A 50,615-nucleotide genomic window follows, 5' to 3' on the forward strand; every position below is an offset into this window, starting at 1 on the left:
CTGACTCGTTGCGAAACCTTTTATTGATAGAAGTATGGCAAAGAATTATGTTGAAAATAGGAACTCCAAGTTTTTTGTACACTTACCAAGTGACTTCCTACTTTATTTTATCATTAATCCATTAAGCGATAGATAAGCCATAAAGTACTCAGGTACTCAGAATCTCTCAAGTTGACTTTTTTATTGGGCTCACACAAATTATTTATATTTAGTTATGATAATGGTTAAATTTGTGGTCAGATCTAAGCCTGACGTTGAGTCAATACTAGTGTCTTGGTTTAGTACAGTAACCACTTTTAATACACACTTACAAACTCGATTCTATAAAAGTTCGACACGACTCAAATAATTAACATAGTTGGATCCATTTAATAAGTTATTGTGTAAGTAATACACTGATATAGTTTGATGCCAACAGCATATATAATAAACCCATTCTTCATCAAACTGAATAGGATTTTTTTACTATGTTCTCAATAAATCTATTTATATATATAAATGGTGGTATAAATTCAAGTAATTTTCCAATAATATAGACAAATTCCGCTTAAAGGATATAAAATATATTTTAGAAAAGTAGTTAATTAGATAGATGAAATTAGGTGGTGACATCATGGCAAATCCACATTCAGCTGATGATTCTTATTTAGGTTATTACTTTCAAGGTATGTATGCCTTGATAAAATTATTGGAAGCTGATGATTACGATAAGGTTAGTATTGAAACAGAAGACGATGTTTATTTAGCAGGTAAAGAAAAAACACTTTATCAACTTAAGCATAGCATAAAAGCCGTAGGGAAATTGAATGAGAAGAATGATGGTTTGTGGAAAACTTTGAGAATTTGGGCAGATATTATTAAAAATAATGGTATCGATGAAAAAACATATTTTATCTTCGTAACACCATTAAGGTTAGAGGAATCTTGTTCTCTGAATGCATTGTCTACGTCTAATTCAGATAGAGAAAAGGTAATAAATGCTTTGTTACAAGAGGCTCAAAGAGTGTCTAAAGCTAGGGAAGCAACTAAAAAAGGGGAAGAAGTACCTTATAAAACAAGATGGAAAGGTTGTGAAGCCTTTATTGATTTAACCCAAGAACAACGTGAAGAATTAGTAAATAGAATTACAATTCATCCTAGTAATTTTAATATCAAAGATATAAACACAGAAGTTGAGAAAAGAATTAAAAATACCATTCCAATTAGTATAAGGAAAGCATTTGTTGAAAGGTTAATTGAATGGTGGGATAGAAGGGTAGTTTTAGGTATCTTAGAAGAAGCAGATAGGGAAATAGGAAAAATTGAATTAACTAAACAAATTCATCAAATATATAGTAGCTTTCAAGAGGAAAATTTGCCAGACGATTTTAGCTTTAGGGATGAAGAAGCGGATATTGATTCAGAGATTGGTGGAACTATGGAATTACAGATTGCTCTTGTTAATGGAGGGAGTTATAGAATAAGGAGAGCTGCAATTGCAAGATGGCAAGCTAGAAATCAAAGAGAAAAATGGATTGAGGATGATTTATTAAATAGTTATGCTTTAAAACAATTTGATAAAAAACTTGTAAAAGTATGGGGAGATAGTTTTTTTCCCATGAAATATGATCTTAAAGATAAATCCGATGATGATTTATGTAAGAACGGATGTGAATTATTAGATTGGTCTCATAATAAAGCACATTTAGAAATAGTACCTATTCTAACAAATTGGAAGGAGCCATTTTTAGTACAAGGATCATTCCAACAATTAGCAGATGAGTTGAAAGTCGGATGGCATCCTAAATTTGCAGAAAAAATAAAGCAACAAAATGAGGAGGATCAATAATGATTTCTGTCGATACATATGCATCCACTAATCCCGCTCTTTGTTCATTAATACTATGGTCATTTTTAAAGGGAGTTGAGGAAGTTACTAATAACGGATGCGAATTTCCTATTCTGTTCTTACCAATCCCATTTGCCTTATCAAAACAGATAAGGGAAACGTTTGATGGAACTGATAATTCTACGGGGTTATTAACCTGGTTATCTAGAGAACCTCAAATATTGATTAATTTAGCTAAGGGCATCGAGGCATCCAATGCAATTACAAAAGATGGATTGACATTTGGTTATGCGAATAAAATAATAAGAATTGATAAAAATGGTCAATTCTATTCAGATAATCAAGGGTTAGTTCAAAAAAGATTAAGGGAATTTCTAAATATAAAAGGTGGAGAAGATTTAAAAAGTGCATTTGTTATTGCCAAACGATTTGGGAATTGGTGTGGACAGCTTGAAAATACAAAAATAATTTTTAATGTAATGGGGTTATCACTGTGAAGAGATGGAATATACATAAAATTTTTCTATATAGTCATCACGAGGAAATGAACAAAATTGAATTTGACCTCGAGGATGTTAATATAATAACAGGGGATTCTCAGACAGGAAAATCAGCAATTCCAGAGATTCTTGATTATTTAATGGGCTCAAGTGAATGCCATATCCCAAGTTATGTAAGGTCTTGTCTTAGTTGGGTCGGGATACTTTGGGTTAAAGACAGCACTAAATTCGCTTTATTTAGAAAGATACCTAAATTAGGAAAAAAATCAAGTCAAACGGTTTATTTTGATATCGGAATGGATTTGAAAATACCATCAAAAGCAAGTGAGATAAAAAGAAAGACAAATTTAAAGAGCGCACTTAATCAATTTGAACGCTTATTGGGTATTGGGGATATAAAAACAACAGAGTCTTTTAACAATAACAATATCACTAAGAGAATAACTGTTAGAAATACAATGCCTTATCTTATACAAGATGACGACGTTGTAATAAGTAAAAATACTCTCCTTAGAGGAGCAAATGAGACTGACAAAATACAAAGTATTTTACAATCATTACCTTATTTCTTTGGTGTAATCGATGAACACACCTTAGAGAAAGAATTAGAATTTAATCAGGTTAAGAAACAAATTGAAAGAATGGAAAACAGAGTTGAAATAAATAAAAAATTATTAAATAATGGGAATCAAAAGGCATTAAGTTTAGTGCAGGAGGCTGCTCAACTTGGATTATGTGATATTTCTGATACAGTTTTCTATTCTGAATTAGAAATAAAATCTCTATTAAATGATGTATTACAATGGGATTTAACTCAGCAGTCAATTGAAAGAGAAGACAAATTACCTGATTTGCATAATTTGTTAGTTATAAAACAAACGAAAATTATTGATATTAAAAACAAAATTCGTGCAGCACGAAATAAATTAAATGTAGCTGATGATTTTAATAATACAGTATATAAGCAGAAAAGAAAGCTAGAAATAATAAATATATTTAAAAAACCCAATGATCCACATATTTGTCCACTTTGTTCCAATGAACTTAATAATGAGGTTAAGATTGTAAGTACTATTAATGAATTAGTAAACAAGGTAAAGGGTGATTTGGGGAGTGTTGAAAGAGATCGACCTAAGCTAGATGCATATATACAGAATTTGCAAAAAGAATTATATGAAACTGAATCTGAAGTGGAAAATTTAAAGATTAAGATTGAAACTCTTGTAAAAGAGAATGAACAGGTTGAGAATAAACTAAATATCCTAGAGCGTAGATATAGAACTTTAGGAAGAATAAGTCTTTATATGGAAACAATAGGTGATGAGAACAGTAATTCTACCAATAAAGATTACGAGAATTTAGAAAAACTACGTAACAAATTTGAATTATTACAAGATGAAGTTAATATTGAAGGGAAAATAGAAGCATTACATAATGTTGAAAGACGTCTTTCTTCTATTGCTACAAATATAATTTCAAAATTACCATTTGAAAATAGATATAAAGATTGTCCTGTTTTTATTAACTTAAGAAATCTAAATGTTGGTGTATCTTTACCAACACATAGTGAGAATATGAGGGATGTAGGTTCAGATGAGAATTACTTAAGTTTACATGTGGCTTTGTTATTAGCGATGCATCGGCATTTTGCACAGCTAAACAATCCAGTACCAGGGGTTTTATTGTTTGATCAACTAAGTAGACCTTATTTTCCACCAGATAAAGAACCTGATGAGGTAGAACTTGATAATGAAAGATCTTCTCTTTTGACTTTTTTTGAAACACTTTTTGATGAAGTTGACCGTGGAGAATCGTTGCAAATTATAGTTCTTGAGCATGCATATTTTAAAAACCATGAAAGGTATAAGTCTTCAGTTAAATATAGATGGAAAAAAGGCCAGAGCGGCTTAATTCCTAAAGGGTGGCCTGAAGTATAGATATCTAAATGTTGGGTATAAAAGTATAAACTATATAATTGGAGCATTTTTTTGACCACTTTACATATTTTAATCTCCATTTAATGTTACAATCTCGAACGTGATGGCGCAGCCTCAATAAAGGTATTACGATGAAGTATTGCCAATTAGAAAGTAATTTAATGGCTTACAATTTGCTCTCGTTCTTCCAAAGCATATAAAAGTAAATTTGAGCAGTATTAAGAATTAGATGAATTACTGTGAATATGAAGAAAGAGTAATTGATTACGAGCTAAATCAAATTTTTAAGGCAGCTAATAAGTTGCTATTAAAAAAACATTAAAAATCTAAAAACCCAAAAATTGTTAAAACAAGTGGATCATGTGTTAGATGGAGTAACGTTATAATTATTTTCAAAAAACAACTAATAATGGTTAAGTTAGGGCAAACGAATAAAAGATTTGAATTGCCTTTATTGTTAGCGAAGCAATTTTTAATGAATGTAACTATTAGCTTTAGTGCAAAGCATGAAAAGTCATTTTCGCTCTTTTTTAGGATGAACGATCTATTTGAAAAGTATATAATAACCTTCATAAAAATGACTGAGCATACTGTGTATTACGTATGAACAGCATAACAAGTATCGGTTATTAGTGAAGAAGAAAAATAAATAAGATGTTTTTTTAATTAAGGCCCGGTATCGTTGATAATGATGGAAGTATCTAAATCCTAATAGAAATGAAGTGGAAGTCATTAATGACTGGAAATCGTTCAGGGGTTAAACGGGAAAACCTATTCCAAATGTACGCATATTTAACAAAATATAATCATATACAAACAACTATTTTATTATATCCACAACAATTAACATTAAGTTATGGCACTTCAATTCCAGAAAAAGACTGTCTATTGATATTATCCCCTTTAGGAATTTTAAATGAGGAAAAAGAGAGCGTTGAATTTGTTCGGGTAATTGAGTATAGAAAAAATAAAATTGATTTCCAATTAAATGATGATAGGGAATTTGAAAAAAATTATTGAAAATTTAGAGACTACTAATTCAGTTATAAAATTAATTATCCAAACTGAAGCAAGCGAAACTATAAATATTCATGTGGAGGTAGGTAGATACAACTTATTTATAGTTAAGTTAAGGATACATAATGTAATAACAAACCTAAATATGAATTATAATCAATTTTGTGATACACTAAATGACAGTCTAGATCGATTGAATAAACTTTTAATTATTTCTTTTAAAAAACATTTAAAAAATGAATGGGAAAAGATAAAAAAAGAAGCTAAATAATTATTAAAGAGGAGACAATATATACTCACAATAAAGATGAATCGAATCCTTTCCTGTTAATTACAACGGGTAGGACTTCGGTTTATCTTTTTTTATCAATGTGATATTGTTTTAAATTTATAAATCCGTTAAATAGTCCTGTTATATGTCAGGAAAAGGTTTAGCACTTGTAAGATTAGGGAATGCAAAAGGCCATCTATTTAAATGACCGTATTATTGAATTGATTGTAATTTTAACATAGACTTTAATAATGAATAATTTGGAAAAAATTAATAATTATTACGAGGAGTGCGGGTGCGAAAATTCGGAATAGAATTAATGTTATTAAAAAAGCTGGTGAACTAGTTGGAGTTTCTTCACCAATGGCTATACCACAGCAAGTTAATGACTCTATTCATTATGTAATAATGGAAACAATTAATGAAATCAGCAATTTGTTGATTAAGCCAAAAGAGAAAAAAATATTAACAGAATTAACACTGGGTAACACTACAGAAGATTGGGCTGAACAACATAAAACTACTGTTAAAGCAATGCGTATAAGAATAAGTAAAGCGAAAAAAGTGTATAAAATTGCAGTAGGTGTAGCAATATGGCAGTCCGTTTATATAAATTCACTCCTTTGTTAATAAAACTGTTGATACCAAAAGGTTATAAGGAAAGATACATTTTATATTCCAAAAAACAAACAGTAGTACCAATCTATGTAGGCAGATCTAATACTGACCTACAACGTTGACTATTTAATCACCCATATTTAAATATTGCGTACTTCTTTGAATACTATATTTTTGATTCATCCGAAAAATCATTTCTATCAGAAGCTGCGCTGTACCATTGTTTTTAAGATGACTTAAAAAATGAGATACACCTTGCAGTACCTACTCATTCACTTTTAAAATGTCTGTTTTGTAATAAAAATTATGCAGAGACGACAAATAATCGTATAAATCTAATCGCATAGATGACTATATTCCCCAAGCTACAACAGTAGCTTGGGGAATATTAATTTTATTTCAGAGTAAGTATTGTTTAAATTAACATTATTAAATACTTTATGTTTAATTTAAAATCGGTATTAAACAAAAATTTTATTAACAACCATTCTATGTTCCATTTGTTCAATAAACCTTTCAAATTGCTCTTGGTAGTTAGAAGTTTCTTCAATTATTTCATTTGCAATTCTCGTAAGAGTACCCACGGAATATTCATTATAAATCTGGTAAGATACTGACGTTTCTGTCTCTCTTGTATCGACAAAACCAGATATGGTACCTACTGCACTACTTTCATAAAAACGTAATTGTTCATTTTGTTCAATAGTTTTATTGCTATAATGTGCACCGCCAATTACCTCATCGACACGTTCAAACACTCTAAAAGATAATGTTTCATTTTCTTCAGTAGGTATTTTCTTTATTTTAATAAAATAATTATTCATTGGAATATCCCCTTATATATTTATTTAAACATATTAATTATAATTCAAAGAACTCATGAAAGCTATTTAATAGTAATGAAGTTAAAGGAAATTTCATAAAAGATCCAAATTGTTTTCGGTGAGAAATTCATTGTCCTGTTACCATTCGCTCCTTTTGCAAAACAAACTCAAATACGAATGTGTTACTTTTCGGCCATATATGACACAGGAGTGTATGAAGTAGTTCATTGCAGTACTGTATCCTTGTTTATGTATTGTTGCATGTAATTTTACAGAACAAATGAACATATTATATATTAATTAATACGGTTCGGTGCTGTATTATCAGCTTCAGTAACAGCTCGTTAAATACTATCGATTATATTTTATGTGAATACTACTGCACAGCGGGATTCAGCCGAGCAATGGAGCGAAGCCTATTGCTGGTTTGTTACGTTAACATGTCTTAAACATTATATACGGGTACTATGCGGACATGACAGTAGTAAGTCTATTACATTGTTGTAGGTTATGTTAATCAATGAGCCGAAAGCGTCTTTAGGGTCACATAACCGATGCAATCGAATTAAGACACCCACAAAAAGGCTAGTCATTGGATGAAGAATTTACAGAAGAAATTGACGTAGTAAAAAAACGTTAGAATGATGAAATACTTGGTGTAGACCGTCCGAAAGTGTCACTTTCGGAAATGCCGAGGGGTACTGTTCAACTGTTAATTTATATTTAGAAAATGGTACGTATCAAGTGTTTGATCAATTGTTTCGGATTTATTGTAAAGTGAAAATGCTTAACAGTGTGACATTGGATGTGACTTAAAAAAAGCCCTACCGTAATCGGTAGGGGCGAAGTGTTAATTACTAGATTTAACTTGGCAACATGTTCAGACAAGTATATTTGAAAAGAACAGGATCATTCACTCTGATGACTGGAAGTACTAGTCATTTGGAAATTTGTGAAACTCATAATGCCATTGGAAAAATTTTGAGTTATTAGCGTTCCACGACAGGAAAGCTCTTCCTTTTAAATGCGCTAATCGTCTTGAAAGATCCTTCGTTATAGTGTGCGAACTATTTTTATCCGCAGTGACGATACAGCCGTCGTATCCTACACCTATATACCCTAACTCGAAAAGTTTATCGCAACCGTTTAAAGTACACATTAAGGTAACATTATTAGCATTTTTCTTCTCCTCTAACGTACAAGCTGCCCTTTTTTTTATGTGACTGCAGACAAGTAAATCCGCACCCATAGTTTCTCCGCAGCACGCACAAACACCTGTCGGACTATTATTAAGTAGGTATTTTCGAAGATAAGATTGTTCTAAGCGTCCTGTTTGATTTCGATTTACATCTAAATCCCCGTTGAATTTTGCTATCTCATTTTCAAAGGCGATTTTGCTGATAGACGGTTGGAAAGAATGGCTTTGTAAATCATAATAATTCAAGACTTTTGCGCTTTTTTTGTTATCTAACAAGGCGAAAAGTTGGACGAAATCTTTGTTATAGCCTATGATGCCTGTTAATTCTTTTATATTTATTTCTTGTGGAGTTAAATCTTGAATTAAGTATATCAACTCAAATTGTTTTTCAACCATTCTTGTTTTCCATAGTTTTTCTGCTAATGCTTTACTCTCAATTTTATGTGTGATAACCCCTGAAAAATATGCCATCCCATCACCACAAAATAACACAGTTGAGCCAGTTGTGATACGAAGGAATTTACTTCTATTATAAAGTGTTGTCCCCCAACAATGAAAACCAGATGAACCATACGTGTTGGAAATGTCATTGAAGGTCTTTTGATCTATATAAGGTTCTAGAGTTTCAAGAGAGACTTTGCGATAGATAGTTTGCTGTAAGTTTGCTGATACGATGGTGTCAGCTCTTCGTGCAGGCTGCAAAGTAACTGTTGGAAGACAAGTTTCGATGTTGGAATTTGCTTCTTTAATAATTTCTCTTTCTGTTGAGTTAAGCGTCACTTCGTCAAAATCTTCTCCAAAATCTATAGGGGAGAGTTGTTTTCCGATGAATTGTACTCGTACTCCTAACATATTGGCAATAGTAGGTTGGTGGTCTTCGGGAATAGGTTTTCCTTTTATCCACTCGCTTACGGTTTGCTCGGAAACTCTTACTGCATTTGCGACTTCTTTTCCTTTGATATTTTTGGTTGCAATGAGAAAATTGAAAACAGACATGTTAATCACTCCCTTTTTAAAAAAAACTAATAGGTTGATTTTTTTCTTATATATAATATACTAAATACCTTACTAAGGAATCAAATATTAAGGGGAGTTTTTTATAACAACGTTTTTAATAAATTGATTTTATTTTATGCTGATAGGTTGATTTTAATATGACTTTTTAGTGAAATGAATTTATTTAATAAAGGATTGAGTTTTATATTTGTTTGCTAGAATACATTTCGGGATACTGATGAGGTCGTCGAGATGTAAAAAAACTACCTTAATAGGCAAGGATAATCAATTAATTTATACTTCCCTAGCTTCATAGGAGATTTTAACCACTTAGGCAATCAACGTAATCCCTCGCGCTCTAATAGCCTGTATAATGTTCCTGTACCGATTGAAAGCATTTTGCAGATTGTCTCGTACTGGGATTTTCCTTCCTTGTACCAGTCGATTACCTGTGCGGCCTTCTGAGTCTTTTTGCCTCCTTCGATTAGTTCGACCTTACGCCCTTTGAACTTACCTTTTGCTTTGGCGATTTGTATACCTTCTTTTTGTCGCTGTTTAATCATGGAACGTTCGAATTGTACAAGTCCTGAGAATTCAGTCAGTAGAAATTCGTTCATCGGATTTCATTTGTTGTTTCAATGGCCGATAATTCAATCACATTGTTTTCACATTCAGTTAAAAGACCAGTAAGGTAATCCGTTGGAGCATCCACCAACTGATTTACCACGTTTTCAGTGCTTAGTCCATCAAACGGACGGGAAATAATCAAATTATTTGTTTTTTATTGTAAAACTTTCCATTTTGATATCCAGCGCCAACTTTAACAAATTCTTATCCAGCAATGTTTAATTTCTTTTCATAAAATAATTCCTCCAATTTGTGTTTTACTTAGTTTTGATTACAAATGTATTGTATTGACTTAAAAAGATTTGCAAGGTTAAAATGAAATTTTTTATATTTTTTTCTCAGAGTCGACTTTCTTATATATAAGAAAAATGACGAACGTACATTCCGTTACATGTGTTATAATGGAATAAATGGTATATCCAAACAGATGGGGTGTTATTTGACTGAAAATCAAGATGTTTTTATAGTATTGCAATGTGTAAAGAGTCAATTTGCAGAAGGTATGTTGGATGGAGACTTTTATTTTGCAAAGAATAGGTATTTCATAGATTTAGAAGAAAAGCAAATTGATAAAGGCATTGGTGATAAGAGAGAGGAAGTATGGAGTCGAATAATGAATCCACAAGAAGACCAGGTGTTTATTATTACTGACGATGGAAGAGAATTGTCTCTTAACTTTAAAAAAGGCATTGTTCATTAAGCACATACATAGTAATTTGAAAAATTGTCCAATATGTTGTTTTGTCATAATTTCTTTTAGAGATGATTTTGTTGTAGATTAAAAGCAAAATATACTAACCCTGAAATCAGAAATAGAGAGAAAATTATCCAGAAAATTTGCTGGCAGGGACTTAATTGTTTTTAAAGATATAGATGAAATTATTGAAAGATTAGATGCAGCCTGTGAAAGAGAAAATTTAAGCAGAATGCGTGGGAGAAGTACATATAATGACGATGAAATTGAATGTTATCCTTTACCGCTAGAAGAAGCAGAATCAAAGCCTACAAGTAAACGTTAATTCTTTGAATTTCAAAAAGAATTTCGTGTTATTTTCAAAGAACCCCAAGATAAAGACATACTATTAAATATCGGAAATATTAGAGATATAGCTTATAATCTTGGGGAAATAAAAGCAGGGAAGTTTCAAATTAGTTTACACTATAGCTTAGAAACAGCAGTATAATTTTAAAAAATAAAATCATCTTTTAATTTGGAAGAAATGAAAAATATAATTAATTCTATATTTTTCAGAGGAGGTAGAAATGGATAAGCTAAAACCGATACTTGACCAGTTATTTGCACACGAAATTCCAAAAGAAGTATTAAAAGAATCACATTATGAAGTGTTTGAACAAATAGCGACGTCTAAAGATTCAGAGGTTTCTTTGCCTGCTAAAGTACAATTGCGTAACTTGTTTGGAAAAGATGGAAACCTATTTTCTAACACAATTGGAACCCATCCAGATTTCAAAGATTTATCAAAAGGAGAATCTAGAAACCAATATATATGTTCATTATTTTTAGATATTTCTGGCTCAACAAAATTAGGGCTGAAATTCCCATTACGTACTGTACGTTTTTATAAAAATGCTATTTTGAAAACTGCAATTGAGATTTTCAAAGTATTTGATGGGCATATTCATCGATTGCAAGGGGACGCAGTGTTTGCTTTTTTTGGTCATAAGGATATGAAGAAATCAGATGCAATTATTAATGCGTTGAATGCAGCTTCACTAATGCAAGCCTATAATAAGTATACTCTTTCAGAATTTTTTAAAGCTAATGGACTTGAACCTTTAAGGATTAGAATAGGGATTGATATAGGGGATGAGCATCAAGTTTTATGGTCTTTTTATGGGCTAGATTCAGTCTCGGAAGTAACTTCCACTAGTATTCATACAGATTTAGCTGCAAAGCTTCAAGCAAAATCCCCAAGAAATAACATTATGATTGGGGAGAATATATACTCCTATATAGATTTACCAGATGAGTTTATTAAAACTAAAACTTTTATTAAGGATAAAAAAATAAATGAAGAAAAATATGTATTATACGACTCCCAATTACAAGCTTATTATCAGATGAGAATATTCGATTGGGAAAAGTATCTAAATTCTTTTGCATTCTTGCAAAAAGAAAAAAACACTAGGTTTAGTTCGCCGTACGATTTTGAAATTATTTGTGAAGTCTCAGAAGATCTAGAGAATATTGTTCCATATAAAAGTAATAGTAGGTCTATTCAAAAAGGGACAAACATTACATTTAAGCTTATTCTTAAAAAATCCTTAACATTAGTAAAGCCTAGTCGTGTTGAATGGACAGTAATAAATAGGGGAAATGAGGCAAGTGAAGGAGAGCGTGCTTTAACATTTGCTATGGATAAATATAAAAATAAATATGTTTGTAAGCAAAGCACGAAATATAATGGACATCACTATATGGGATGTAAATTCTATGATTCTCAAGGAAAGTTAATTGGACAGGATAGATTTGGTATATATGTAAACGATGAAAAGAGTGTAATGAAAGAACTAGGGGTTAATGGAGAAGTGGGTTTAGTTAGAAAATAAAGAAAGGATAAACTAAATTAGTTTATCCTTTTCCTAGCTGAAAAACCAACTAACAGTTTCAATAATGGTCCCGAAAGTTAAAAAAATAAAACCAAGTTTTAAATTCTTATATTTTGTTAAACATACATCAGCAAGGCTGTGGTTTTGCCTTGCCATATCATTAATAAATTGTTTATTACTTACAGGATTTAAGCGATTTAAATATTCTTGACTACTAGGGAAGGAACCAATTCCACCCCAAGACATGTATGCGCTAGTACTGGTGGGATAATTTGGCCATAGAACTTTAAGAACGAAGATAAAACAAGCTATAAGTAATGGCGCTAATCCAATTAATAAACTATACTCGGCAAAAGATAAACCACTAAATCCAACGTTTTTAGCTGCATTCCCAAAAAAACCTAATAATACTAAGTTTGCTCCTAATGCAACCCCAGCTTTTGTATCTGCAAATTTAATATAGTCTCCAATGTAAACTAAATTATGTTTATGATAATCGTATAAACGATCACGTTCCTCTTTATTGGAAAAGTTCATTTAATTACTTCACCCCATACCAGAATTCGATTAAATTGCCACTTCTACAAAGGTCATTTAGCATATATTCAGGTTGATAATTTTCATTATTCCATTCTCTTTGGATAATCGGTTTGCACTGATTATCCATACCTATGTAATAGCCACCAGCTTTAACTTGTTTTTCTAATTTGTGTGCAACATTAACTGCATGACCTATTGAAATAAGTTCCTCGTGTCGGTCATTTCCGAATTTAGTTACGATTGTATCATCCCCATAGGTAAGAGTAAATCTATATTGACTTTTGTTCATGTTCTTTTTGTCACGAAGAAAACTGTCCATTTCTTTTATTGCTTTATAAGCTCTTATTATAGCGGTTTCCTTACTGACATTAACTGCCGGAAAGTGCATGCTTATTCCATCACCTGGAAATTTTTCGATAATTCCCCCATGTGTATATATGATATCACTCAAGCCCCTAAATAAATCCTGAGAATCTGCGGCATAATTTATTGCACCGTTGTTTCGAACACTTAGGGATGAACCTGCTAAATCAAATACAGCAGTAGCGGCGGGTAAAGCTGCAGCTAAGCCAATCATCCCATTAGGTAAATCAGTAATAGAAAATTGTTCATGTAATATATCTGCGGCATTTAAACTTTTAAAAATTATTTCTTCAGTCAAAGTCTTGTTAGGTAGGTTAACCATTTTTAGTTTTGTCATAACAATCTAAACCCCCATTAGAAATATTAAACTCACACTTCTTGAGTTTAAATATAAGTATATCAATATTTTGTAATTTTGGTAATGGTAAATAAAATATCAATTTTACTGTATAATGCTTATTATCTTAATTGAAGAGCGTTTTTTTTGTTTCTTTCCTTACACTGAAAATAAACACAATATAATAATATTATGAAAGGATGTGAAAAAACTCTCCTAACTTGTTTTTAACATTACTATTCACAAATAAATTACAATTGCATAAATAGTTACCTCTGTATTTACTTCACAACCATGTTTCTTTAAGTGGATTCATGGTAGTTTATATATGTAAATAAAGGGTGCAGGAACAAATTCACAGATTAAAATTGAATATTAATATTTAAAAAATATAGACCGCATTTTGGGGATATCTCTATGGGACAGTAAACGGCAATTATTTAAAAATCTATTAATAAAAATCCAAATTTCGAGGTGTTTACTGTTCTGTGTCGTTTAACCAATTATAAAAGAATTGAATGATTGGATTATCGTATTTTCTTGTACCGTTACGGAATGATATGCGATTAATTACGTTTTTGATTGCGCCAAAAATATATGCCCTTAAATTATTTATGCCACGTTTATTTCTTATCCCATTGACTATTTTGAAATACAATTTCTTATTGATTCCGTTTTTACGTGCAAATATATATTCCTCATGGATAATATCGTTTTGTAGGGAGCTCTGTTTTAGAGCGTCCTTCTTCTTGTGGAATGAATGTAAATACAAGCGAAGCGAATTGTTCTGATACATTGCGATTTTGTTCAATTTGAATTAAATCAGCACCTTTATCTTTAATTTTCTTTAAGTTGCGTGAAATAGTAGAAGCGGTAACATTACATCTCGTTGCAAGTGTAGAATTTTTCTGTGACACTGTGAACGAGCACTTTGCTTATGTTTGTTGAGAAATCGCCTCGATAATAGTTAAATAACGTAGATCCATTTTTAACGTTCAGTCGTTCAAGCAAACGTTTCTGAATTGAATTAATATAGTTTTTGATATACATAGTATTCTGTTTTTCATGTAGAAGAAACTTTGCTACAATGAGTCTTTCAAATAAACACTCGACAGAAATTTTTTTGGAAATTTTGCTAGTTTTTCGCTTGTGAGGTTGTCTATTTTTACGGTTTCTTTTTCAGTGAAGTAAGTTAAGGACACAAAAAAACTCCTTCATTCTTATTCAGACTTAAAGGAGGAGTTTCAATCAAAACTAGAGCGGTGCTCAACTATGGTTTTGATTAGCTATTAGATTTTTCAACACATGATACATAAGGTAATGATCCCGACTGGGTTCGAACCAGCGACCTCCACCTTGTCAAGGTGAAGGTCGTTTAAATAATCTAGTCTTCTCTTTGTATTATAAACTCCCAAAACTTCTTTAATTCCTCACGCTTTTGAGGAGTTGCATTTTTTATATCTTCAAACCATTGAGAAAGCTCAGGATCCTGTATGTCTGTAACTTGTCTCATTTCAGTTGTACCGAGGAGGTAATCAATTGATACTTCAAAGAAAGTCGCTAATTTTATCAATGTATTATAATCAGGTTCTCGATTTCCTTGTTCATACATTGCATATGTAGTTCGAGCAATCCCTAGTTGATTTGCCATGTCTTCTTGACGCAGTTTGCGTTCTTTTCGAAGAGTGTGTAGTCTAGTGCCAAACATATGCTACCTCCTTTTAGGTGTTTTCTATATCAATTATAACGTCACAATTTGTAACATTTAACAAAGTACACGAAATGTGTAAAAAACATTGATTTCATACTTATAATTATGTAATATAATCATAAGTTACACATTTTGTGACAAAGAAAGAGGGGGAATAATGAGGTTTTGGTTATTGGAAAAACGTAAAAATAAAGAGAAAACACAAGATTATGTTGCATATAAGGCAAGAATATCTAGAAGTATGTATGCAATGATTGAAAGTGGTGAAAGAAATCCAAGTGTTCCTGTCGCAAAGAAAATAGCTAAGTTACTAAATTTTGATTGGACTCTTTTTTTTGAAGATTAATGTCACGATACGTGTAATTTATAGAGGGATTTCATTTCTATATTGTTTTCCTAAAACGAAATAATTTATTAATTATTTTTAAGAAAATATGAAATAAGGGAAGTGTTTAAGTATGAATATGAAAACATTTGAAATGCGTGAAAAACGATTAGCAGAACTATTAGGTGCAAAAGTACTATGGGAATTTATAAGTGCTGTCACAGAGGAAATTGAAAAGCAGGAATTAGAGTCGACACCAGGATTATTAGAAGATCTATTCCTACATGTGAAAGAAACTATTCAAATTCAGAATATGAATCAACGCATAACAAAAGCCCCTGTAAAAACAGAGGTCGATGGTATAAATAAAGATACATTATTTATGGAAGCATACGTAGAACTAATTAATCATAAGTTTGTTATTTCTGAATTAGCTGTAGAGCTTTCATCTGTTCTAAAAGAATTAAATTATTTTGTTCAATCATCTTTGCCACAGCTTCAAAATAAGCTTGACTCTCAAGAACCTCAACCTGCTTCTCTTTAAGGAATTTTATTTCTTTATGCTCAAATATGTTATTTACGGATTGTCGGATGAATTTATTATCTATGCACAACGTATTGTAGAATATGCTTTATTTTAAATTGTATATGTGTGATATAATATGTAAATCATTTTTGGGGAGGAATTATTTATGAAGTGCAATAAATATAGTTGGGTACATTTAAAGAGGGAAAGCGTATCAATGACCCTATAAACTACGTCTACCCTTATTATTGGAGGGTAAAGTGTGAATTCATCTCATTCACATTCAATATTACGCCATAATCAAATTTTATTATGGCTCTGTGTTCTTTCTTTTTTCAGTGTTTTAAACGAAATGGTTTTGAATGTTTCATTACCTGATATCGCTAGTGATTTTAATAAGGAGCCAGCAAGTATAAACTGGATAAACACAGCATTCATATTAACTTTTTCTATCGGAACAGCTGTATATGGAAAACTATCAGATCAGTTAGGCATCAAAAAGCTACTCTTATTTGGAATTATAGTGAATTGCTTCGGATCAGTTATCGGGTTTGTTGGACACTCATTCTTTTCTCTACTTATTTTGGCTCGGTTTATTCAGGGAGCTGGCGCAGCTGCATTTCCAGCACTTGTAATGGTTGTTGTTGCGCGCTATATTCCAAAAGAAAATAGCGGTAAAGCATTTGGGCTTATTGGGTCCATTGTAGCAATGGGAGAAGGTGTCGGACCATCTGTTGGTGGAGTAATTTCCGAATATGCTCATTGGTCTTATATACTACTTTTGCCTGTTGTAACGATTATCACTGTTCCCTTCCTTGCAAAATTATTGAAACAGGAAGATGTAATAGAAGGAAGTATTGATGTTAAAGGAATAATATATATGTCCGTAGGTATTGTATTTTTTATAATGTTTACGACATCTTATAGAGTTTCCTTTCTAGTCGTTAGCATTATATGTTTCTTGATATTTGTTAAACATATTAGAAAAGTGTCTCATCCTTTTGTTAATCCTTCACTAGGAAAAAATATATCATTTATGATTGGAATCATTTGTGGAGGACTTATATTGGGAACCGTAGCAGGATTTATTTCTATGGTTCCTTATATGATGAGAGATGTCTACCAATTAAGTACTGCCACAATTGGAAGTGGGATTATTTTTCCTGGAGCCATGAGTGTTATTGTTTTCGGTTATATTGGGGGAGTGCTTGTTGATAAGAAAGGTTCTCTATTTGTATTAACAACTGGAGTTGCATTTCTTTCTATAAGTTTTTTAGTAGCAGCCCTTTTTATAGAAACAACGCCTTGGGTCATAACAATTATAGTAATTTTTGTTTTTGGCGGGCTTTCTTTTACGAAAACAGTTATCTCTACCATCGTTTCAAGAAGTTTGGAACAAAAGGAAACAGGTGCTGGAATGAGTTTGCTTAATTTTACAAGCTTTCTATCAGAAGGAATGGGTATTGCGATTGTAGGTGGATTATTATCGATACATTTGCTAAATCGAAAATTACTACCTATAAATACTGATCTGTCCACTCATTTGTATAGTAATTTGCTATTAATTTTTGCAGGAATCACAATTATGAGCTGGTTAGTTACAATGAAAATGTATAAACGCTCAAGAAGAAATATATAAAAGAGCCAAAGAAGTCATTTTTAAACGAATTTATTGTTATATTTTTTGGTAGTGAATATCTTACATCAAAAATTAAAAGATTTTAAGTATACCCTCGTCCTAATTATAGAACGGGGGTATACTTGTTTAAACTTTTAAACGTAAATAACTTCATTGTCGCTTTATTACGTGTATTTACATGGGAAATGAGCGGAAAGGATATCTTGCATGGCTTAGCTAGTATAATGGATAATTTTTTGGAAAGTGTATGTGGGTACGATAGCTTATGCAATTTAGTAAGTATGAGTAATTAAATTCATGATTTCTGCGCGAGCGGAGGGAGTTTGGTTCGCAAGGTGTCTAAAAATTCATGTGAAATTTAAAACTTCGGATCTCAGAGGTAGAGGAACATCTAGGGTTTTAGAGTATATAAGCCGTTTACAGGGGGGATTATTCCAAATGTACAGGCTTAATTTCGCTGATAACTATCTAAGTCATCACGAATTAGTTGTATTTTCATAGCCGGATACCTAAATTTGTTGTCACATGTATCAGTCAGTTCAGCCCACCAAATAAAAATGACCTTTTGAATTTCTTTTTCTTTTAATGTAGTTGTTTTGAGTAATTTTACTTTATTGGTTTTTAAAAGAAATTATTGTTATATTTAGCATCCAAATGTTATTATTGCTTTGGGTTATCGAAATATCAATTTATTATATTATTAGTATTTTTGATTGGAATGTTTAATAAATACATAGAATGTGAGGGAACTTTAGAATGTCTGATTTTTTGTCTTTAATTAGTTTTTTAGGAGCAATTGTCCTATTCATCATGGGTATAATGTCTCTTTTAAAAAGAACAGGTAATGAGAAGAAATGGTTTGGGTTAACTATAGGCTGTTTAATTTTATGGATGGTGTGTGCTCAATATAATGATGAAGATTCAACTAGTAAAGAGAAGCGGGAGCAGGTAGTTTCTGCTAAAGATAAAGAAACGATTGAAACTGAAAAAACAGCTGAAATAAAAAAAGAAGAAACCATGTATTTCAAATTAGAGAATATTGCATACGAAAAAGACAAAGATATTGTTACTGTTAATGCGAATACTAATATACCAGAAGGTACAAAAATAGGTGTTTCAATTAGAGATGAAACAACGAAAGAAATCTACGGAGGAAATGCGCCTGTTAAAGAAGGGAAATTACATGTTGAAATTGGGGACTATGAGTTTGTAGTAAATGGAACTTATACAATAAGTGTTTCTGTTCCAGTGAATGATGCAAATAATCAAGAATTTTTTAAGAAATATGGTGGCTACAAAAATATTCAAAACAAAGTTAATATAGAAGAGGGAAAAATAAAAGAATCTTCTTTTAATGCTAATGATTATGATATTGAGTTTAATAATTTAGGGAAGCTGGAGATAGCCAATGCTTATACTAAAGAAGAATCGGATAAAAAATCAAGAGAGAAACAGAAGCAAGAAGCTAAACAAATTCGTTATGCAGAACTAAAGAAAAACCCTGATAAATTTAAAATGGAATTTGTAAAGTATCAAGGTGAGATATTGCAAATAATGGAAAGTGGAAACTCTACAATGATACGATTAGCTGTTACAAAAGAGTCCTATGGCTATAATTCTAATGATATTATCTATGTCACTTATGATGGCACAACGCAATTTGTTGATAAAGATATAGTTACAGTATATGGAAGGGTAATGGGTTCTCATACATATGAATCAACAGCTAATTATAAAATTACGCTACCTCATATTGAAGCAAAAATTATAGAATAAGAGTTAGATATCGCATTTAAAAGAGCATTCGTGAGATTACTCTTTTTTCTTTTTGAGAGAATGGAAAGAGTTTATGCATCCTTCTTCAAAAAATGTCATTAACACCTCACCTCACACGGTTTGATTAGTATAATCGTTAATTTTATTGGAAAGTGTGCGCGGGTGTGATAGCTCCTGCGACATAGTAAGTATAAGTGAAAAAAATCATGATTTCTACGTGAAATGGGTGAGTCATACGTCATATAGAGTGTAGTGGTTAAAGGGCATAAAAAAATTTGCGAAAAAGCGAAAGATTGTTACTTTTGAAAGAGCAGATAAAACAAATAAGAGGAGAAATCCAAGCAGAAACAAAACGTGAAAAATGGAATGTCATCTAAAGGAAGTGACTGTTAGGTATATAGTGAGAGAGCAAACAAGTGATAAAGTGATTTATTTGTTTGTTATTACAACAAATTAGTTAAGAAAGAATTAAATACAAGTGGTTACTAAAATAGTGTCTTTCTTAAATTGTTCTCATTTAATGTACCTCATGTATCATACTTCTTATCTCATTTTTTCTAAGAGTCATCCCAGCTTTAGAAACTGTGCAACGGAAACCAAAGAAACATGAAGCCAATTAATATAGTAAAAGAACAATTTAAAAATATGTTGAGATTATAAAATGGTGCCAAGAAAGGATTGCTCATTTTATGCTTCTACAGTTCATACAATAAATTGATGAATTTCTAAAAGCGGAACCATATTTGGAAATTTAGGTTGATGGTGAGTGAAGTAAAGATGCTTGGTGTTGTGAAAAATTAGGTATTTTAAAAGGGGATTTTTTATGAAGAATGAACGAGTAGTAACTTGTAATAAAAAAGAAAGTATTGCAGTCGTTACAATTCAAAATCCACCAGTCAACACTTTAAGTTTAGAAGTAGTTCAACAATTAGTAGATGTATTAGAGGAAATAGAAATTGATAATGATATTTCAGTCGTAATTATAACTGGAAGTGGAGAAAAGGCCTTTGTAGCAGGAGGGAATATAAAAGAATTTCCAGATTGGATGGGCAAAGGTGAAAAATATGCCGAGATGAAATCATTAGAATTGCACCAACCTCTTAAGCAACTAGAGAATCTGTCTAAACCGACTATAGCTGCTGTTAATGGGTTAGCGCTAGGTGGTTGTATTATAGATTTATAATCTTCTTGCTCCGCTGGTGTTAAGCATATCAGTTGGCATTCTAAGAGATTTAATTGTACACATCCCATTATCTTTAAAAGAGAATATTCCTGTAACCATCTCATGACCTGCCTCATGGTCAATTCTGTGTACAAATAAACGTGTTCCAGCAGGAATTACAAATAGAAAAGGTGTTTGACCAGTAGGGGTCATTTCTATTTTTAAATCTTTTTGCGTGTCATAAAAATGTCCAACCTCAAATGCACGAAATTCATTTGAATTATTATAATAGTTATATGGATATAGATTCTGATACATAAATCTAACCTCTTTCTTTTTGTAAATTTATTTAATACATTAACCTATATATTCATTAATTTAATTTGTGTATAGGCTAAAACATAATAATAGGGAAAATCGTATGGGGGGATGGATTTGATATTTTTACAATGGATTACATATTGCCAGTCACTGCCGTCTGATAGAAATAAGAAAGTAATTTTCGTAAGTAGTTTGATGTCGTTGTTTATTGAAGAGCGGTAATGAAAAATATACAAGAAATGAGCGTTATTAAATTTATGGAAAAGCAGAATTTTTCTAGCGACAATTAGACGTCAACAAAAACAATTTTGGCAAGACAAGACGGAAAATCACGATATCAACTTTAAATAGAATGATAAAAGCACGTGCAGCCTAAACATGTGCTTTTTTTTGCATATTTACATGGGAAATGAGCGGGAAGGACATTTCACACGGTTTGATTAGTATAATCGTTAATTTTATCGGAAAGTGTGCGCGGTGTGATAGCTCCTGCGACTTTGTATCTTCCTATGAAATGAAAGATGGTATGTAGTGTTTATTTTAGTATACATTTTAAGTTGGAAATTCGATGCTTAGGGCAAATTAAAATGCCCAATTACCTTAATTGAAAAGGAAAGAGAAACGCTAAGCGTAAATGGTCAACACGTAAATTACCTAATTAAAACAGAAGGGAATTACATATTCTTAACATGTGTAATTATGGAATTTAATCAAAATACTTCGAAACAATTATTATCTTTGTGTTATATCGTGAAAGATAATGTATTACCTTTACTATCTATAATTTGATTATAGATAGTAAAGGTATATTACGAAATATTCTTATGGGAGTTACCGGTTTAAGTTTAATTAAGTAAAGGGATAGAGCACTGTAAAAAATCAACATAGATAAAATAGGGTTATATCTTGTATACGTTTAATTCTCTGATATCGGAGAAAGTTTTTTTGTTAGGCAATCCCCCAATTTTGAATAGACAATCATCTAACACATAGACAGCAAAATATAATACCGTGAAAAATACATTAAAATTGAGGAGTGATTGTCTGTGTATTATCCGTATAACCCGTATTATCCACCTTATACTTATGACGATGGTATAACGAATCGTACAACTGGTCCTAATTCAGATTTATACCAGGCTGGTTATCGAGACGGCTATCAAGCTGGTTATCAAGATGCGCCACAACCTGGGCAATATGTGGGAGAGGAAACGTCCATTAGACAAAGCTATCCACTAGTTGTCCGGGGAGGTGGCGCTCTTAGTTTTAGTGCGCAACCGGGAAATCAACAGGGAGATTTCAATATACTTGAGTTGTTTTTCAGGGGAGGGAAAAGACCAGCACCTTCAGGATTAGCTCCTGGCGAAGGTTCTTGGGTTGATCGTGGACTGAGTGAAAACGAGCCGACCGTTATTCACCAGTGGGTTCCCGCGGGCGTTACATCTGCCCGTTGGTTCGATGATTTAAGGGACCCAAATAAGTACTGGACATTCTATGTTTATAATACCGGTCAGGGAGTAATGAGAGTAACACACTCATTTCCAGGTAAACCGTTTTAGTTATAGGTTTTAAACGTATATACCATCGCCCTAGAATTCTTAGGACTGGAGAGTATAGCAATTGTGAACATACACTTGTCTTTAATAAAAGATTGATAAAGATTAGTCCCCTTTAAAAAAAGAAACTGCACATGCCTTGAATGGGAAGTACAATCTGAAATAGATTCAACCTTCGTTGGGATAATGGCTCGCCCATTACAGGATAATAATTTTAACATACGGATGAGATATTACACAGGCCTCTTCATAAGTAGTCGGAATAGGAGCAGCTCATACTTCATACGCAACAAAGATAAAGGCTAAACGGCTTATTCTTATTACAACAAAACAAGGATCTTAACCTGGTGCTACCTGGAGGATAACACTAGGTGCAAAAGTACTATAGAACTTATCAGTGCTGTAACAGAGAAAATGGAAAAGTAAGAATTAGAGTCTACTACAGGTTTATTAGAAGACATACTCGTACATGTGAAAGAAACCATTCAAATTCAAAATATGAAATCAACGTATAACAAAAGCCCCTGTAAAAACAGAGGCTGATGGTATAAATAAAGATATATTATTTATGGAAGCATATGTAGAATTAATCAATTATAAGTTTGTTATTTCTGAATTAACTGTAGAGCTTTCATCTGTTCTATAAGAATTAAATTGTTTTGTTCAATCATCTTTGCCACTGCTTCAAAGTGAGCTTGATTCTCAAGAACCTCAATCTGCTTCTCTTTAGGGAGTGATTGAAGTATTTCTTTTATTTCTTTACAATCGTATATGTTATTCTCCGAGTCTTCAATTAATTTATTGCGTCGATTGGTGTATTCAAGTGCACCTAAAGTTGCTAATGCGCGAGGATCTAATCCTAGAATTTCCATGTATTCCTCTCCTTTCCTCTACAGTAATTCGATAGGGGAAAGGAGATTCCTTTAATGATTTGGTAAATTGTGAAAGGTGACACTTATGTTAACTTGAATATCTTTTACTAACTTATTCTGTATAAAAAATAGCTGCACTCAAGTACAGCTAGTCTTCTTCACGAATTTATATGGCCTCGATGACAAATTGAGATTGAGGTATATAAAGTAATTGGGCTGCTAAGGAAGTTGTTGTATTAGCAAATGGACATGCTTCCTTATAAAGAAATTTACTATACACTATTTCATTCATTTCAAAGGTCGTATACAGTTTTTTAAGGATTTTTTGAGAAATTTTATTTGTGCAAGCAGCAATAAAATCAAAATCTTTTTTACTTATCTCTTGAATGGCATGTGAAAGAAGGGTAGTGACTATACCACTTCCCATCCAATCTGGATGACAAGCGCCCATATCTAGATAGACCAATTTTTCTTTCTCTAAATGAGAAAACTCAATAGATTCTGTCTCTAATGTATCTAAAAGTTGAAAAATAGGTTCCATTTGCGGGCATAGTTCAATCGCTTTCTCTGTATCTATTAGTGGCTGGGTTACTTTTTTTGTTAAAAGAACTCCAACAATTTGAAAATTTTCTATTGCTACAAATGACATAGCTTGAGATACAGCTTGTTTCATCATTTCTTCGCACATTTTGTGAAAAGGAGCAAAAGGAATTTGTAAACTGCTTACAAGAGGTTCATTATTCACAAAAGAATGTGCAAGCAAATGTGCTGCATCTTTCACGTGGTGTGTATCAAGTAGCTCTATATTCATATGTTTTTCCTCTTTCCTGATATAGTGAATAGTAATTAAAAGGATTAAAAATTTTATTTCATTTAGTTAAGTTTAACTATTAAAGCGCTAACAAATATGCTTATGAAACATATGAATGAATCTGTTTAGTAGCAATCGAAATATGTTCATAAAGAAATTCTACGATCTCATCTATACATTCAACAGTTGTATATGGAGAGATAGAAAAGAATTTTAATGTAGAAATCGGATTTCTATCATAACTGTTTATTACATCTACTACACAAGAACGAGTTGTATCACCAAAAAATACTTGATCGCGATTTTTTCCTAGGTAATTAAATAGTACTATATTTAATCGGTTTGTATCCTCAATTTCTTCCTTTGTTGCAAGGCCTATTCGTTCTTTTTCCCAATTTTCTTGGCCATCTCCATTCATATAGAAACGAAAAGTTGTAATTGGTCCATATGTAAAATCATTTGTAATTGCGACTTGAGGGAGGGCCTTGCGCAACTTCTCTCTAAATAATAGATTTACACGAATATAATTTGCTAATAATTTTTGATATCCTTCAATTCCAAAGGCTAATAGATTGATATACATCGGAATAGCACTACCAGATCGTGAACATTCTAAGGTATAGCCTGTATGATAACTTCCATATGACCTATTACCAAGATAAGGTGTGTCATCTTGTTCAATGTCCATCAGCTGTAAATCAGTATGATTTTTTACGATTAAAATACTTGAAGCATAAGGTGTTTGTCCTAATTTATGAAAATCAAAACATACACTATCAGCAAGTGCCATGTATTGCATTTTATCTTGTACGTATAGTAAAGCATTTTTTAAGTTAGGTTCAAATGAAAGTGGATTTTCTTCGAAATTATAATTATTAAAGAAACTATAGAATCCACCCATTGCAGAATCCGCATGGATATAAATGGGTTTTAATTTATATTTTTTTTGTATTGCTTCAGCGCTCTCTTTAATTTTTTTTATATCATCAATGGTAAAAGTATCTGTTGACCCCATAGTAGCTAGAATATAAAGGGGGATACCGCCATTATTAATAACTTGTATCATTTTGGCCTCTAAATCATCTATATCCATAGAATTTGAATAAGGATCAGTTTTCACTTTAATTAAGTGATTTGATCCAATGCCAGTTGCTTCAGCTGACTTTAATAAACTATAATGTGCATTCTCAGAAGCAAAGCAATATACATTTTGTGGAGCACCATATTCTTTTGCTAATGGGAATTGTTTAGAAATTGCTAAACGTAAGCTCGAAAATACACAACCTTGTCCACCCCATGTTGTATAACCACCGCTATTATGCGGATTATAACCAATCAGTTTTGAAAGCATGGATACAACTTTTACTTCTGCTTCTGCTGCCCCTGGGCCATAGACATCCCAAACACCATTACCATTTAAAAGAGCCATGGTTAGTTGACCCAATAATGACGGAATACTTGGTAGTGGTACGGCGTTCGATAAGTAGTATTTATTTGGATAAGGATGGCCATTCATAAATTGGTTTAGCTCTTCTATAACCTCAGACATAGTGATGCCAGCTAGTGGAATATGACTTTGGTGAATTAAGCCATTGTAGTATCCTTCTGATTTTTCCTCACATTTACCTAAAGTAGCTCGCTCTTCATTTTTTAATTGGTCAAGATTTTTAATTATTTTCTGCATAGATTCTAATAAAAGTTGTTGTTTTTCTTCATTTCCGTCAACGCTCGGAAATAATTTTAAAATATCTTGCATGCAGTCACTTCTCCTTGTGAAAAACTGGATTTTTATTTTACTTGGTTAAACATAAGGGTGTAATAATTTGTAATTGTCCTTTTGAATACTTAGAAATGAGGAGCTATTTAGAAAAAAATGTAATTCCATAGAAGATTATATGAATTATAGAATTTAAAGTAAAGAAAAATTTTTTGATTTATTTCAAAAAAATTAATTGTGAGATAATGAAGTTTCTAAAAATATTTCTGAATTAATTGTTTATTCGGTTTGCATGATGCCCTAGCATGTATGCAACTAATGTAGTAGGTAATTTAATCTAATGTAGAACTATTATAAGGTAGTTGAATATAAGAGCTCAACTACCTTATAAACTGTAGATATTGTTGGAAAAAGAGAAAAAATAGGGTGGAAGTGTTAAAGATATGTTCTAGTTGAGAAGAAGTAGTAGTATGGATTTGGTAGAAGAATCAGCATAATTTTTGTAGGTGAATAATGATCTGATCAAAGCTTTTTAATGAATTCAATTTCATTATCTAATAATAATGGGCGAGTTAAGTGTGAAGAGTTTTCTTCAACCTGATTAGAATTTTTTGCACCAGGAATAGCAACTGAAACGGCTGGGTGACTTAAAACATAACGTAAAGCAACTTGCGCTAAACTTCGATTTGAACGTACAAGTGAACGTAATTTCTCTACTGTGTGTAAGCTATCTTTAAACCATTTTTCTTTTGGCCAATCTTTTCTTAAATCCTCGTCTGGAAATTGAGTTTCATGATTAAATTTCCCAGTTAAAATTCCCATCTTAAGTGGACCTCTTATCACAGCACCTAAATTATGTTTTTCAATATAAGGAAGGATGTCTTTTTCAGGTTCTTTATTCAAAATACTATAGTCGAATTGTACGACATCTAAATCATTATTCTGATTAAAATGTTTTATATAATCTAAATCATTAGTAGAAACACCGACGGCTCTCACTTTGCCAGCTTTTTTTAAGGTTTGGAAAGCTTGTAGAAAGGCTTCTGTTTCTTCAGGTTTATCCCACCAAATATGACAAAAGTATACATCTATATAATCCGTTTTAAGCCGCAGTAAACTAGCCTCAAACGCATCAATGATCTTTTGAGGATCTCCATAAACGGCTGGTTGATTTGGGTCATAATGATGACCAATTAATCCACCTTTTGTAGAAAGAATAATATCCTGTCTACGATTATTTATAGCTTTTGCAACTAACGTTTCACTATGACCTAATCCATATACATCAGCAGTGTCAATAAAATTGACCCCTAGATCAATTGCTTTCTCAATTGCATCAAGTGATTCATTATCTTTTACTGCTCCCCATTCATCTCCACCAATTGCCCAAGAACCGAATCCTATTTCTGAAACTATTAATCCCGTGTTACCTAAAAATCTATATTCCATTATGTACGGACTCCTCCTTTGCAGCTTATGTTATAAGAAGTATATCTAGTGACCAGTTGGAATATTCTTGAATTTATTTTCGGAGTATAAATTAGACTATTTCCTTTAATAAAATATGTAAGATTGCTGTATAAAAAGAAATTAGAATTATTAGTGAAATGGTTTTTTATGCTTAAATTGAATAAAAGTATGAATTGATACAGTATAAATATGAGTTTTATTCATAATTTTAATAACTATGCAATAAGCGAAATAAATGTTGAATTTAGTCGGAAAATATAGATTTACAAATTGCAGAATGTGTACATATAGTTGTAACTGTAAATATTATCCGTTTTTAAATATTTATAAAAGGAGAAATTCATATGAAAGAAATACAAAAGAAATATGAAATTGTAGAAGAATTGGATGTAACAGTAGGCCAAGAAGCATTATGGATAGCTCATCAAATGGAAATAGAAAAAGGAATGAACAATGAACCGATTATAATAAAGTTAAAAGGAAATCTTCAAATAGAGGTTTTAAAGAAAACGCTTACTACGATAGTGCAATCACATCCGGCGCTACGTACAATATTTAAGAAGAGGGATGAAAAAATAAAGCAATTAATTCAAAAGAATGTAGAATTTGATATACCAATTAAAGATTTAACTGCTTTTAAAAACACAGAACAAAAATCTATTTTAAAAAATTTCTTAGAATCTATAGTGAATGAGAAATTTAGTTTAGAAGAGGGGCCTTTGTTTAAATTCCACATTATTAAATTCAGTGAAGATACATTTGTTTTACATTTAATGTTTCATCACATTATTTATGATGGATGGAGTTTAGGAGTTTTCATCCGACAATTATCCAATACGTATGGTGAATTACTTCAAGGGAAGACGAATGTAGAATTTGAATCTCCTTATAAGAACCTCGTAGAGTATGAGGAGGGTTTTATTGATAGTGCAATATATAAAGATGGATCATCGTATTGGAAAGATTATTTACAAGGTGAATTAACTCCTACAGAGTTTCCTATTGATTTTAATAAAATGAATGAAAAAAGATATACAGATAAAAATATAAGTAAGAATATTAATTCGGATTTATTTTATCAAATACAATGTTTTGCTAAAAAAAATAATATAAGTATTTATCGAGTAATGTTAAGTACTTATTGTACCTTGCTTCATCAAATGACAAATGCTGAAGAGATAATTGTTGGTATTCCAATTAATACTAGACCACATACAGAAGAACGAAATACTTTTGGCTATTTTGTTAATACAGTACCTATACGTATAACAATAGAAAAGGGAGAAACATTTAGGGGAATACTTAATAAAGTGAATAAATCTATTCATCTAGCTATTACGTATAAACATAATCCATACTCACATATAGTAAAAGATTTAAATCTAAATACAAATCATAATATGGTATATTCCACAGCATTTAATACGATGAAGATACCAGAATTAAAAATTCCTGATATTGAGTCAACAGTTTTAACAGATTGTAAAAGAGTAAATCCTTTTAATATGACTTGGAGAATAATGCGATATGAAGGGGAAACAGAGAATAAAATTGAGGTTGACTATAACTCAGCATTATATAAACCAGAGAGTATTAGTGATTTAGTCGAAAGGTATATATATTTGTTACAAAAATTAATGAAGAATGTGAATGAACCTATTCATTCATTGGATTTGCTTTTAGAAAAAGATCATCGTCTATACAAAGAGATGAACTCAAATGCTCTTACATATCCTAATTCAAAAACATTAGATCAATTAATCGATCTACAAGCATTAGAATCGCCAAATCAAATAGCGATTTCAATGGGGGACAAATCCATTAACTATTATGAATTACAGCAAAGGTCAAATCAAATAGCGAATTATTTGCGTGAAAATGATATAAAAAAGGGACAGCGTGTAAGTATTACTATGGAAAGAGAGATTGATACCATTGTATGGATTCTAGGTATCCTAAAATCAGGTGGAGTTTATGTACCAATTGATCCAAAGTTTCCTAAAAAAAGAATAGAATACATCTTAAAAGATAGCGAAAGTCAAATGATTATTACGAAGAAAGAATACAGGGAATTGGTTGAAAGTTTTGCGATTCATACAATTTATCTAGAAGATTTTCATTATGCTAATTCTATAGAAAATATTGCACCTACACATACCATAGAAGATGCAGCTTATATTATCTACACGTCAGGTTCAACGGGTTTACCAAAAGGAGTCGTTGTACCACATAAAGGCGTAATTAATTTATCATATTCAGTAATCAATACATTTCATTTAGGAAAAGAAGATGTATTTTTACAATTTGCAACGATCATTTTTGACGCCTCCATTATGGAAATATTTCCGATTTTGCTATGTAGAGGGAGAATGCATTTAATTTCTGAAATCGAAAAACGTTCAGCAGAGGAATTTATAAATGTAATTGAGAAGAATAGTATTACAAATGTGGTTTTACCAACTGCGTTTTTTAAATTAATAGCTGATATGCCAAAAGAAATGTTACTTAAATTAAATTCTGTAAAACGCGTATTTGTAGGAGGGGAAACTTTACCTGCTGAATCAGTTCGTAAATGGCAAAGTAAATTAGGGTTAAAGATTCCAGTTCTTAATGCATATGGTCCTACTGAAACTACTGTATGTGCAACGATGTATGAAGTAAATGGTGAGATACAAAAAGAAATCTCTAATATCCCAATAGGTAAACCAATTGCTAATAGTGAAGTTTTCGTGGTTAGTCCGTTCAATACATTATGTCCGTCAGGTGTAGTAGGTGAGTTATTTATTGGCGGTGATGGAGTTGCCAACGGATATTTAAATCAACAGGAAAAAACAAAAGAGGCGTTTATTTCTTTCGGTAAATCCTATAATTATGATAAAAAGATGTATCGTACTGGAGATTTAGTACGTCTTTTACCGAATGGAAATTTAGAATTTATCGGAAGGAAAGATAATCAAGTAAAAATACGTGGGTATCGAATTGAGCTGGATGAAATCGAAGGAACATTATTTAAACATCCAGAGGTGAGAGATGCTGTAGTATTCACTTATCAAAACGACAAAATCGTTAGTTTTTATTTATCAAAAGACAATACAGAACTAAAACAAGAGGCATTAAAAACATTCTTAAGTGAAAGTTTACCAGATTTTATGATGCCAAATTATGTATTTCACCTTGAAAGTTTTCCTGTATCACCAAGCGGGAAACTAGATAGAAAAAAATTAGAATTACAAATCCCATCTTTACTTGAAAACATGCAGAAGCAATATGTCCCACCAATAAGTGAAACAGAAAAAAGATTGGCAAAAACATGGGCAGAGATTTTAAATTTAGGGAAATATAGAATCGGCAGAGATGATGACTTTTTTAAACTTGGGGGACATTCATTAATTGCTGTGCAAGTGTTAAATCAAATTCAAAAAGAGTTTCATCTAAAAATTGAAATTAGAGATATTTTTGAGCATACAACGATTGCTAGTCTGTCTGCTTACATCGATAAATTAATGGCAGTAAATCATGATAGGGAAGAACAGGAGACGCAAGTATTAAAAGTTGCAGATAAGGAAAGTTATCAATTATCAAGTGCTCAAAAAAGAATCTGGTTTTTAAATAAGTATAACGCCATTAATAGAGTATATGATACACCACTACACATATATATTGAGCCGAGTTTAAAAAAGGATATTTTACAAGATACCATAAGGTTTTTAGTTGAACGACACGAAATGCTACGAACAGTGTTTATTGAAAGAAATGGGGAGCCTAGACAAGTCATCTTAAACTCAATAGCGATTGATTTGATTCACGATGAGATTGAACACATGTCTAAAAAAGAACAACAAGAATATATACGTACAACAATAAATCAAACGGATCATACACCATTTGATTTAGAAAATGGACCTCTTTTTAGGATTAGAATTTTTAATCTCGATAAGAAAAAGTCTTATTTATATATCAATTTACATCACATTATTACAGATGAGTGGAGTGTAAGGAATTTATTAGATGAATTAATGAAGGTATATAGTGCCTTTGCAAAACGTAGAAATCCTGAGTTGCGAACTATCTCTAATCGATATGTAGATTATGCTGAGTGGGAACAGGAGCAGTTAAATTTAGGTCGGTGGGATACGGAAAAATCTTATTGGATGGCCGAACTTGCAGCACCTCTTCCTATACTAAATCTTCCTTTAGATTTTAGTAGGAATCGTCAAAGTACGAATAAGGGTACAGTATTTGAAATGAAGTTAGATAATGAAATGAAAGAGTCTTTGAAACAAGTATGTGAACAAGAGAATGTTTCTATGTATATGCTATTTTTAGCAGCGTATATTCAATTGTTACATTATCTAACGGATCAAAAAGATATTATTGTAGGTACACCGGTTGTTGGAAGGAATCATCAAGAATTTGAACAAATACAAGGATTCTTTGTAAATACCTTAGCGATTAGAACAAAATTGAATGATGTGAAAAATTTAACACAGCTATTACAAGTAGTGAGAGAGAAATGTTTGAATTCATTCCAAAACCAATCGTACCCATTTGATAAAGTAATTGAGCAAATAAATCCTGATAGAAGCTATGGAAATAATCCGATCTTTTCTACTATGTTTAGTTATCAGAAAGATATTCTGCAGCAACATGATGCGTATAAGCTTCAGTTGTTACCTAATAAACAAGATATTAGTAAATTTGACATTTCTTTAGCTGTTGAAGAAGGATTGGATTATGTAGGGATTTCATTTGAGTATGATATTAATCTTTTCAAGGAAGAGTCAATTAATAGGTTTACTCAAAATTTACTTACTATACTGGACGCCTTTATTCATCAACGAACAGTAGCATATGAAAATCTTTCATTCCTATCACAGGAAGAAGAATCTTTATATAAAAAGGTAAATCATACAGAAAGACCCTATCCTTATTTTCAAAATATACAGGAGCAATTCCATATGCAAGTAGAGAGACATTCCAATCGGATTGCTATAGCGACTGAAACGGAATCTTTAACATATAGACAATTAAATATGAGCTCTAATCAAGTAGCTCAACATTTACTCGAAAAAGGTATAAAAAGAGGAGATAAGGTAGCCATATTTTTAGATAGAAGTATGAATAGTATCGTTTCTATGCTTGGAATATTAAAAGCCGGTGCTGCCTATATACCAATCGATGTAAAATACCCTGAGGATAGAATAAATTATATAGTTCGTGACAGTGAGGCATGTAGAATTATAACGAGTAACAAATACAAAAGTCATTTGAATGTAAGTAATTATCAGGTTTCAATAATAGAGGATATATATCGTACGACTATAAATGATGATGTGAAAATTTTAAATAAACCAGATGATTTGGCATATGTAATTTATACTTCAGGATCAACAGGTAAACCAAAAGGTACATTATTAACACATAAAGGAGTATTAAATTTAGTTGAATGGAGAAATGAAGTATTTCAGATTTCTTCAAATGATAAAGTAACACAGTTTTATTCCCATAGTTTTGATTCTTCAGTATCAGAAATTTTTTCTACCTTGTTAAATGGGGCGGAACTATATGTATTAAGTGATGAACAGCGCTATTCAACTGTCGCATATGCTCAAGCCATTCAAGAAACACAAGCAACTATTTCTGACTTACCAACAGTATTTTTCAATGAATTATCGACTTCATTAACGAAACTGGATTGCGAAAAGATACGTTCTTTAAGATTTATAATAATGGGAGGGGAAGCTGCATCAACAAATGCTATTAGAAGTTGGCAAAGTACTTTTAAAGATCAAGTACAGCTGGTAAATGAGTATGGCCCTACTGAAGCAACTGTCTCAGCAATGTATTATTTCATACCAGTCTTAGAAAGCGAAAATAATCTTTTAGGAAGCGTACCGATTGGTATTCCAATTTCTAATACAAAGGTTCATATATTGAATTCATATATGCAACCCTGTCCGGTAGGGGGCATGGGTGAATTATATATTGAGAGTTTAGGATTGGCCCAAGGGTATTGGAAGCAGGAAGAGAAAACAAAACAGGCATTTATTTCAAACCCATTTTCAGAAGATAAGAGTAAAAGATTATATCGAACAGGTGATTTAGCAAGATGGTTACCAAATGGAAATATAGAATTTATGGGAAGAAAAGATAAGCAGGTTAAAATTAGAGGGCACAGAATTGAATTAGGAGAAATAGAAGATGCAATGTTACAACTTGATGGGATAAGTCAGGCTGTGGTAACACAAACGAAAGATGGAATGTTACTGCAAGCTTATTATAAAACAGTGGACGGTATAGGGATAGAGAAAAATAAGTTAGCTTTCCATTTATCAAATGTATTGCCAGAATATATGATCCCTAAATATTACTCTCATGTGTTAGAAATACCAATAACGGCGAATGGGAAAATTGATTTTGAAAAACTACCAGAAATAGAGTTTGATCATGAGCAAAACGATGAGTGTAAAATTAAACCTCAAACTAAAGTGCAAAAAAACATTGCAAAGGTATGGTCTGAGGTTCTAAACATAAAATCTATAGGTTTAAAAGATGATTTCTTTAATTTGGGTGGACATTCGTTAAAAGTTATGCCGGCATTAGTTAAATTAAAACCGTTATATCCTAACTTGAAAATTCAAGACTTCTTTAAGTATAGAACAATAGAAAATTTAGCCTCTCATATTGAAGAGATGGAAGATATATCGTTTAAGAAAGAGAAAAATATGAATGTAGTATGTATGGAAAATGAAGCGAAAGCGACTCCTGTTTATGAAACAACTAAATCAGAAGAAAGTGAATTAGATATGGTGAATTATCCAAAAACAGTTTTCCTTACAGGGGCAACAGGATATTTAGGAGCACATATTTTAGAAAGGTTATTACAGTTGCCATCTACGACTATTTACTGTTTAGTAAGGAAAAATGAGGATCAAGTAATTGGTGCAAAGTTAAAAGAAAGAATGGAGTTTTATTTCGGTAAAGAAATCTTCCAAAAGTTGAAGGAGAGAGTAGAATTAATTGAAGGAGATTTATCTTTGATAAATCTAGGTCTAGATTCAAAGCAATTGGATCATTTAAAGAAAAACGTAGAATCAATCATACATTGTGGTGGAGAAGTTAGACACTATGGCGAACGTGAGCATTTCCAAAAGGTAAATGTTGAGTCTACAAAATACTTATTGGAATTAGCTAAGAACACAAATGTGCGTTTTCATTATATATCGACTTTAAGTGTAGTAGGTCAGGCTGAAAGCGATCCAAAAGAATTTGAATTCTTTGAGTCTGATTTTGATAGAGGGCAAAATTTAGATAATCTGTACCTAGAAAGTAAGTTTCAAGGCGAGAAAATGGTCAGAGAAGCAATGGAAAAAGGAGTTCGTGCCACGATATACCGTGTGGGGAATTTAGTGGGTAACTCTAAAACAGGTAAATTTCAATACAATATTAATGAAAACGCATTTTATAGATTATTAAAAGGGATATGCCTATCTAGCATAGCTCCTGACGTTAATACGTATGTAGATTTAACGCCTGTAGACTATGGAAGTTTAGCTATTACTGAATTATCTTATAAGGCCAATACAGTAAATAAAACCATGCATATTTGTAATCCAAATCAGCTTAAATGGGACCAATTTATTAATAGTTTACAAGCTTTTGGATACGATATCCTGTTAATGAAACAAGAGAAGTATATAGAGAAGTTTTTTAATACGAATCTAACTACTGATGAACAGAAAGCTTTAGAGCTCATAATGCCTTTATTAGAATCTGTAGAAGAGCTATCAGTAGCTATACCATCTTGTTTATACACGCAAGGATATTTGAAGAATGTACATTGTTTAGAGCCAAATCAAGAGTATATCAATTTGTTATTAAATTATGCTATGAGTATAGAGTATTTACCATTAATTAAAGAACCAATACTGTTGTAGTGTACTCTAACGATTTTGAACAAAAGGGAAGAAGGGTTTCACTTCGAAACTTTTTATTTAAAAATCTTAATTATTTGAGTACAAAAAATAAAAGATTGTATAGCGAAGAAGTAATAATGAAAAAGAACCTGTTTTCCATGGAAAACAGGTTCTTTTTGGGGGTAAAGATAACTTAGGGGTACGGAAAAGATTCCTTCCCAATATGATTGGGATCGTACTATCGAGAATATAAATATGCAATTATGCATATTTATATTGAATATTTTTAATAACTTTAAAATCTAATATATAATTAAAAAGTTTTTAATGAATTGATAAGGAGATGCGAGTATGAAGAAAGTCATAGGACTTATAGTATCATTATTTTTATTATTCTCTACCTATGCACCAACATTTACAGCGGCAGCCGAAGTTTTAAATAAAGTAGGCTGGGTGAAGGAAAATGAGAATTGGTACTATTATCAAAAAGATGGAAGTAAGCAAATAGATAACATTACTTTAGATGGAATAGAGTATTCCTTTTTTAAAGATGGGAGGCTATTCCAAGGGAGAAAACAGGTAGGAAAAGACGATTTATATTATAGTGAGCCTGGTAAATTAAAGACTGGATGGAGTTTTTCTGCAACTTCATGGAGCTATTTAAAAGATGGGAAGTATGTAACAGGAACATTTACCTATCAAGGAAAACCATTTGAAATTAATAAATACGGGGATATGGAAAAAGGATGGATTACTCTTCGTTCTGCTGTTAAAAGAATCTATCCAAAGCCAGAAACAAAATTTCTATTTAAATCTAAACCTGTAAAGGATGGGGATGTCTTAGAGGTCATTTCAAAGCAGGGGTTATGGTATCAGGTTAAATATCAAGGAGAAGTCGGTTATGTTCGGATATTTGAATCTGTTGTAATTGGTGAATCACCAGTTCGTTCATGGGATGTAACAAAGGAAGCAACGAATTTGTCTCATTTTATGATAACGGAGTATCATAAAGATCCTGAAAAATACTTTCCACCCAATATTCAAAAGAAATTTGATAAACAACTAGATAGTGATTTAGCTCTTCTTGCGAATGGATTAAAATGGATTGATCAATTAAAAGAAGCACTCTATTTAGACAATAAACAAGGATGGGTACAAGAAGAAGGAAAATGGACGTATTATAAAAAAGATGGGCAAAGAATAACAGGTTTCCAATCAATTGATGGAAAACGTTATTATTTTGGTACCGATGGTTTTATGCAAACCGGATGGGTACATACAAATGGATACGATTATTATTTGGGAACCGATGGCGTGGTGCAAACTGGAATCCAACATATTGACGGAAAAACTTATTACTTTGGCCCGTTAGGTCCTGTACAATCTGGATTTACACATGTTGATGGGAAACCGTATTATTTTGATGCTTCTCATGAATCAAGAAATGGTTGGATGAAGCAAGAGTTTAATTGGTATTTGCTACAGCCTTCAGGTGCATTACAAACAGGAGATTTTACATATAAAGATAAGAAATTCTCCTTTAATCAAGAGGGAGAAATGGTTAAAGGATGGGTTACATTAGAATCCCTTGTTAAAAAAGTATATCCTGAGCCAGATTTAAGAAAAGCATTACGTGCAAAACGTGTAAATAAGGGTGAAGTGATAGAAGTAACTGGGAAAGTCGGTTCTTGGTATGAGGTTAATTATCAAGGAGAAAAAGGATATGTACGTATTCATGATGCTATTATCTTTGATCAGGAGGCTAAAAGTCCACTTACTTTGCTTGATGGAAAAGTAAAGATATTTGAAGGTGTATTAGATTATTTAAAAAGTGACGAACCATTCATAAATAACACGATTAAAATTTTAGAAGAATCAGAACAAGGGTTGTTAGATGCTGCAGAGAACTGGGAAAGTATTTCAAGGAACGTAAACAACGCAAAGCAAGATGTACAGTATAAAATGAAAGTGATTAAAGAATCACATGATAAATTGCAAGAATTAGTGAATGCAATGAAAGGTGACATTAAAAATTTAACGGTCACTCAAAGAAAAGAGCTATTTAAACTGCTTGGAAATACGAAAGAAGATGCTCTAGCGTATGGAAAAGAGTGGATGGGATTTAGTGCTGATGTATATACTACTATACTTCAAAACTATGGAGCGCTTTATCAAGCTTATGCTGATTACTACAAAGCATTAGATGTAGTTGCTGGTAAATCGGCAGACTTTTTAAAAGATGTAGCTGATGCAACAGTTGAAATTGAGAAAAATCATCGTGAGTTAGCTGAAGGGCTTTCCGGTGTAGTTAAAGACTTAGGACCAGTTGTAAATAGTTCGATTCGTCTAAAACATTCTGTAGATGAGGCGAAACCTCAATTGGAGGAACTTGTACAAGTAACAAGAAAAAACGCTCCAATCATTGCGAAAGATTTACAAGCGCTGGATGCCAAAGTCCCAGGATTTTTCACAGATTTCAATATGGGAATAGATCTTGCAAATACATTTATGGACTCCGCTAATAAAATAGTAAGTCATAAAATTGATATACCTGCTGGAAGTATTGGCAGTATTGATTTAACAAATGCTTTCCGTGATTTTGGTGTTACTCCAGAAAAAATGAGAGAGCTTGAACAAGCTGATCGAGATACGACTAAATTCATGAATGTCACATTGGATGCTTGGCCAATTATTAATGTGCCAAAAGAAATTATTCAATTGGTACAAGGCCATGAAATGGGCGAAAAAGACAAATACAAACCATCTGATTACGCGATTGGTGTTGCATCAGTACTAACTGGTGGAACTATAAAAACTGTAAAAACTATCGGAAAGGTAGTTGGCAGTGTTGAGGATATTGAAAAGAAAGCGAAAAATCTTGAGAAGGCTGCGAAGAATACAAACCATGAAGTAAAAATATTAGGAAGAGGTTCTACTGGTAGAACAACAGCTAATTCATTAGAAGAGCAACTTGCAATGAAAGAAGTTAGATCAAATCCACAAGGTAAGGAAATAAGGGTACCTATGACAGATCCTAGATGGCCTAAGGAAGACGGGTGGGTCAAAATGGCCCATAATGTAAATGGGGTGGAAATACATTATGTTAAAAATACAAAAACTGGTGAATTTGATGATTTTAAATTTAAAGATAAAAAATAAATAAGGGGCGTTTATTATGAAAGTAACTTGTTTGTACAATACTGGAGATTATCTAACAAAGGCAACCGAGGAAATATTCAATTTAGTTATTAAAAAGGAGTATATTGTTTATGGCATATGCAAGTTACAAAGTGGTGAGTTGACATATTTAATTTTAGGAGAACGTGAAAATATGCCATCATGGTATCCAGCAGAATTATTTAAAATATCCGATGCCCTACAACCTTTAGAATGGTACTGTGCAGATCACAGACATGTTAAAAATACATATATAGATTATATATGGGGATATAAAGAGTTAGCTTTGGATGATACACATGCTCTTGGATTAATAGAAAGAGAAAATAAAGATATGGAACTATTTTTAAAGCGTAAAGCTGAAATTGATGAATTTGAGGAATTGTAATAGTAAATGAACAAATGCATTTACTTATAAAAAACGTAGGAATTAAATATTCCTACGTTTTTTTGTACATAACATTTAAATAAACACCTTGTTTTTTGAAAAAGTTGAAGGATCAAATGGAAGATTTTCTGGTATTCGATTTGAATCAATATGATACTTTCCAAATCGATTTACGTGTGCTGTCATGTAAGGACTCAAATAACAAATCAACTCTTTATTAAATCCCTCTAGTTGTTTCTCGTACTCGTGCAGTAGTTTAGACATGGAAAATACGTTATAAAAAATAAGGCAGTTAGCAACTAAGTGGTTATATTGATTTTATGATCTTGGTGTTTCACCAGAAAAATACGATGAGTTTATAGCTGGCCAAAAGTCTGCTAATCAATTCATGACAACCTTTATAGACTTTGTTCCTATACTTAACGTACCAAAAGAAGTTATTCAAATGTGGCAAGAGAAAGAGCTGGGTACAAGTCGCTCATATGATTCTTCCGATTATGTCATGGGTATAGTAACTCTTGCTACAGGTGGTACCGTAAAGACAATTGGTAAAGTAGTTGGAACAGTAGCTGATATTGAAAATAAAGCAAAGAACCTTGAAAAAGCCTCTAAAAATTATAGAAAAACATTCTTTGATCAATATCCAGAATTAAAAGGCAATGTGGTTGTACATCATGCAGTTGAACAACAAGTATTAAAGAAATATCCAAATTTATTTACTGAAGCAGAAATACATGATATACAAAATTTGAGGGGTATACCAAAAGAAATAAATAATGAAATACATTTATCAAAAATAAGAAAAGATTGGAACGAGTTTTATAAATCAAATCCTAATCCAACAAAAAAAGAAGTAATTGATTATATGATAGAATTAGATAAAAAATATGGAGATAAATTTATACCTCCAGTAAACAAATAACACAAAAGGAAGATTTAAATTATGAACTTATATCTAATATCACCTGAAGTAGCCGGTGGACATGGAGAAAAAACAATTTATAGTAACGAAAAGAATATTGGCACAGAAGGAATTTCGGGAAAAGTTCAATTTTTACATTATGAATTCTATGGATGGCTTGGCGATGATTTGTTAGAATCTACGCCTTGTTTTATTGTTTCCGAGAAACTGAAAAATGCATTATTATCTAGTGAATTAAAAGATTTTAAATTGGAAGAATGCTTAATTAGTCTTTCTGAGGAATTTCAAGAATTATATCCTGGTAAAGAATTGCCGAATTTCTGGAGGCTTATTCCTTTAGGTACAGTAAACCATGAAAATGGAGATTATAGCGAGTGGTCAGGACATCAATTTTGTTTAACAATTAGAGGAGATCTTATTGTAACGGAAGAAGTACTTTCTTTTCTAAAGTCATTTACTCTAAAATATTGTGATATTTCGTTGTTAAAGAATATTAGTTAATACTAGATAAGGTTGTTGAAGATATTTCTTTCCAGAAGGAGCATCTTTATTGGGTTCTCAAGTTAATATATCTAGTTTTGTTCAGGTTTAACTTAATTATTTACTACTTTTAATTTTAAAACCGTAGGAACAATTTATTCCTACGGTTTTTTATTATACCCATTTTTAATGAAATACCATGTCTTTGGAAGATACAGAAAGATTAAACGGCAGTTTGTCAGGTTCGCGATTTGAATCAATATGAAACTTTCCAAATCGATTTACATGCGCTGTCATGTAAGGACTTAAATAACAAATCGCTAATGAAATAGCAAGTTATAAAATCGATATACCTGCTGCTGTCATCATTGTTGGAAATATTGACTTGAGTAATGCACTTCGTGATTTAGGTGGCGATCCATCTAGAGTGCATGATCGTAAGAATGATGGAGATGTATCATTCATATTGGGCATGACGCCTATAATTCGTACAGGAAAAGAAATTGGACAACTCATTAAAGGGGAAGACTTAGTAACAGGTAAAAATATGATCCAGAAGATGATGTATAGAGTACAATTGATTTAACAAATGCTTTCCGTGATTTTGGTGTTACTCTAGAAAAAATGAGAGAGCTTGAACAAGCTGATCGAGATACAACAAAATTTATGAATGCCTCATTAGATGTTTGGCCAATTATTAATGTACCAAAAGAAATTATTCAATTGGTACAAGGCCATGAAATGGGCGGAAAAGACAAATACAAATCATCTGATTATGCGATTGGTGTTGCATCAGTACTAATTGGTGGAACTGTAAAAACTATCGGAAAGGTAATTGGCATTGTTGAGGATATTAAAAAGAAAGCGAAAAATCTTGAGAAGGCTGCGAAGTCTACTGAAAGACTATTGGTAAGATTAACACGCACAATATCCCAAATATGTCTAAAAAAGAAATTCTAGAAAAGCTTCCAGACGGATGGAAATACACGGATAATAATGGGTTTATTCACGTTCGAGATGGTAATGGTACAATAAGAATGAGAATAGATCCACCGGATAAAGTTACAAAGTATGACCATGTACATTTATACGATGAAAATAAAAATCCTTTAGATTTAAATGGAAACATAGTTGATGCTAAAAGTCCAGATGCTCATATCCCATATAAAAAATGAGGTGAGGAAATATGAACGTACAAAGAATACAAGAAAAAATTGATAAGTTAAATTACTGGGATGCGTGGGTTACTAAATTAGTATGCGACTATTTTGGTGATGAGGTACACCTAACTTATAAGGATGAAAATGGCGATGTAGATTTTCAATTTAGCGGTTGCTATAGAATAGATTTCAAACATAGTATGGGATATGTAAAAGAAAAACCAATAAAAACATTTGCATATAAACAGTTACCATATTTTCTTCATGATATTGAAATCGGTGAAGTAGAAAAAGAGGGTTTGAAATTATATACCTGTAATATAATTATGCCTCCTATGGAATTAGAAATGTGGTGTAAGGATATAAAAATTGAAAGATAAGTATTCATATCAACGAAAGAAAAGATTTTGAATACAACATTGGAGTTAATTAAAGATGAGGATTTGTAAAAGTATTCATTGAAAAAACGTTTATAAAATAAACTTAATCACCTTTATAAACTTGATATTCTAATGTTTCGTACATAATCCCTTTCTGTTTGTAAAGATATACCTTTACAAACAGGTGATAAACTGGTGATTTATTTGAGGGAAAACAAGCATGTACCGAAAGGCATTAATATTTTAAGAACGTTCCTAAAATAGATTTTTAATGTTTTGGAATTCTATGTTTGCATTAATTCGGTATTGGTAGTGTACGTGTTTCTTATGTATTCATGCGGGTTTTTATAATTTTTTGTTCTGGAATTATGATACAATTTAATTGTTATAATTTAGTAATAAAAAAGGATATTCATGATTGATCTAGGGGGAGATTTTTAATTGAACAAGAAATACATATCATTTGGTTTATAGTATGTAGTGCATTCTTATCAATTTTCCCCATTACTTTAACTCGTAGGGGCATTAACTTTAGAACTCTGCTAATGGATAAGCAAGTTAATAATTATACTTGAAAATGGAGTGATACGATGAATAAGACGTATGATGTCATCATTACCGGTGCTAGATGTGCCGGCTCTACCCTGGCAATTTATCTTGCTAAGGCAGGTTTCCATGTGTTGTTAGTGGACCGAGCGAATTTTCCAAGGGACACATTATCAACCCATACCTTTTTCAATAATACTGTCGCTCTTCTTCGAGAAACCGGTGTCCTGGACAAGTTATTGGAAACAAAAGCACCGCCGGTACGGGATATTAAATTTCAATTTGAGGATACCGTGATAGAAGGTCTCATCCCTGAGGTTTACGGAGAGGAAAGTTGTTATTGTATTAGAAGAACTTATCTCGATCATATTCTACTTGAACAAGCCAAATCCCAAATGAATGTAACTGTTTTAGAAGGATTTCGTGTGACGGATGTCATCCGTGATGACGAAACAGTGATAGGCGTGAAAGGTTTAGACGGCGACAACGAGAAACAAGAATTTTTAGCTCGCCTGGTAGTCGGGGCAGACGGCCGATCCTCTATTATTCGCAAGCTCGTAAAAAGTGAACTCAAAATAAGTATTCCGGCAACAGTCGGCATCTATTTCGGGTATTTCTCTGGATTTCGCCACGATAATGTCCCTAAATTTGAAGTATACAAGATAAAAGATAACACAGCCATTCTCTTTCCGACGAATGATGATTTATATGTAATTGTCGGCATTTTCCCATTAGAAAATAAGGAATTGATAGAACGGTTGAAATTAAATCCGGAAAGCTGTCTACGCAATTTCTTTACAGATAACTTTCCGAATACAACAATTGGGGCGCGCTTGAAAAATGCAGAACTAGTAGAACCAGTCAAAGGCATTCTCGGATATGATAATTACTGGTATAAAGGAATGGGAAAAGGATGGGCGTTGGTTGGAGATGCAGTTTGTTTTAAAGATCCTGGCATGGCGCAGGGTATCCATGATGCTATATGTGGAGCACGTATATTATCCAATATTCTATCAAAATATAAGGGACAATCCGATCAATCAAATCAAATGTCTGAAGAATATCAAAAGGCAATAGAAGATGAGTTTATGGTTCGGTTTCACATGGGATGCCAAATTTCGAAGAATGAACGCATATCTGAACAACAGGATGCTGTCAACAAGCTAATCAGTTCCCATCCAGAGGCTATAGAGAAGTTTTTAGGGATTTACAATTATGCAAACGAGCCCGCTGCTTTAGAAAAAGAACTCGCACGAATTATGCAATCGATCTAGCAATGATTTTAGAGATTAAGTAATTTAAGTACAAAAATAATTCACTATGAACCTCCCCCACTTACTCGTTTCCGCTTGAAGTGGGGATTTCTTAGCATCAACAAAGATAAGGTCCCATGAGAAGCGGATTTTCCATCTCCTCTCTGCACCTATGCAGGGACTCCTTTTCTTCATTTGACTAAGCAACTTCTGCACATGCAGAAGGGTGGGAACACACCGTCTACTACTTTTTGCTTACGCAATCCACAAATACTTTCTCTTCGTTTCTTCCGGGATATGACACATCTTTCCGTACAGTTCTTTTGCCAAAATGTTGCGGGCACCGTGAATGTCCCAGTGTTCTTCGTAGCCGCACACACAAACGTAGTTACGTGTCCGCACTTTCTTCTTTGGCAACAAGGGCATGTTTGAGAAGTGTATGCTTCGTCTACGAGAAACAATAGAGGTACCTTTAGCAATCTAACCTATTTCGATGCTGGAGCCAGAGTGACTTCGGATGATGCTACAAATGCCCTCAATAACCACCGTTTGGTAAATATTGTATCGCTGTGACCCATTTTTGCACGTATCTCGACTGAATCCTCCTCATAGATGTAATTTCTATGGGGGCTTTTTTAGCATAGATAATAAAATTTCACGTGCCGTAATATAAATTAAAATATTCAACACACACATTAATGGGATTCTTAAATTGGTTGGACTGAATTTTCTGAATATACCACTATTGAACTTGCGTCTTTTAATAAATAACTGTACTTTTATTTATGTAAGTATAAATCGCCAGGTCGTAATGTTGCTAAACATTCTGTTCCAAAGGTCTTATCATTGTTCTTACCCGGTTCAACTTGAAAATTTAAAACCTGTCCACTATGTAAATCATATTCTAATTGAATCTTTATACCTGCTGTTTGTGCACAACCACCTGATCCAGGATACACACTAGCTAAATGTTTTGGTACTTGAAAAATCGTCGCATCTAAAATACGAATCCGTTGAAAATAGGTAATTGAAGAGCTTGGAATCACTGATGTTTCACAAATTTTATTTTTTAATAATATAGAGAAGATATGTTTTAAAAAGCAAACAGCCTTCTTATTGAAGCGTTTATTTAGTCCTTCTGGACTCATAAGAGTTCCTGTAACAGCATGAAGTTGACTACACAGTCGAACTAAGGAATCACTCGCTACACGTTGACTAATCCACACACAAATAATAGCTAAATCACGTACTGAAAATTTACGCTTTCTTTGTACAAAAGCTAGTTCTCTAGCGAGTTTTTCTAAAAATGATGGGGTAAGATGTTGATGTAATTCTTCAGCAAATAATTGTAGCTCGCTTCGAATTGAAAGATTCATAAAAATCTCATCCTTTCTAATAATCAAGCTTGTTTAGAAAGAATAACGTTTTTTTATACCTGAGGATAGTGAAAACTTCGAGTTTTTCTTACAAATATCGTGAATTTATTTCAAATTCGCGCGTTTTTCTGTTAATTGAAAGAGACAGACTTGGATATATATGCTAATATCAGGGAGGAATTGTAAATAAAACTGGGAAAATGGAGGCAATTATGAAAACTTTCATATATATGGTGAGACACGGGGATTCACCGAAATTTGGAAAAGAAGAGACAAGAGGATTAACTGAAAAAGGAAAATCAGATGTTCAACGAATAACAGATGCATTACAAGGTGAGGAAATCGACGTTGTTATCTCGAGTCCATACAATCGCTCAATTCTAACTGTTCAGCAGTTAGCGAAGCAAATAGGAAAAGAAGTTATAGTATTTGAGGACTTAAAAGAGAGAATTTTTATTGCTGAAGAGGAACGAATGTCGGATAAAGAATTATTCCCTTTGATAGAAAAGTCATTCATAGATCCCGACTTTGCTTTAAAGGGAGGAGAGTCGAATGTCGACTGTCAGAAACGAGCTATAAAAGTTTTAAAAGAATTATTAAACACCTATCGAGGACAGAAAGTAGTATTAGGCACTCATGGAGCTGTAATGACTTTGATGATGGGGTATTATGACAGTAAGTATGATTTGAATTTTTTACTACAGACATCAAAACCAGATATATATAGAATGGAATTCAATGGGCAGGAATTGGTGGAAGTTAAAAAATTGTGGAAAATTTCATAGATTTACTTTATTCATCCATAGCTTACCTAAATGACGTGTATTATAAGAAAAAGGGTTACTGCGGTAACCCTTTTTCTTATGGCATTGACGGGGGTTGAGTTCAACAATATAAAAATTCGGTTTCTTAACGTACAAAACTCACGTTTTGTTCTTGCTATCCCGAGATGAAATGGGAGGGAATGTTTTTGGGCAAGATATTTTTAAAGTTATTTTTTAAATCAATCCTATTTGTTTTCTTATGCGGTATTGTTGTTTTTTCTATATTTCAGATTATTTTTGTCTGGAGTGTTTCGACAGGATTAGGAAGAGATGATATAGTCGGGTTTTCAGATAATAAGTATGTAATTGGTCGTCCACCTGTAAGCTATAATTTATATAAAAAAGATAGTGGGGAAACTATATTAGATAATGTTATTGGTTATAAAAAAGGAAAAACTAAAAGCTATATTCGGAATGAAATTGAATTTGTAGTGATAAATGAGACAAAGGGTAGCTATGAATTGTATGAAATAGAAAAGGCATCAGAAAAGGATATAGAACGACTGAAAGAAATGAAGAAATTAGAATAAAAGAGACTATCTGAAATGTAAAAATGTCCACTTGTTATTGTTAGATCTAAAAAATGGTTTAGACTGATAATCGGGTTTTATTTTATCATTTTAGCCAAGAAGACTCCTTCCTCAAGGAGCGTGAAGGGTCACAGCCCAGTGAGTAGGTGGGAGATGAATTGGCTTCGAACAAGGGGTGGCAGGAAGCCATCTTAATTGTTCGACGTATAGAAAGTGTTACTCCACTACCTATCGAATATACGTTCGGTGTATAATAGTCATATACCGAAATGGAGGTGAATCAAATAATGATGAATAAAGCCTATAAGTTTCGTATCTATCCAAATCAGGCACAAGCAATTCTAATCAACAAAACGATTGGATGTTCTCGCTTTGTATTCAATCATTTCCTATCCTTATGGGATCAAGCATACAAAGAGACAGGAAAAGGCTTGACCTACGGTACATGCTCTGCCAAACTACCTGCCATGAAGAAAGAGCTTGTTTGGCTAAAAGAAGTGGATAGTATTGCGATTCAGTCGTCTGTTCGCAACCTTGCGGATGCTTATACACGCTTTTTCAAAAAACAAAACAGCGCACCGCGCTTTAAATCTAAGAAGAACAACGTACAATCTTATACTACAAAACAAACAAATGAAAACATTGCCATTATAGGGAACAAAATAAAGTTACCGAAACTAGGCCTTGTTCGATTTGCCAAAAGTCGTGAAGTAGAGGGACGTATTGTAAATGCTACAGTTAGACGGAACCCTGCTGGTAGATATTTTGTGTCACTATTAGTTGAAACAGAAGTACAAGAACTTCCGAAAACACATTCTTACATTGGAATAGATGTAGGACTAAAAGATCTCGCTATTTTGTCAAATGGAACACACTATAAAAATCCTAAGTTTTTCCGATCATTAGAAGATAAGTTGGCGAAAGCACAGCGTGTTCTTTCTAGAAGAATGAAAGGATCTTCTCGCTGGAATAAACAACGAGTAAAGGTAGCTAGAATTCATGAATACATATCAAATGCTAGAAAAGATTACTTGGACAAAATCTCAACTGAAATCATCAAAAACCACGATGTTATCGGTATAGAGGATTTGCAAGTATCGAATATGCTAAAAAATCATAAGTTAGCAAAAGCAATTAGTGAGGTATCTTGGTTGCAATTTCGATCCATGTTAGAATACAAAGCAAAATGGTATGGCAAACAAGTCATTGTCGTATCGAAAACATTTGCTTCCAGCCAATTATGTTCCTGTTGTGGGTATCAAAATAAAGACGTTAAAAATCTAAACCTACGTAAATGGTTTTGCCCTTCATGTCAAACACATCATGATAGAGATATTAACGCAAGTATCAATCTAAAGAATGAAGCGATAAGGCTTCTAACCGCAAGGACTGCGGGGTTAGCCTAATCAATTAGAGTTCGATAGAACTCTTTACTTAGGAATCCCTCACTTCTAAACGAAGTGAAAGTGGGGGTAGTTCAAAATATTTATTATAGGAATTATAAACTTTATAAAATGTAAAAACTGGAAACCTTTAGTTATACAATTAATCATAATTATTATTTGTATATATGTGCCTTTTGTAAAAATATATATGAAACTAGATTTTATAATTTATAAAGAAGATCGTAAACAAGTAATAGAACTTATAGAACAAAAAAAGTTAATTCCAAATGTTGAGTATAATAGTAAGATGATTCATTTACCTAAACAATTTGTATCAACTTCCAAAAATGGTGGGGATATATTGGTTCAAGAAAAAGAAAATAGTACTTTAATTTTCTTCTATACTTATCGTGGTATATTAGATAATTTTTCAGGTTTTATATATTCGTTTAATGATATAAAACCAATTAAGTCGGATTTTAATAGTGATTTTAAAGAAATCATAAAGGTAGAAAAGAATTGGTATTATGTAACATCATATTAAAAAATAAAATTTGATTTGAAACCTTTGTATTCTTCGTTGGAGCTATTTACTCGTTTAAATTATATAGATAGGAATTTAAAGTATTCACTTACAAAAAACAATAAAAACAGTAGTGATTTTATGCACTACTGTTTTTTATTTCCTCTTTCATATTTATAATAAATAAAAAGTACTTATTAATGTTTTAAAAGTGGTTTTAACTTGATGTTGATGTGACGGAACCTACAAATTTTAAAACTGTCATTGCGATTTCCATATTATTTCCTCCTCTTTTGTTGATGCTAATGATTTATCTTTATGCTTTTATTGTAGTAAGCGCTTCAGTTTTTAACGATACATTCTTATATTCAATATTGCATATATGGAGGTAACGAAATATCATATTTTCTCATTAAGGGGTCTCGCCATATCACCATCAAGCTAAGACAAACAAATACCCCAAAACGAGAAAATTGACATCTTCAGGCGAAAATGGGCAATTTTTTTGTTTTGGGGATTATAAAAATCTTAAGTTGATGGGCATGTATAGTAACCCCTTAAACATTAATATTTTAGAATAAAGTTTACAGAAAATAATAAGATGTTTATAAGTTTAAAACCTACGGGGATTTTTCCGGTGGGTTTTGTTGTATTGTAAGTAGTTTTTAAGAAATTATGGAGGTTTTTTTATTTTGGTTTTTAAAATATTTTTCTTTAATTGTTTTTATATATTGTTTTTTCTGTTAATTGAAATATAAATAATGCTTTTTTCATATTCCTTATTTTCCGCATGTATTACAGCTATTGTATGCATGATATCTATTTCTTTTTCTGATAAAAAATCAACATTGGTTAAGGTTAATTTTAATGCTTTATTTAAAATATCTAAAGCATTTTTTGTTGATCCATTTACATTAAATATAGCAATTGCTTCATGCCATAGTAGAAATTGTTTATCTTCTTTTTGTTGGAAATTATTTTTGTTTTTTTCTATTTCATAAAGTTCTTTATATTGTTTTTGCTTGATGCAATCTCTTAGTACATACTTTACGTTTTCTACATATTTAAATTTTTTATTTTGTGTTAGTGCAAATATCTAATTTGGATCAATGCCAAGTTTTTCAGCTAGTTGATATAATAATATACTGAATGGATACATAATTCCTTTTTCTATCTTACTAATTTGGCTTTGTGAACATATTCCCTTACATAATTCAGATTGTGATATGTTTTTTTTATTCTGAGTTCTTTAATAATAATACCAAGATCGTAAAATTCCATTTTCCCTCCTGCAATTTAACAATTTATTCTTAAAAGAATATTTTTCAACATTCAATATAATTTAATATCAATATAGTTGCAATTATTGTTTATAAAAACCTGCAGTGTAATCGTTTAAATTACAAGGGAGATACATAATAATCAATTGATTATTATGTATCTGTAGAAATTTTTTAAATCTATTAATTTTATACTACGTTTACAAGCATTCTTAAACTTGGAATTCATGTATTGAAGTTAAGCTATTACATATAAATGGGGTGATTTCTACAGATTATAAAAACAAAATTAATAATATAATAAGCGTTTTATTCACTTTATTATATGAATCTACTATAAATGTTAAATTACATAAATATATCATAACTTTTTTTATAGTAGATCTCTAAAAAAATATCTATAGGGGGGAAATGAAATTATGAAAAAACAAATTGCAGCACTTACATTAGCGACAACAATTGGCTTGAGCATTCAGCCAATTGTAAGTTCAGCCGAAACAGCTCAAAATATGCAAGCTACTGAACAGAGTGGTTGGGTAAAAGATGGAAATGGAACATGGTTCTACTTTGAAAATGGTGTGAAAAAAACAGGCTGGCTGAAAGATAATGATAGATGGTACTACCTAGATGCTAATAACGGTGGGTCTATGAAAACAGGCTGGGTAAATGTAGAAGGAAAATACTATTATTTAGATACAGATTCAGACCCAAATAAAATTGGTGTGATGAAGACAGGTTGGCTGAAAGATAATGATAGATGGTACTACCTGGATGCCAATAACGGTGGATCTATGAAAACAGGCTGGGTAAATGTAGAAGGAAAATACTATTATTTAGATACGGATTCAGACCCAAATAAAATTGGTGTGATGAAGACAGGTTGGGTGAAAGATAATGATAGATGGTACTACCTGGATGCCAATAACGGTGGATCTATGAAAACAGGCTGGGTAAACGTAGAA

Annotated in this window: 39 protein-coding genes and 7 pseudogenes; 31 read left to right on the top strand and 15 right to left on the bottom strand. The window is 32.0% G+C overall.

The window, feature by feature from the left end:
* The first annotated feature begins 613 nt into the window (after nt 1-613).
* From MRP26_RS21805 to MRP26_RS21830, 7 genes are all read left to right on the top strand, one after another.
* The gene (locus MRP26_RS21805; RefSeq protein ID WP_242806932.1) at nt 614-1,828 is read left to right on the top strand and encodes an ABC-three component system protein; all 1,215 of its coding nucleotides are present in this window, start codon (nt 614-616) and stop codon (nt 1,826-1,828) included.
* Complete coding sequence (locus MRP26_RS21810) at nt 1,828-2,325, top strand: three component ABC system middle component (protein WP_242806933.1); 498 nt, start codon at nt 1,828-1,830, stop codon at nt 2,323-2,325. The genes MRP26_RS21805 and MRP26_RS21810 overlap by 1 nt, the downstream gene beginning before the upstream one ends.
* Nucleotides 2,322-4,265 carry a DUF3732 domain-containing protein gene (locus MRP26_RS30975; protein WP_242806935.1) on the top strand — a complete coding sequence of 648 codons (1,944 nt, stop codon included), beginning with the start codon at nt 2,322-2,324 and terminating at the stop codon, nt 4,263-4,265. The genes MRP26_RS21810 and MRP26_RS30975 overlap by 4 nt, the downstream gene beginning before the upstream one ends.
* A gap of 409 nt (nt 4,266-4,674) precedes the next feature.
* Nucleotides 4,675-4,872, top strand: coding sequence for a 5-methylcytosine restriction system specificity protein McrC (locus MRP26_RS30820; protein WP_276576174.1), 198 nt, complete (start codon nt 4,675-4,677; stop codon nt 4,870-4,872).
* A 128-nt stretch (nt 4,873-5,000) separates the two neighbouring features.
* Nucleotides 5,001-5,285, top strand: a complete 285-nt coding sequence (locus MRP26_RS30825; protein WP_276576175.1) for a 5-methylcytosine restriction system specificity protein McrC — start codon at nt 5,001-5,003, stop codon at nt 5,283-5,285.
* Entirely contained in the window at nt 5,269-5,553 is a 285-nt protein-coding gene (locus tag MRP26_RS21825; RefSeq protein ID WP_242806937.1) for a hypothetical protein, read from the top strand. The genes MRP26_RS30825 and MRP26_RS21825 overlap by 17 nt, the downstream gene beginning before the upstream one ends.
* Nucleotides 5,554-5,916: 363 nt before the next feature.
* A complete protein-coding gene (locus tag MRP26_RS21830) occupies nt 5,917-6,183 on the top strand; it encodes a hypothetical protein (RefSeq protein WP_242806939.1) in 267 nt (88 codons plus the stop codon).
* Nucleotides 6,184-6,632: 449 nt separating this feature from the next.
* Here the strand turns inward: MRP26_RS21830 and MRP26_RS21835 are convergent, their stop codons facing one another.
* From MRP26_RS21835 to MRP26_RS30980, 3 genes are all read right to left on the bottom strand, one after another.
* Nucleotides 6,633-6,995 carry a hypothetical protein gene (locus MRP26_RS21835; RefSeq protein ID WP_168409594.1) on the bottom strand — a complete coding sequence of 121 codons (363 nt, stop codon included), beginning with the start codon at nt 6,993-6,995 and terminating at the stop codon, nt 6,633-6,635.
* Between the two features lie 934 nt (nt 6,996-7,929).
* Nucleotides 7,930-9,189 (bottom strand): hypothetical protein, encoded by a 1,260-nt coding sequence (locus MRP26_RS21840; protein WP_242806941.1) that lies wholly within the window; start codon nt 9,187-9,189, stop codon nt 7,930-7,932.
* Between the two features lie 338 nt (nt 9,190-9,527).
* Complete coding sequence (locus tag MRP26_RS30980; RefSeq protein WP_346770928.1) at nt 9,528-9,806, bottom strand: serine integrase family protein; 279 nt, start codon at nt 9,804-9,806, stop codon at nt 9,528-9,530.
* A gap of 449 nt (nt 9,807-10,255) precedes the next feature.
* Between MRP26_RS30980 and MRP26_RS21845 the strand changes: the two genes are divergently transcribed.
* Together MRP26_RS21845 and MRP26_RS21850 are read left to right on the top strand one after the other, a co-directional pair.
* Nucleotides 10,256-10,516, top strand: coding sequence for a hypothetical protein (locus tag MRP26_RS21845; RefSeq protein ID WP_242806943.1), 261 nt, complete (start codon nt 10,256-10,258; stop codon nt 10,514-10,516).
* Nucleotides 10,517-11,079: 563 nt separating this feature from the next.
* Nucleotides 11,080-12,387: an adenylate/guanylate cyclase domain-containing protein gene (locus MRP26_RS21850; RefSeq protein WP_242806945.1), complete on the top strand. Its 1,308-nt coding sequence runs from the start codon at nt 11,080-11,082 to the stop codon at nt 12,385-12,387.
* 33 nt (nt 12,388-12,420) lie between these two features.
* On the opposite strand, the gene MRP26_RS21855 is transcribed toward MRP26_RS21850, so the two are convergent.
* The 4 genes from MRP26_RS21855 to MRP26_RS21870 all read right to left on the bottom strand — a co-directional run bounded on the left by MRP26_RS21855 (nt 12,421) and on the right by MRP26_RS21870 (nt 15,335).
* Nucleotides 12,421-12,924 carry a Pycsar system effector family protein gene (locus tag MRP26_RS21855; protein ID WP_168409601.1) on the bottom strand — a complete coding sequence of 168 codons (504 nt, stop codon included), beginning with the start codon at nt 12,922-12,924 and terminating at the stop codon, nt 12,421-12,423.
* A gap of 4 nt (nt 12,925-12,928) precedes the next feature.
* Nucleotides 12,929-13,627 (bottom strand): hypothetical protein, encoded by a 699-nt coding sequence (locus MRP26_RS21860; protein ID WP_242806947.1) that lies wholly within the window; start codon nt 13,625-13,627, stop codon nt 12,929-12,931.
* A 698-nt stretch (nt 13,628-14,325) separates the two neighbouring features.
* A complete protein-coding gene (locus MRP26_RS21865) occupies nt 14,326-14,544 on the bottom strand; it encodes a hypothetical protein (RefSeq protein ID WP_242806949.1) in 219 nt (72 codons plus the stop codon).
* A gap of 467 nt (nt 14,545-15,011) precedes the next feature.
* On the bottom strand, nt 15,012-15,335 hold the full coding sequence (locus tag MRP26_RS21870) for a helix-turn-helix domain-containing protein (RefSeq protein ID WP_084065901.1): 324 nt from the start codon (nt 15,333-15,335) through the stop codon (nt 15,012-15,014).
* A 160-nt stretch (nt 15,336-15,495) separates the two neighbouring features.
* Here MRP26_RS21870 and MRP26_RS21875 point away from each other — a divergent pair, with 160 nt between their 5' ends.
* The 6 genes and pseudogenes from MRP26_RS21875 to MRP26_RS21895 all read left to right on the top strand — a co-directional run.
* Nucleotides 15,496-15,684 carry a helix-turn-helix transcriptional regulator gene (locus MRP26_RS21875; RefSeq protein WP_168455217.1) on the top strand — a complete coding sequence of 63 codons (189 nt, stop codon included), beginning with the start codon at nt 15,496-15,498 and terminating at the stop codon, nt 15,682-15,684.
* A 112-nt stretch (nt 15,685-15,796) separates the two neighbouring features.
* Nucleotides 15,797-16,207 carry a hypothetical protein gene (locus MRP26_RS21880; protein WP_242806951.1) on the top strand — a complete coding sequence of 137 codons (411 nt, stop codon included), beginning with the start codon at nt 15,797-15,799 and terminating at the stop codon, nt 16,205-16,207.
* Nucleotides 16,208-16,355: 148 nt separating this feature from the next.
* Entirely contained in the window at nt 16,356-16,418 is a 63-nt protein-coding gene (locus tag MRP26_RS31105; protein WP_141551094.1) for a tetracycline resistance efflux system leader peptide, read from the top strand.
* A 33-nt stretch (nt 16,419-16,451) separates the two neighbouring features.
* On the top strand, nt 16,452-17,828 hold the full coding sequence (gene tet / locus MRP26_RS21885) for a Tet(L)/Tet(K)/Tet(45) family tetracycline efflux MFS transporter (RefSeq protein WP_242806953.1): 1,377 nt from the start codon (nt 16,452-16,454) through the stop codon (nt 17,826-17,828).
* 756 nt (nt 17,829-18,584) lie between these two features.
* Complete coding sequence (locus tag MRP26_RS21890) at nt 18,585-19,604, top strand: hypothetical protein (RefSeq protein WP_001279317.1); 1,020 nt, start codon at nt 18,585-18,587, stop codon at nt 19,602-19,604.
* Nucleotides 19,605-20,427: 823 nt separating this feature from the next.
* Nucleotides 20,428-20,769, top strand: a pseudogene (locus MRP26_RS21895) (enoyl-CoA hydratase-related protein); the annotation flags it as partial.
* Nucleotides 20,770-20,781: 12 nt separating this feature from the next.
* Here the strand turns inward: MRP26_RS21895 and MRP26_RS21900 are convergent.
* A complete protein-coding gene (locus MRP26_RS21900) occupies nt 20,782-21,084 on the bottom strand; it encodes a hypothetical protein (protein ID WP_000284559.1) in 303 nt (100 codons plus the stop codon).
* Nucleotides 21,085-22,133: 1,049 nt separating this feature from the next.
* Here MRP26_RS21900 and MRP26_RS21905 point away from each other — a divergent pair.
* Complete coding sequence (locus MRP26_RS21905; protein ID WP_242307515.1) at nt 22,134-22,646, top strand: hypothetical protein; 513 nt, start codon at nt 22,134-22,136, stop codon at nt 22,644-22,646.
* A gap of 602 nt (nt 22,647-23,248) precedes the next feature.
* Here MRP26_RS21905 and MRP26_RS21910 read toward each other — a convergent pair.
* The 4 genes from MRP26_RS21910 to MRP26_RS21925 all read right to left on the bottom strand — a co-directional run bounded on the left by MRP26_RS21910 (nt 23,249) and on the right by MRP26_RS21925 (nt 27,492).
* On the bottom strand, nt 23,249-23,515 hold the full coding sequence (locus MRP26_RS21910; protein WP_241754050.1) for a hypothetical protein: 267 nt from the start codon (nt 23,513-23,515) through the stop codon (nt 23,249-23,251).
* 166 nt (nt 23,516-23,681) lie between these two features.
* Nucleotides 23,682-24,326: a hypothetical protein gene (locus MRP26_RS21915; protein ID WP_242806954.1), complete on the bottom strand. Its 645-nt coding sequence runs from the start codon at nt 24,324-24,326 to the stop codon at nt 23,682-23,684.
* 100 nt (nt 24,327-24,426) lie between these two features.
* A complete protein-coding gene (locus tag MRP26_RS21920; RefSeq protein WP_242806956.1) occupies nt 24,427-26,082 on the bottom strand; it encodes a pyridoxal phosphate-dependent decarboxylase family protein in 1,656 nt (551 codons plus the stop codon).
* A 483-nt stretch (nt 26,083-26,565) separates the two neighbouring features.
* A complete protein-coding gene (locus tag MRP26_RS21925; protein WP_242806958.1) occupies nt 26,566-27,492 on the bottom strand; it encodes an aldo/keto reductase in 927 nt (308 codons plus the stop codon).
* Between the two features lie 365 nt (nt 27,493-27,857).
* Between MRP26_RS21925 and MRP26_RS21930 the strand changes: the two genes are divergently transcribed.
* The 3 genes from MRP26_RS21930 to MRP26_RS21940 all read left to right on the top strand — a co-directional run bounded on the left by MRP26_RS21930 (nt 27,858) and on the right by MRP26_RS21940 (nt 38,994).
* Nucleotides 27,858-35,450 (top strand): non-ribosomal peptide synthetase, encoded by a 7,593-nt coding sequence (locus tag MRP26_RS21930; RefSeq protein ID WP_242806960.1) that lies wholly within the window; start codon nt 27,858-27,860, stop codon nt 35,448-35,450.
* A 330-nt stretch (nt 35,451-35,780) separates the two neighbouring features.
* Nucleotides 35,781-38,588 (top strand): N-acetylmuramoyl-L-alanine amidase family protein, encoded by a 2,808-nt coding sequence (locus MRP26_RS21935; protein ID WP_242806962.1) that lies wholly within the window; start codon nt 35,781-35,783, stop codon nt 38,586-38,588.
* Nucleotides 38,589-38,604: 16 nt separating this feature from the next.
* Nucleotides 38,605-38,994 (top strand): hypothetical protein, encoded by a 390-nt coding sequence (locus MRP26_RS21940; protein WP_088021208.1) that lies wholly within the window; start codon nt 38,605-38,607, stop codon nt 38,992-38,994.
* Between the two features lie 75 nt (nt 38,995-39,069).
* On the opposite strand, the pseudogene MRP26_RS31110 reads toward MRP26_RS21940, so the two are convergent.
* Nucleotides 39,070-39,297 (bottom strand): annotated as a pseudogene (locus MRP26_RS31110) (Tn3 family transposase); the annotation flags it as partial.
* Between the two features lie 142 nt (nt 39,298-39,439).
* Here MRP26_RS31110 and MRP26_RS21945 point away from each other — a divergent pair.
* The 7 genes and pseudogenes from MRP26_RS21945 to MRP26_RS21975 all read left to right on the top strand — a co-directional run bounded on the left by MRP26_RS21945 (nt 39,440) and on the right by MRP26_RS21975 (nt 43,756).
* Nucleotides 39,440-39,916, top strand: a complete 477-nt coding sequence (locus MRP26_RS21945; protein ID WP_176328765.1) for a hypothetical protein — start codon at nt 39,440-39,442, stop codon at nt 39,914-39,916.
* Between the two features lie 21 nt (nt 39,917-39,937).
* The gene (locus MRP26_RS21950; protein WP_088021210.1) at nt 39,938-40,417 is read left to right on the top strand and encodes a hypothetical protein; all 480 of its coding nucleotides are present in this window, start codon (nt 39,938-39,940) and stop codon (nt 40,415-40,417) included.
* Nucleotides 40,418-40,715: 298 nt separating this feature from the next.
* A pseudogene (locus MRP26_RS21955) lies at nt 40,716-40,957 on the top strand (hypothetical protein); the annotation flags it as partial.
* Nucleotides 40,958-41,020: 63 nt separating this feature from the next.
* Nucleotides 41,021-41,356 carry a hypothetical protein gene (locus MRP26_RS21960; RefSeq protein ID WP_088021211.1) on the top strand — a complete coding sequence of 112 codons (336 nt, stop codon included), beginning with the start codon at nt 41,021-41,023 and terminating at the stop codon, nt 41,354-41,356.
* Complete coding sequence (locus tag MRP26_RS21965; RefSeq protein ID WP_088021212.1) at nt 41,335-41,571, top strand: transposase; 237 nt, start codon at nt 41,335-41,337, stop codon at nt 41,569-41,571. Before MRP26_RS21960 ends, MRP26_RS21965 begins: the two co-directional genes overlap by 22 nt.
* Nucleotides 41,572-41,582: 11 nt before the next feature.
* Nucleotides 41,583-41,936: a hypothetical protein gene (locus MRP26_RS21970; protein ID WP_197242402.1), complete on the top strand. Its 354-nt coding sequence runs from the start codon at nt 41,583-41,585 to the stop codon at nt 41,934-41,936.
* Nucleotides 41,937-42,526: 590 nt separating this feature from the next.
* On the top strand, nt 42,527-43,756 hold the full coding sequence (locus tag MRP26_RS21975) for an NAD(P)/FAD-dependent oxidoreductase (RefSeq protein WP_001044754.1): 1,230 nt from the start codon (nt 42,527-42,529) through the stop codon (nt 43,754-43,756).
* Nucleotides 43,757-44,529: 773 nt separating this feature from the next.
* Here the strand turns inward: MRP26_RS21975 and MRP26_RS21980 are convergent.
* Nucleotides 44,530-45,111, bottom strand: a pseudogene (locus MRP26_RS21980) (IS4 family transposase); the annotation flags it as partial.
* A gap of 212 nt (nt 45,112-45,323) precedes the next feature.
* Here MRP26_RS21980 and MRP26_RS21985 point away from each other — a divergent pair.
* From MRP26_RS21985 to MRP26_RS22000, 4 genes and pseudogenes are all read left to right on the top strand, one after another.
* Entirely contained in the window at nt 45,324-45,896 is a 573-nt protein-coding gene (locus MRP26_RS21985) for a histidine phosphatase family protein (RefSeq protein WP_097914567.1), read from the top strand.
* Between the two features lie 185 nt (nt 45,897-46,081).
* Nucleotides 46,082-46,465 (top strand): hypothetical protein, encoded by a 384-nt coding sequence (locus MRP26_RS21990; protein WP_141442471.1) that lies wholly within the window; start codon nt 46,082-46,084, stop codon nt 46,463-46,465.
* Between the two features lie 287 nt (nt 46,466-46,752).
* Complete coding sequence (tnpB, locus tag MRP26_RS21995; RefSeq protein WP_242806964.1) at nt 46,753-47,871, top strand: IS200/IS605 family element RNA-guided endonuclease TnpB; 1,119 nt, start codon at nt 46,753-46,755, stop codon at nt 47,869-47,871.
* A 70-nt stretch (nt 47,872-47,941) separates the two neighbouring features.
* A pseudogene (locus tag MRP26_RS22000) lies at nt 47,942-48,394 on the top strand (hypothetical protein); the annotation flags it as partial.
* Nucleotides 48,395-49,133: 739 nt separating this feature from the next.
* On the opposite strand, the pseudogene MRP26_RS22010 reads toward MRP26_RS22000, so the two are convergent.
* Nucleotides 49,134-49,654 (bottom strand): annotated as a pseudogene (locus tag MRP26_RS22010) (helix-turn-helix domain-containing protein); the annotation flags it as partial.
* Between the two features lie 418 nt (nt 49,655-50,072).
* Here MRP26_RS22010 and MRP26_RS22015 point away from each other — a divergent pair.
* A pseudogene (locus MRP26_RS22015) lies at nt 50,073-50,615 on the top strand (NlpC/P60 family protein); the annotation flags it as partial.

This window comes from Bacillus sp. CCB-MMP212 (genome assembly GCF_022748145.1).
Taxonomy (GTDB): domain Bacteria; phylum Bacillota; class Bacilli; order Bacillales; family Bacillaceae_G; genus Bacillus_A; species Bacillus_A cereus.

Excerpts from the sequence above, each read along its gene's own strand:
- MRP26_RS21860 (WP_242806947.1), bottom strand. The coding sequence starts at position 13,627 with ATGACAAAACTAAAAATGGTTAACCTACCTAACAAGACTTTGACTGAA.
- MRP26_RS21850 (WP_242806945.1), top strand. The coding sequence starts at position 11,080 with ATGGATAAGCTAAAACCGATACTTGACCAGTTATTTGCACACGAAATT.
- MRP26_RS21835 (WP_168409594.1), bottom strand. The coding sequence starts at position 6,995 with ATGAATAATTATTTTATTAAAATAAAGAAAATACCTACTGAAGAAAAT.
- MRP26_RS21890 (WP_001279317.1), top strand. The coding sequence starts at position 18,585 with ATGTCTGATTTTTTGTCTTTAATTAGTTTTTTAGGAGCAATTGTCCTA.
- MRP26_RS21880 (WP_242806951.1), top strand. The coding sequence starts at position 15,797 with ATGAATATGAAAACATTTGAAATGCGTGAAAAACGATTAGCAGAACTA.
- MRP26_RS21970 (WP_197242402.1), top strand. The coding sequence starts at position 41,583 with ATGAACGTACAAAGAATACAAGAAAAAATTGATAAGTTAAATTACTGG.
- MRP26_RS30980 (WP_346770928.1), bottom strand. The coding sequence starts at position 9,806 with ATGAACGAATTTCTACTGACTGAATTCTCAGGACTTGTACAATTCGAA.
- tnpB (WP_242806964.1), top strand. The coding sequence starts at position 46,753 with ATGATGAATAAAGCCTATAAGTTTCGTATCTATCCAAATCAGGCACAA.
- MRP26_RS21960 (WP_088021211.1), top strand. The coding sequence starts at position 41,021 with ATGAGAGAGCTTGAACAAGCTGATCGAGATACAACAAAATTTATGAAT.
- MRP26_RS21965 (WP_088021212.1), top strand. The coding sequence starts at position 41,335 with ATGTCTAAAAAAGAAATTCTAGAAAAGCTTCCAGACGGATGGAAATAC.
- MRP26_RS21945 (WP_176328765.1), top strand. The coding sequence starts at position 39,440 with ATGTGGCAAGAGAAAGAGCTGGGTACAAGTCGCTCATATGATTCTTCC.
- MRP26_RS21950 (WP_088021210.1), top strand. The coding sequence starts at position 39,938 with ATGAACTTATATCTAATATCACCTGAAGTAGCCGGTGGACATGGAGAA.
- MRP26_RS21975 (WP_001044754.1), top strand. The coding sequence starts at position 42,527 with ATGAATAAGACGTATGATGTCATCATTACCGGTGCTAGATGTGCCGGC.
- MRP26_RS21985 (WP_097914567.1), top strand. The coding sequence starts at position 45,324 with ATGAAAACTTTCATATATATGGTGAGACACGGGGATTCACCGAAATTT.
- MRP26_RS30820 (WP_276576174.1), top strand. The coding sequence starts at position 4,675 with ATGGTTAAGTTAGGGCAAACGAATAAAAGATTTGAATTGCCTTTATTG.
- MRP26_RS21805 (WP_242806932.1), top strand. The coding sequence starts at position 614 with ATGGCAAATCCACATTCAGCTGATGATTCTTATTTAGGTTATTACTTT.
- MRP26_RS21930 (WP_242806960.1), top strand. The coding sequence starts at position 27,858 with ATGAAAGAAATACAAAAGAAATATGAAATTGTAGAAGAATTGGATGTA.
- MRP26_RS21840 (WP_242806941.1), bottom strand. The coding sequence starts at position 9,189 with ATGTCTGTTTTCAATTTTCTCATTGCAACCAAAAATATCAAAGGAAAA.
- MRP26_RS21920 (WP_242806956.1), bottom strand. The coding sequence starts at position 26,082 with ATGCAAGATATTTTAAAATTATTTCCGAGCGTTGACGGAAATGAAGAA.
- MRP26_RS21830 (WP_242806939.1), top strand. The coding sequence starts at position 5,917 with ATGGCTATACCACAGCAAGTTAATGACTCTATTCATTATGTAATAATG.
- MRP26_RS21910 (WP_241754050.1), bottom strand. The coding sequence starts at position 23,515 with ATGGAAATTCTAGGATTAGATCCTCGCGCATTAGCAACTTTAGGTGCA.
- MRP26_RS21900 (WP_000284559.1), bottom strand. The coding sequence starts at position 21,084 with ATGTATCAGAATCTATATCCATATAACTATTATAATAATTCAAATGAA.
- MRP26_RS21915 (WP_242806954.1), bottom strand. The coding sequence starts at position 24,326 with ATGAATATAGAGCTACTTGATACACACCACGTGAAAGATGCAGCACAT.
- MRP26_RS21875 (WP_168455217.1), top strand. The coding sequence starts at position 15,496 with ATGAGGTTTTGGTTATTGGAAAAACGTAAAAATAAAGAGAAAACACAA.
- MRP26_RS30825 (WP_276576175.1), top strand. The coding sequence starts at position 5,001 with ATGACTGGAAATCGTTCAGGGGTTAAACGGGAAAACCTATTCCAAATG.
- MRP26_RS21940 (WP_088021208.1), top strand. The coding sequence starts at position 38,605 with ATGAAAGTAACTTGTTTGTACAATACTGGAGATTATCTAACAAAGGCA.
- MRP26_RS21855 (WP_168409601.1), bottom strand. The coding sequence starts at position 12,924 with ATGAACTTTTCCAATAAAGAGGAACGTGATCGTTTATACGATTATCAT.
- MRP26_RS21870 (WP_084065901.1), bottom strand. The coding sequence starts at position 15,335 with ATGTTTGGCACTAGACTACACACTCTTCGAAAAGAACGCAAACTGCGT.
- MRP26_RS21810 (WP_242806933.1), top strand. The coding sequence starts at position 1,828 with ATGATTTCTGTCGATACATATGCATCCACTAATCCCGCTCTTTGTTCA.
- MRP26_RS21925 (WP_242806958.1), bottom strand. The coding sequence starts at position 27,492 with ATGGAATATAGATTTTTAGGTAACACGGGATTAATAGTTTCAGAAATA.
- MRP26_RS21935 (WP_242806962.1), top strand. The coding sequence starts at position 35,781 with ATGAAGAAAGTCATAGGACTTATAGTATCATTATTTTTATTATTCTCT.